The organism is Syntrophomonas sp. DTU019, assembly GCA_913757435.1.
Taxonomy (GTDB): domain Bacteria; phylum Bacillota; class Syntrophomonadia; order Syntrophomonadales; family Syntrophomonadaceae; genus DTU019.
In genome coordinates, this window is sequence record CAJYDM010000001.1 from 1035936 (window position 1) to 1093606 (window position 57671).

Sequence of the window (57671 nt, forward strand, 5' to 3'; positions counted from 1 at the left end):
GATCCCGCTTCCTTCAGCCGGTTGGCCGAAAAGGTTTTCGCCATAGCGGAAGGGCAGGACGAGCAGCGGAGTCTGGCCGGTATCGAGTCACTGCAGGCCTGTTTCGCTTCCTGGGGGCTGCCGGTGCGCCTGCGCGATCTGGGGGTGACTGAGCGGGATCTCCCCCGCATGGCCGAGAATGCGGTCATCAAAGGCCCTCTGGGGGTGTTGCAGAAGCTGGGGTTTGAAGATGTCCTGAAAATCTACCGCCAGGCCTGGTAGGCTGGACACGACCAATATTATTGGCATGGCCTGGTCCATTTTTAGAAGTGGCTTATGGCAGGACCCTTCTGGGAGGAAAACCGCCCCGGGTTGCGAATTAATATCATGGGTAACTATCTGCATCAGGGGGTATTCAGATGTATAAATATGAATTCGTCGTCCTCAGTGTCAACCAGTTAAAGGGCAAACGCATCGAAGGCACCCGCGATTATGACCTCAAGGTGCGGGTGAGCAAGGCTGAAGAGGTGGTTTTCGAGGAAACCATCCGGGTGAGGAAGACCAGCAACGGTGTATTCCCCGAAGAAGAATTGATTACAAAGAAAATCAAGTCACCCAGTTTGAAGAAGGAACTGATTCAGGAAATAAAAGCCTTTGTGAAAAAACACAAAAAATAAGGAATCAAGTACAGCCAGGAGGTATGTATGAAGAAAGCCATAGCTATGGCGTTGATACTGGTCGTATGGCTTGCCGGAGGATGTGCCGCCCCTGAGTCGCCTGGACCGTCAGGGAGCAGCACGGCCAGCTCTAAGACGAATCCGCTGGCTGGGCAAGTGATTCCAGCCTTTCAAGCCGTCGACCTGAACGGTCAGGTGGTGACTGAACAGGTATTCAGGCAGCATACCCTAACCATGGTCAACCTGTGGGGCACCTTCTGCCAGCCCTGTATAAGGGAAATGCCGGATCTGCAAAAGCTGCAGGATAAGCATCAAGGCTCCGGGGTCAAGATCCTGGGGGTAGTGGTTGACAAAGACGCTGCTGCTGCCAAAAGAATAACTGCTTCGGCCGGAGCAGTGTTCCAGAGTGTGATTCCCGATGACTCCCTGGAAAAAAACCTCTGCCGGGCCTTTGACTATGTGCCGGCCACCGTATTTGTAGATTCCAATGGCCGGGTCTTGGAGGAACTGGTCAGCGGCAGCAGCAATTTGGAGGGTTACAGCCGGGTAATCGACCGGCTGCTGAAAAAATAGATCTTAGACTCGCGCCAATTGCTTTGATGAATTAGGCTGATTGTATGACTATATACTAGGGCATGAGCACAACCCGGTGCAGCGATATTTATGATGTCTTATTAAGAGCCATTTTTATGAGGTGAGAATATGAAATTTATCAGGGTCTTGCTCCCACTGGCCGGGGTGGGCATGCTTCTATTCGGGGTAATGCGTCAGGAGCATCTCATAGTATTGACCAAGGCCATAAATATCTGCCTGGAGTGTGTGGGCATTGGTTAAACTGAGGGGCTGGGTGCAGCTGTTCAGTGCGGTCGTGTGGAACCCCATGCTGGGCAATTTTATCAGCGGTCATATTTACCGGGGTAAACTCAAACAGATCTGCATCCCCGCCCTGAACTGTTATTCCTGTCCAGGGGCGATAGGGTCATGTCCCTTAGGTTCATTGCAGACTGTTTTAGCCGACCCCTTTTATAACTTTTCGTTTTATGTAATCGGCTATTTGCTTGTGTTCGGTTCCATTCTAGGGCGCTGGATATGCGGCTGGGTATGCCCTTTCGGCATGATCCAGGAATGGCTGCACCGGGTGCCGTTCCCCAAAATGTTGTTGCCACGCTGGATGGGGGGAGTAAAATACGGCATACTGGCGGTTTTTGTGCTTTATCTGCCCATGGCCGGGGCAAAATCTCTGGGATTGGGTGAGCCGGCCTTCTGTAAATACATCTGCCCGGCCGGAACTCTGGAAGCTGGTCTGCCGCTGCTAGGATTGGTTCCGGGCTTGCGCTCTGCGCTGGGCAGTCTGTTCGCTCTGAAATTGTTCATATTGTTGTTAGTGGTGGTTGTAAGCTTTATGATATTCCGCCCCTTTTGCCGGGTGCTGTGCCCGCTGGGAGCTATTTACGGTTTGTTTAACCCGGTGAGTTGGTATCGCTACCAATGCGCACGCGAAGCGTGTACCGGTTGCGGTTCCTGTGCGGCAGTGTGCAAGATGGGGGTCAATCCGGCCATAAGACCCAACAGTCCGGAGTGTATTCGTTGCGGGGATTGTTTGCGCAGCTGCCCTCAGGGTGCTTTGAGTTCTAAATACGGCATCAACTCTACTACTGAAGCTGCCGCTGCCGAATAGATAAATGGGGATATGATCAGTAGGGTGCGAAATTGAATACCTGAAAAAAGGGCTCGGGAATAGCGAAGGTTCGCTGGAAAGGGGTTGCTTGGTGTGAAGAACAGACAGCGCTGGATGGTGATAAGCATTTTAATGCTGATAATTGTGGTTGCAGCCGGATGCAGCCGGACGAATCCCTCCCCACTGAATGATTCCGCCTCTAAGGAGAACGTGTCGGTACAGGGCAGCGGAACCGCTAAGGCTAAAACCCTGGCTGAGGTCCTGGCCCAGGGTAAGAACCAGCCCGGGGTTTATTGCGAATATGTAGTCCGGCCTGATCAAGGCAGTCTGCTTCGGGGAAAACTCTGGATCGCCGGGGACAACCTGCGCGCGGAGAGTATGGAGGAAGGACAGAGCACCGCCATTTTTATACGCAACGGCGCCAAAGGCTACAATTACATGTTCACCTCCAGCGATACACAGGCCATAAAAGTGACTGATACCCATCCAGCCGAGGAGATCGATCCCGTAAAAACCCTTCAGGATGTCAGCGATAAAACCCAGCCCCTGGGCAAAGAGGTCAAAGACGGCAAGAACTGTGTGGTGATTAAATTGGAAGAGGATGAGGTAGTGAACCGCATATGGATCTGGGAAGAGCAGGGGGTGCCGGTGCGTATCGAGAGCACTTATAATGAGAGCACCACGGTGATGGAATACAGCAATTACAAATTTGAAGCGATACCCGAGGCCAGGTTTGAACTGCCCGCAGGCATGACGGTAGTGGAGCTTCCCGGAATAGGATCAGGGAATCCGTAACTACGGCCCTTATGGGCTTTTTCCTAAACATATGTTGGGTGAACTGAGCATATGTCAAAATGCGGAATAAAGTTAATCACCGCAGACCAGTTTCAGTAGTTCACCTTCCAGGCGCATCAATTCCGGCGAGGCAAAAGACCTTGCTTCATTTAGGGTCACCGGGAATTCATGGATGATGCGGGAGGGAAGGCTGGATATCAGAAGGATACGGTCAGCCAGGTACAAGGCCTCTTTTAAATCATGGGTGACCGTAAGCATGGTAAAACGGTGCTGCTCCCACAGCTTGAGCACATCGTCCATGATGTTGACTTTGACCTTCAGGTCCAGGGAAGCGAAGGCCTCGTCCAACATCAGCAGCTGGGGTGAGACTGCCAGAGCCCGGGCCAGGTTGACCCTTTGCTTCATGCCTCCGCTGAGCTGGGTCGGATAATAATCGGCAAAGCCTTGCAACTGCAGGTTGTTCAGTAATTCATCGATATTAGCCTGCTCGTTTACAAAGCGCAGATTTTGCCTCACGGTTCGCCAGGGGATCAGGCGAGGCTCCTGGAATACGAAACCGATGTGATTAGTGCTGACTTCCAGACTGCCCCCTGTAGGGGTTTCCATGCCAGCCAGCAGCCGCAATAAGGTAGTTTTGCCGGAGCCTGATATACCTAATAACGCTATTCTCTCCGAAGGCCGGATCAGCAGTTCCCAATCCTCCAGCACCTTCAGATCACCATATTGCTTATACACTCCCTGCAGCTTTATGCTGGCCCCCATCGGTCCAGTATCCTCCTTAAAAAGAATTTCACCATCCGTTCAGTGGCTATACCCAGAATACATGCCATAAGTGTGACTGACCAGGCCCCTGCCGAATCAACTACCAGCCGGGCATTGAAAATCTCTACCCCTAAACCGCTGCCACCGGCCAGGTATTCGGCGACCAGCACCACCTTCCAGGCTTGCCCGATGGTCACATCGATTATGGCGGCGATAAATGGCAGCAGCGAACCCCAATAGATGTTGTAAAAAACCTTTTTGAACGGCACCCGGTAAACCCGGGCCATCTCCAGGAGATCCTTATCCAGGCTGCGTATCCCGGATACGGTGGTGAGAATAGCGGTGGGCAAAAGGGACATAAAGGCTATGAAGACCGGCCCCCTCCAGCCAATGCCCCAGGCGAAGATCACCAGGGTGAGCCAGGAAACCACGGGCACAGCCTGAATGAACATGATAATGGGACGGAACATATCGTAGCAAGCTTCAGATAGACCTAAAAAGAGCCCTGCGATGATGCCCAGCAATAACACCAACCCCAGGGCCAGGCCGACTTTCCAGGCGGTCTGCAGGGCAGCTTCCAGCATTCCGGGATCGATCAAATGTTGAGCCAACAATCCCAGGGTCTCTCTTGGGACCGGTATTATCACCTTGCTGACTATAAATGATAGGATCTGCCAGCATACCAGGAATATGATGATGCCGGCCAGTGCTCTGCTCAAACCTTTCATTCACCGTAGAATCCTTCATCGGGCAGTTGTTTTATAGCATTGCGGTCGATCTGTTGAATGGTCTCCAGGTATTTTTTTACCTCCTCGCGGCATTCCGCAGTCGGCACATATTTAAACTCGGTGCGCTGCAGTGAGGCCTTCATGACCGCCGCTGGCAGGGGCAGGGTAGTCTTGGCCTGCTCGATGGCGGCATCGGGATTGCTATTGCACCAATTGGTAGCGTCGGTTAGGAGCTGGGCTACATCCTTCACCGCTTGCGGATTCTTGGCTGCATAATCCTTTTTCACAAAAAGGCCTGCAATAGGCACGCGGGGTTCGACCCCGGCTGCCTGGCCCCAATATTCCTGGTAGTCGAGCACGATAGAGCCGGCATTGTCTTTCATGGCCAGGGTTACATACGGTTCGGGCAAGGCTGCGTAATCAATCTTTCCAGCCTGGAAGAGGCTGACCACTTCCTGCGGCGGAGCATAGACGAACTTGATGTCCTGATCCGGGGTGAGGCCTGCCTTAATAAGCCCTAAGCGGGAGAGAATATCCACGGTCTGGCCCTTGCCCACCGGCATATATAGAGATCTATCCTTTAAAGAGGTCCAGTCGGTAAATGCCACCCCTTTGCGGGCCAGTAGATAGAACACTTTCCATTCATGAACACCTAGCATCACCAGGTCTTTCTGATTGGCATACAAGTTGGCCGCCATAGTAACCGGCAAAACCGCAAAATCGGTCTGGTTGCCGGCTATCAGCCCGATGGCCTCATCATTGCTTTTCCAGTAAGACACTTTAACTGTGACCGGTCCTTTGACAGCGCCGTTCTCAATTCCAGCCACTGGCAAAACCAGAGGGCCGAGCGGATTTATCAATTTAGCTTCGGTCGGCTGGGCAGGCTGAACCGGCTGCGGAGCACCCTGCTGGCACCCGCCCAGGGCGGATGTCAATAATAGTATCAAAGCCGCCAGAAGAAGGCGGCGTACTAAACAGCGTCTTTTTCCCATGTGATCGCCCCCCAGATGTGAATTTATGTTAAATATATCACAAAACAATCTCAGGCTATACAATTGCATAAAAAAAGGAGCGTCCCAAGAACGCTCCTTCTGGTTTATTACACAATTAGGAGGAAATTTGGGACTTAACGGTCTGGATGTCCTGGGAGTCGGCTTGAGCGGCAGGTTTATAGAAACCCTTCTGTTCAGCCAGCTGAAACAGTTGATACTGGAATTGCTCGTCACTGTTACGAATCTGCTGAATGGTGGAACGAAGCTGTTGATTGGCGGTTTCGCTGATTACACTGGCATACGTGGTCAAGCTGGCGTTGGTCATGGACAGGATGTCATTGACCATTTCTTTGTCAGTCATGTGTTTGTTCATTGTAACTCTCCTTTAACCCAAAAATGACATCAGCTTCTGAGCAGTCTGGCTGCAGGATTTGGCAGCCTGCTGAAACATCTGTTTGCATTGCGGATCCTGGCATTGTTCCGCATAGAAATTCAATTTCTTTTCCCCATTTTTGTGCGCCCCGATAAGGTGCCGCAGGTTCTGCAACTCCATCTGATTTAGATTCATCTGGTGACTCCTTTCTAAGTGTTATTGGTGAACACAGTACCATTTTGTGCAGGCTGGACAACAATTATTCTCGACCAAGTTATAGTAAAAGGCCGCGATTTACGATAATTAATTTATACCAAGAAAAAAGACCTAAAAATTCAGCAATAAATTAACTATTAGGAAAAAAGGCCGTTAGTATTTGGGAAATTTTCGAGGTTATCGATACAGGGAGAATGTAAAGTGATTAAGCTGAGCCTCAGTAATCTTCCAGTTAATCAGAAGTTAGCTCGCAATATTTATGATCAGGATGGGAAATTATTACTAGCCAAAGGCATACTGCTCGAACCGCGGCATATCCAGCAATTGCTCAAAAAAGGCCTGGAAGAGGTGTTTTTGTGGGATGAGATCCCGGCCCAACCGTTGGCTCAATATGAAAGCCGAGCGGTACGACGTCCCGCCGAGTTGCCAGCAGGGATGGGAACTGCGGTTGAGGCCTTCCGGGAGTTCATGTACAGCCTGTCTCGGGGCCATATCATAACCTGTAATCAGGTGGAAGAGACTGTAGACCTGATATACCCTGAAATAATGGAATCAAACAATATTCTCAACCAGATCAGACTGTTGCGGCAAAAAGATGAGTACACCATGAAACATTCAGTATCAGTGAGCGTGATCGCCGTGAAGCTGGGTGAGCACATGGGGCTAAAGGAGAAGTCTCTGCGGAATCTGGCCAAAGCAGCCTTACTGCACGACATAGGCAAAGCCAGGGTATCCTTGGAATTGATAAACAAACCGGCTAAGCTCACCGATCAGGAATTTAAGGAGATGCAGCAGCATCCTGTGCATGGCTTCAAAATAGCCCAGGAGATGAAGCTTCCGAATCTGGAGGTATTCACCGCCATACTGCAGCACCATGAAAGATTCGACGGCAACGGTTATCCTTTCCGGGTCCTGGGGCGTAAGCTGCACATTTTCTCGCGTATTATCGCCGTCGCAGATGTATTTGACGCTTTGACTTCAGACCGCCTCTACCGCAAGGCTATGCCTTTGTTTGACGCCCTGGATGAGGTGATCAACAACAGCATCGGTCATCTGGACCCGGCCATAACCAGGCGGCTGGGTGCCTATGTACTGAATGTCATCCCCGGCGAATTGGTGAGATTGAACGACGGCTCAACCGCCTCCATTGTCATGGTAAACCGGGATGAACCTCAGCGTCCCATGGTACGCAAAGACAATCGGTTCATCAACCTGAAGGAAGAACGCGAATTGCATATCATCGACCTGCTATAACGACACGTAGTGGGGGGCTAACCAAACCTCCATGAACATACAGTTCACAAGCGTGAATGAAAACTTCCTGCCCCCCACTTGCCCATCCGCTTGCCCCCAATGTTCCGTTCCTTGGCCTGTCCTGTGCCTAACTATCGCCGTGGCTGTTCGTAATTTTTTGTGTCAGTACGGTTACAATAAGACTAAGGAGGATTGATAGTATGACTGAGAAGAAGGGCAGATCGGAGGAAGAATGGAAAAAGATTTTGTCTCCTGAGTCCTACCGCATTTTGCGACAAAAAGGCACTGAGGCACCATTCCATAATAAATACTACAACCACCATGAAAATGGGGTTTATTACTGTGCCGGCTGCGGTCAGCCCCTGTTCAGCTCCGAAGTAAAATACGAGTCCGGATCGGGTTGGCCCAGCTTCTACCAGCCCATCGAGAAAGAGGCCTTGGACCAGGCCCGGGATGTAAGCCACGGGATGATGCGCACTGAAGTGATGTGCAAGGCCTGCGGTGGTCATCTGGGGCACGTGTTCCCTGACGGGCCCAGGCCTACCGGTATGCGCTACTGCATTAATTCTGGAGCGCTGGATTTCAAGCCCAAAGACGAATAGAATCATGAAGAGGGAGAACTTAGCGAAAACATGGGGACTGACAGATGGACAGACCGCCCCTATCTGTCAATGCATCTGTCACATCTGTCAACTCATTTCAAAACGCCACAAGAGTCCCCGTTTGTCATTTTACAATGGGGTTGACACGGCTGCCGGCAGGTATATCCTTGCTGGCATCTTTGACTATAATATCGCCTGCGGAAAGGCCTGAAAGTATGGCTACATGAGAACTGTCACTCAAACCTGTCTCCACCGGCTGTATGACGACCCGATTTTTCTGTATCAACAAAACCTCTTTGCTGCCGCCGGAGGTGGTGCGCACGCTCTGCCGGGGCACAGTCAACACATCAGACTCCTGTTTGGTCTGTATGGCGATGCGCACCTCGAAGCCGGGCTTCAGGTTGCCGGTCGTATCCAGACTGATGATCACCGGAACACGGCGCTGTATAACCCCCAACGCAGATTGCCTTTCCTCAGCGCGGGGATAGATCTGGGTCACAGTGCCATTTAAAACCTGAGACCCCAGCACCGGCGCACTGATCTCCACCGCCTGGCCTACTGCTACTTCGGCCAAATCATCGCTTAAAATGTGGGCTTTTAGTTCCAGCTTATGACTGGAGGCAATGCTGGCCAGAAGCTGCCCGGGCATCACATTCTGACCCTGCTTGACGTCTAAACTCAGTATTTTTCCGGAACTGGGCGCGATAATGGTCAATTGCGCTTTTTTCTTCTGCACTTCTGACTGGGTGCTTTTAAGCCCGCTGAGTTGAAGCTGTGCGGCTTGCTGTGCAGACAAAAGCTCTTTTTCGGTAGTCTCCAATACCTGTACCGAGGCTAGGGCTTGTTCGTATTCACTCTGGCTGGCAGCCCCGCTTTGCAAGAGTGATTGCACCCGTTCCAGGCTGCGACGGGCTTCGCCCAACTGTATGCTAATGCGCCCGAGGGCTGCAGAAGCAGCATCAAATCCGGCCTGAGTCTGGCCTATCTGCGATTCGGTCTGCGTGGCCTGTATTTCAAGATCCTGATTCTGAAGGCGAATTATAATTTGTCCGGCTTTGACATCCTGACCGACCTGTGCCTCCACAGCCGCTACGCTGCCATTTTGCTGTGCATACAGCAAAGCTTCGTTTTCGGCCTGAACTACAGCGGTATCCTCCACGGTGCGGGTAATCGCTCCCGGGGAAACCGCCGCCGCATCCACAGCAATCACTCCGCCTTGATAAATCGCAGCCCCAGCCAGAACAACCAGCACCATGGCTATGCCCCCATACAACCAGCGTTTCCTTTTCATTTCTCACCCTCGCCTCCCGTTTAATCCACATATTTTGACATTTCGATCATATCCAGAGATGAAAGCCCGCGGGTAGCCAACCAGTACCCTGCTAAAACAAATCCCAAGCCCACCAGCAGGCTGAGCACATAACTGACCGGGGAGATGATCACCGGAAAGGTGAACATATCTGTGCTCACGCTGGAAATATAGACGACTGCCAGCCAACGCCCGGTGGGAAGCCCGATGATGAGCCCCGGCACCGCCTGAATCAATGTGTCTTTCAACATCAAGCCGGATACCTCGGTATGGGTGAACCCCATAGTCAGCAGCGAAGCCAATTCTTTTTTGCGTTCATTATAGCTCATCACAATGGAGTTATATATTATGGCCAGCCCCAGGATTAGAGAGAAAAAGATCATGATGCCGACAAACAGCATTGAACTATCCAACAGGCTGGTGATATTGTCGATCTCCTTCTGGCGGCTGGCAATGGAGTTTATCCCGGTTATGTCGCTCAGTTGAGCCTCGATGGTGGACGAATGCCCGGGGTCTACCAGGAGCATGCAGCCTGAAACGACGTCCGCTTCATGAAGCAGGCGGTTGGCCTGGGCCAAGGAGGTATAGCAGACGCTGCCCAGGAGCTGGCGGTTGATCGACACCACCGTCAGTTCAGTAATTATTGGTTCACCGCGGTTTAAGGTTGTTTCGACCGTGATCAGATCGCCGGGTTCAGCACCCAGCTTGCGGGCAGTGATTTCTCCCAGTATTATGCCCTGCTCTGGAATTGCCATAGGATTGCCCTCACTATCAAACGGCGTCTTGAGCCGGTTGCCCTCAGCCTGGCCGTTTACCGCATCCTCGACAGTCCGACCGTTATAGTGGATTTTCACCGGGATTTCGATAAAGGCTTCGACCTGGTTGACGCCGTCCATGCGGGAGATAGCCAGCAACTCACTGCTGCGCACCGGCTGATCAAAACGCACCATGTAGTCGTAAAGCATCTCTTTCTGATAGTATTGTTTCATCATGTAATCAATAGCGTCATTCATAAAGAAGGATATCAATAGCAGGGACACCGCAGCCACTACCCCGCCCACCGTTACCAGGGTGCGCATGCGGTTGCGGGCCACGGAACGGAAGCTCATCTTCCACAGCGGGCTAAGGCTTTGCCACAAAGAGGGCAGGCGTTCCAGTATATTGTGGGCGCTTTTGCTGGGGGGCTGGGAGCGCATAGATTCTGCCGGGTTGATGTTGACGATGGGGGCGGAGCCGCTCAAACCAGCTACCATACCTACCGCAGCGGCAAGCAAGAAGCTGTATGTTATGACCTGATAGTGATAGCCCTCTACATTGGGGAGGTTGAAATAAGTAGCGTACAACTGATTGAGAGACTGAGAAAACAGCAGCCCCAGGACGCTCCCGCACAATGCTCCGATCATACAGACTGCCAGGGCGTAACTGCTGTAATGGAACAACACTGCAGCATTGCTGAATCCCAGGCCTTTCATGATGCCAATCTGCAAACGCTGCATACGCACCATACGGCGCAGCAGGACGATCTGAATTCCGGCCGCAATGGCAAGAAAAATAATAGGGAAGAATCTGGCCATAATGCGACCGCTGGTCAACTCCGCATCCAGCAAAGAGTGGCTGAGCTGGTCCTTGCGAGGATAACTGGCCAGGTTGCCGTAGGGAGAGAGCAGGTCTTGGATATGTGATATTATTGCTTCGGTGTCTGCTCCGGGGGTAAACACCACCAGTATCTGATTGATCTGACCAGGCAGGTTGAAGGCTTCCTGGGCCTGATTGAGCGGGATCATAAATATGCCGAAGGTCTTGGGGTCAGGGACCATGCTGGACAGATCTTTGATAGCATATACGAACTCAGGGCCTATGGCGGTACCCACCACGGTGAGGGGGATTTGCCGACCCTCAGCGATTATCTCCACATTTTCACCGAGATTGAGGCCATTGGCCTGCAGGTAGGAGGGGTCAACCAGGGCTTCGGCACCGCCATTAGCCGGATAGGCCTCAAAGAGGCGGCCTTGTTTCAAGGCTACACTGTTGACTTGCTCCGCCAGCGGAAGGGGATAGGAAGTAAGACGAGCTGAGGCTCGGGTGCCATCAGCCTTTATTACCGCCACATCCTGCTGGATGCGGGCGGTCACTTTTTCCACCCCGGGAATACTGGCTATCTGTTTGGCGACCGCTTCAGGGGCATGCACCACGTGAAAGTAGTGATCGGCAAAGTTGTTATCATTATAAAAGCTCTCCTGGGCATAGCCCAGATTGGAGAAGGTGTTTGACATGGCCACATACAGGGAGATGCCAATGGTAATGACCAGGGCCATGGCAAAGAATTGCCCTCTATTGCTCCAAATTCCGCGCCGTAATTTTCGATACAGTACCTTCATTACCACTCGATCCCTTCGGGGGTGGCCCGGCTGGCATTGATTTGAATCTCTGCAATGCGGCCGCTGCTCATACGTATCACGCGGTCGCCTATGGCCCCAATGGCGGCATTATGAGTGACTATCACCACCGTACTGCCATGCCGAAGGTTTACCTCCAGGAGTAGTTCCAATATGGTCTTGCCGGTCTGGTAGTCCAGTGCGCCGGTCGGCTCGTCGCACAGTAAAATCAAAGGCCGCTTGACGATAGCCCTGGCAATGGAAATACGCTGCTGTTCACCGCCGCTGAGCTGCGCCGGGAAATGATCCAGCCGTTCCTGTAGCCCTACCTGCTCTAAGACCTCGGCAGAGGATAGCGGGTCGTCGACTAGAGAAGCGGCCAGTTCGACATTCTCATAGGAGGTCAGGTCGGATATCAGATTATAGAACTGGAAAACGAATCCGATATGGTCGCGGCGATACTGGGTAAGCTCAGAGTTGCTGGCTGAATGCAAGGCCTGTTGGCGGAAGAACAACTCTCCACTCGTCAGCCGATCCATGCCGCCGATGAGGTTTAAAAGGGTGCTCTTCCCGGAGCCGCTGGGTCCCAGAATGACCAGCACCTCTCCGGCCAAAATATCGAGGCTGGTCGCTTTCAAGGCTTCCACGGACACCTCGCCCATGATGTAGGTCTTGGTAACATCCTGCAGGTGAACCAGAATTTCTTTAGCCATGAGCTGATCCTCCCCCTCAATGACAGTTGCATTCAAGTTGAATTTAACCCTTTCACAATAGTAGTGTCAATGGTAAATGGTCGGCGACAGCTGATAATGTTGAGCCAGGGGGCATGTATTGAGATGGCGGAAATGTTCAGACGGATTGGGTTTCGGTCGGAGAGGAAGCGTCCATTTCAGGGATTTTGAGTGCGGCCAGAAGGTTCAATACAGCAATCACGGCGGCGCCGATGAAAACCCACTGGTAGCCGGAATGTGCCCATAATAAGCCTCCAACCAAAGGCACCGTCATGGAGACAGTGTGATCCAGGGTAACCCCCATGGATAGGGTGGGAGCAAGGTCATCCGGGGACTCCGCAATGCGATTTAAATAGGTGGCACGGGCCATATTGACCGCAAACAGAACCTGATCGGTGATGAAACAGCCCATTATCACCATCAGAGCGATATGGTGAGGGAACCAGACAGGGGAATAGGCGTATAGCACGCATATTATCATCAGTCCCAGCGACTCGGCTACGATGATGCGCTTTTCGCCAATCTGGTCGATAGCTCGGCCTAAAAGTGGTCTGAAGAAAAGGCCGATCCCGGTGCCGATCAGGCTCAAGATAGCAAAAATCTCTACTCCCTGGCCGAAGAGGCGTATCAACACCCAGGGAGCGAAGGTTAGAAAAATCTGTTTTCTCGCCCCGAAGAGGATATTCAATATGTAGAAAAGGCCGTATTTTTTCCTGAATAGCAGATAACGCTCCGGCTTTTTAATGGGTTCACCCTTGATTAGGAACATGCAAATGGCTGCCAACAGGGCACAGGCCCCGGCAACACCGAATATGACCGCGAAGGAAAAGTTGAATTTGCTGACTCCTACATAGACCAGCAAGGACCCGATTAAAATCCCGGCGGCTTCCAGGCCCCCGATTTGACCCAGCAGTTTGCCGGCTTGCGCCTTTTCCGCCAGACGCAAAGCCAGTGAGGAACGCATCACCATAAAGAGATGAGCTCCAGTGCTCCATAACAGCATCCACAATACCACCATGGTCATGCTGGGTGCTAAAAAGCCTTGCCCCCACAATGAAACCGCCACCATCAGGGCCGCCACCATGGTCACCCGGGTGTCCTTGAGGAAGAGCAGAATAGTAAAAACCACCACAACCAGAAAACCTGGCAATTCCCGTGGAAACTCCAAAGCGCCCCGCGCCACCTCACTGAGATGATGGACCTGGGCCAGGTAGTTGTTGAAGGAGGGGTCGTACAGGCCGCTGTATATCCCCATCATCAAGCTGGCCAGGGAAAACAGCAAGAGGGACATATCGTAAGCCCGCAATTTCGTTGGGATCACCCCTCCTCTTACATCCATCCAGCCTATTGTAACTCCTGGAGGGCTGTTCAACAAGGGAGAATGGGCAAAGGGCAGGGCAAATCCGCAAGCACTAAAACACGCCAACAGGGGCTAATACGGGCGGCCCTGGCGTTTGAATTGAGTAATTCTTCAATCCCGTGTTGGTGAGATCTTGTTTGAGTCAATATCAAACGTCAGAACTGGTCCCATGTTTGAGCTAATTCAGCAAGGCTTGCGCTTCCACAGAGGATTTCTCCAGGGATAAGGTCTTACCGGCCAAAATTTCCTGGTATACAGACTGGTAATCGCGGGCCATGCGATCCCGGGAGAAGTGGGATTCCACCCATTGACGGCATTGCAGGCGCGGCAGCGAGGCCACATGGGGCATAATTTCGCAAGCTTCAGCGACGTTTTGTACCAAAAATCCACTCACCCCGTGTTTGATTACTTCGGGCATGGAGCCCTTATTAAACGCGATCACAGGGGTACCGCAGGCCATTGATTCGACCACGGTTAGGCCAAACATCTCATTATATGATATAGGGTGCAGTACCGCATAGGCGTTACGCAAGAGTTCATCCCGTTTGGCGGGTCCTACCGAGCCAATATAAAACACCTGCTGGTTGTCTACATGCGGAGCGATCCGTTCGTTAAAATACTCCTTGTCCTGGATAATGCCGGCGATAAACAACTTCATCCCTGACTGGCGGGCTATCTCTACAGCCTGTTCGGTCCCTTTGTCAGGATGTATGCGGCCCAGAAACACCAGGTATTCGCCAGGCTTGTCATTAAATGTGAATTCATCCAGGTTAATGCCGTGATATATCGTCCTTATATAATCCAAATCTTTGTGCCGGTCCGAATCGCTTATGGAAACATAGTAATTGTCGCGATTGTATTCCCGGAAGATAGGCAATATCTTGGGCGAGGAAAATCCGTGGATGGTAGTTACCATTGGTGTTTGTACCAGCCGGCTGAAGGCCAGGGGGATGAAGTCGTAATGGTTGTGGATGATGTCATACCGATGTGCATTCTCAAACAGGTGCGCGATATGCATAGCTTCCCATACTTTAGGATCGATGTCTGGGTTCTCCTCATAAGGATAGGGACAGATATATTCCAGGTTGGCGGCGGTTTTGGAATCCCCGGTGGCATAGAGGGTAACCTCATGTCCTAGTTTGACCAGTTCTTCGGTGAGATTGGAGACTACCAACTCCCAGGGGCCATAGTGGCGGGGCGGTGTCCTCCAGGCAATGGGTGACAGCATGGCTATCTTCATAATCAACCTCCGTGTTATTTTGCCTGCAGCAAGGTATTCTTGAAACCGGATGCAGGCTTGATGTTTATTTTTTAAAAAGCTGCGGTTTTAAGCCTTTATGCAGTCGGTACCGATCATACATGGCGGACAGATGTCCTATAGGGTCAGTGTAATAATTATCCCTGTCGAAATCTTTGAGCCAGGGATGACGAAGCTCAATCGTGGTCTGGGCCGGGATGTATGGCCGCCTGGCATGAAAAGCTTCAATGGCCGGTTTGGCAGAATGGTCCGATCTGAACAGACCGAAATAACGTTCGTGAACCCGGCGATCCAATGGGGGCCGGTCCCAGAGGTGAGGGTGATAATCGGCAAAACACCAGGCCAGAGCGCCGAGGCAATGCTCTTGCTGCAGTAATTCAATTGCCTGAAAATAAAAGTTACGGACAGGCTCTTCATCAAAAAGCGGGTACAGACTTAAAATCGAAGCTTCTTCTCGCTCACGGCTGCTGCGGCAGGTAGGCGCGCCGAATTCCTGCAGAAGCACAGGCTTACCTCCCAACCACTCAGTTACTGTGGCTAAAAAGGGAAGTGTGTGGGCATCGAACGGATCCTTGACCCAAGCCAGATAGGAGGGATAGCCGTGCATACACAAATAGTCACAGTATCGGGCGGCATCCTGCGGCCACATCTGTCGGTTCTGCTCCAGATCTTCGCTGTGCATGCCTATAGTGACAGATTTCCCAGGACTGTGCTGGCGTATTGCCGATGTCATGATATCGAGCCAGCGGCAAGCGTGGTCACGATCGGGAGGAATGGTAAAATTGGAATTCTCATTGCCCAGATCGTACCCGTACAGGGCCTCATGCGCGTGGATGTGGTCGCACACTGAGGTGATTTGAAAGGCCTGTGCCTGAATAACTTCCTCATCACTGTAACAGTCTCGCAAAGCCCTGTCGGAGTAAATCACCCCGCCGGCATAGACATCAAAAGGCTGCGACTCGGTATGGTTAGCCAGCATCCAGGCCGGCATCCAGTTAACTCCGCTCATATGACCACAGAAGAAGGTGGGCATAACCTGCAGACCGTGCACCGCAGCTATGTCCATGACCTCCGTCAGATGCTGCAGGGCAGTGTCAGATATTCGGTCCGGCCGGGGCTGAAAATCCTCCCAGGTCAAAAAAATGCGCACCAGGCCGAATCCGTGCTCCTGTAACAGTCTGAAATCATGGTCCACCTCATTGGGGTTGAAATTCTTCCACCAGTACATGGCCTTATGTATAGGCCAGTAATTAATACCTTGCAGAAAAGTGGCGTGATCAGTCACATTATCACCTCCAGCATAAGGTTACAATTGCTATCCTTCCTCAGTATTTAAGCTTTTATTCCCTATGTTATGCAGGCCTGGAAGATGAATGGTGCTCTGGCAGGTACCGAACTAAACGGGCGATGTCCGTATAAGCGTCTAAATATGGGTTATAGTGGGGCGTTAATAGTATATTTACAGAATATCTGCTGTCACCGTGCTATAAGTAATTCTTCTCTGAATCAAAAAATGACACAAAGAAAGCGTCCCCTTGTGTCATTAAGTAATTCTATACTGGATCAAAAAATGACACAAGGAAAGCGTCCCCGTGTGTCATAAAAGGAGCGGAGCTCGAATGAGCTCCGCTTTGATGTTTGCGATATAGTTTCGTCTAAGGTCGCACGATGTATACGGCTTATAGGAAAGCTTCTTCCGGAATGTTAATAGCGCTTCTGTCGCCGATCTTCATGGCCTTCTCAAATGCAAATACATCGGTTACATGGTTCATGACATAGAACCTGGCGCTGGCGATTTTGCCTTTGTAGAAGTTGGCATCGAAGTGATCATCACCCAGTTCGGCCAGCTTCTTGGCTGCCAGTAAGGCCTGAGACAGCATGAGCATGCCACAGTAGACCCTGGCGCCGGAATGCATGGTACGAGTGGCGAAGAGCTGTCTCATCTGCTTGTCGCCTGCGTTCCAGGCAGCATTCATATCTACAATGTTCTGGAAGGCTGCAACCGCTTCACCCAGCACGTCGAATTCAGCTGCTAATTCATCAGTCTTCTCATTGACTGCGAAGTCGACGATCTCCTTTACCCATTTCTTGAAAGGCTCGCCGCCGTTCATGGTGAACTTACGGCCGATGTAGTCCTGGGCTTGAATAAAGTTGGTGCCTTCCCAGATGCCATGGATAACGCAGTCGCGATACAGCTGAGCTCCGGCATACTCTTCCATGAAGCCGTAGCCGCCATGGCACTGAATGGCTTCACCGGTGAGGATCCTGGCCATGTCAGAGGCGTAGGCTTTACACAGCGGGTTGTTGATGGCGAACATGTCACCATAGTATTTTCTCTCTTCTTCAGTAGCTGCATCGACTTCCAGGTCGCGATACAGGTAAGAAGTATAAATCAAAGCACGGATGGCTTCCATGCAGGATTTTTGGAACAGCAGCATGCGGCGCACGTCTTCATGCTCGATGATCCGTACGCTAGGTCCCTTGGGATTGGTGGAATGTTTGCTCTGTACGCGGACTTTGGTGTATTCAAGAGCTGCATAATAAGCAGAGGTGATGCAGCCCAGAGTGAACAGACCGGTGTTCAGGCGTTCTTCGTTCATGTAGGCGAACATCTGTGACATACCTACACCGCGGCCGTCAACCACTTCTTTTTCGCCGACCATCCAGCCGTAGCAGTTGTCGTTTTCACCCATGGCTAAGGTCAGGGTGGAAGAACCGTGAATACCCATCTTGTGTTCGATACCGACTGAGGTGACATCGTTCCAGGCGCCCAGGGAGCCGTCTTCGTTTACCCAGAATTTGGGCACGATGAACAGGGAGATGCCGGCGGTGCCTTCTTTGGCTCCGGGGGTCTTGGCCAGCATCAGGTGGATGATGTTTTCCGCCAGGTCATGGTCACCGGAGGTGATGAAGCACTTCTGACCTTTCAGCTTGTACAAGCCGGGGGTCTCAGTGGGGAACGCTTTGCTCTGAACGGCGCCTACTTCAGAACCTGCCCCTGGTTCGGTCAGGCCCATGGTGCCGCCCCATTCGCCGGTGAACATTTTGGGCAGAAACATATCTTTCTGTTTCTGAGTGCCATAGTCCTGAAGCACAGTGGTAGCGCCCTGGGTCAGACACCAGAACATTACGATGGCTGCGGAGGCAGCAGACTGCATCTCCAGAATGGGTGCATACCAGGACAGGGGTATCTTACCGTCGCCGCGGAATCCAAACTGGGGTCCCAATTCAGCTTCCATAACGGTTTTATAAACTGTCTTGAATACGTCGGGGGTTACAACGGCATGCTCGTTGCCACCCACAAAAGTAGCGCCGATTTCATCAGCTTCTTTGTTGGCCGGGCACATAACATCGCGGCACACTTTGAAGTTGACATCCAGGAAGCTGTCGATGTCATCGATCCCATAGTATTCATTGTAAGCGGGCAGGGATAAAAGCTTATCCATAGGCAGCCATTCTTTGATGACAAACTTAATGTCACGCATGTTCATTAAAAATTGATTGTGTGGCAATACAATTCCCTCCTTCTAGTTGTCTGGTTACTATTTGTAGAAACACCTGTTTTGGCCGTAGCCAAATCTGATATGTATCTGCCCGGCAGAGCCGGGCAGGCACAATTTCGATTACATTTCCACGATCAGAGCAGTACCCATGCCGCCGCCGATGCACAGGGTGGCCAGACCTTTCTTGGAGCCGCGTCTCTTCATCTCATAGAGCAGGGTGCAGAGAATACGGGCACCGGAAGAGCCGATCGGATGGCCGATGGCGATGGCGCCGCCGTTGACATTGACTTTGTCCATCTTGTCGGCCCAGCCCAGGTCACGGCCTACAGCGATGGACTGAGCAGCAAACGCCTCGTTGGCTTCAATCAGATCGATGTCGTCGATGGTCAGGCCTGCTTTAGCCAGAGCTTTTTTAACCGCCGGTACCGGGCCTACGCCCATGATCTTCGGATCTACGCCGCCGGATGCATAGCTTACGATTTTGGCCATGGGGGTGATTCCCAGTTCAGCAGCTTTTTCAGCGGACATAACCACAACCGCTGCGGCTGCGTCATTGATACCGGAAGCATTGCCAGCGGTTACACTGCCGTCTTTCTTAAAGGCGGGTTTCAGTTTGGCCATTCCTTCTAGGGTGACGTTTTCTTTGATGAATTCGTCATTATCAAACACGGTGTCGCCCTTTTTGCCGGGGATAACTACCGGTACGATCTCATCTTTGAACTTGCCGGCTGCTCTAGCGGCGGCGGCGCGCTGCTGGCTGCGGAAGCCGAATTCATCCTGTTCTTCTCTGGTGATCCCATATAGTTCGTTGACGTTTTCAGCGGTGATACCCATGTGGTAGCCGTTGAATATGTCGGTCAAGCCGCCAAATACCATTTCGTCGACCATCTGTCCGGGGCCCATTCTGTATCCCCAGCGGGCTTTGGGAAGCAGGTAGGGAGCGGCACTCATGTTCTCAACGCCACCAGCCAGAACTATATCCACGTCGCCAGACTTGATCAACTGGGCAGCCAGGCTGACTGCTCTTAAGCCAGATCCGCAAACTTTGTTGATGGTGAAAGCGGTTACTTCTTTGGGGATTCCAGCGGCGATCATGCTCTGACGGGCGACGTTCTGGCCCAGACCGGCCTGCAGGACGCAGCCGAAAACGACTTCATCAACTTGCTCACCAGTGATGCCGGCTCTCTTCAGAGCTTCGGCCATGGCAATGGCGCCCAATTTAGCAGAACCTACATCTTTTAGGCTACCGCCAAAAGAACCTACGGGTGTACGGCATGCGCTTACGATTACGACTTCTTTAGACATTAAACAATTCCACCTCTCCTGTAAATTTTTAAGTAAAACAAAAAAGCCAACCTCACCCTATTTACCGGTGAAATTGGCGGCTCTTTTCTCTACAAATGCATTCATGCCTTCTTTTTGGTCTGCAGTGGCGAAGCACAGCCCAAATATGTCAGCTTCGAAAGCAATGGCGCGATCGATATCGGTCTGCATACCGCTATCGGCAGCAGCTTTGCAATAACGCACTGCTATCTGGCCTTTGCTGATAATGCGTTTGGCTATGTCTTTTACGGTCTGCATCAGCTCTTCAGCCGGCACCACCTGGTTGACCAGCCCGATGCGCAGCGCTTCATTGGCATCGATCACATCTGCGGTATAAAGCAGTTGTTTAGCCATACCGGGGCCGATTAAGCGCGGCAAACGCTGAGTCCCGCCGAATCCGGGAGTAATGCCCAGTCCGACTTCGGGTTGTCCAAATTTAGCCCGGAAAGAAGCGATGCGGAAATCGCATGCCATAGCCAGTTCGCAGCCACCACCCAGAGCGAATCCATTGACAGCAGCAATAACTGGTTTTTCCAACAATTCGATGCTGCGGAACACCTGATTGCCCAAGGCTGAGAATGCCCTGCTCTCAGAGGCATTCAATGGGGCCATGTAAGCAATGTCCGCACCGGCTACGAACGACTTGTCCCCCGCGCCAGTGATAATCAGGACATCAATATCAGCATCTACTGCTATTGCGGCGATCGCCTCTTTCAATTCCAACAATGTAGCAGCGTTCAAAGCATTCAATGCTTTGGGTCTGTTAATGTACAGTATCGCAAGCCTGTCTTCCTTTTCTAATAGAATATTTTCGTACGCCATAAGATACCTCCCCTTCGTGACTTTCCAGTGGCTTTCCACTTGGAGCTGCTCCATCCCCCCTCCAACATAAAAGTCAAAATACAGAGATACAGAGAGTCTCTTCCACTAAACATATTGCAGGATTGGTCAGAGGCTCACAAGTTTGTTATCTAGCGGCGAATACCTGCAAGCTCGTCCGGATCATACTCCCGAACCATATCTCAATGAACCAATCCAAATTTAGGGCCAAAAAACCTACTCCAAAATACCTGACGGACACAGGCTCAGAAAAAATCTATATAATTAGCTGTGCTTGGACATGATGAAGACAATAACTATACTCTTTTCCTGGGGCTTTGTTGGGGTATTCTCTCTCTACAATGATATTAAATAATGCTATGAAATAATAATCTCTATGTCTTATGCGGGTTCTCATAATTTGATTTACACCATACAACAATTATATTACAAACTATATTATATATGATATAACAGGTATAACATTTTTGGAAGGCAATAACTGGATTATACTGTAAATTCCTTAAAGGAGAACTTGTTATGTTTCCTCTGCGTGACAGCACCCCGAGCAGTCGTTTCCCAGTTGTTACAGTCAGTATCATCATATTGAATCTGCTGGTTTTCTACTTCGAGAGTGGCCTTTCCGAACTGGAACTGAACGCTTTGATTTATCATCTCGGACTGGTACCCGCCTATGTACAACACGCACCTTCTGATCTCTCAGTATATATTCCATTCGCAACCTCAATGTTCCTGCATGGAAGTTGGATGCATGTTATTGGAAATATGTGGATGTTGTGGCTGTTTGGAGATAATGTTGAAGATTGCATGGGGCGTTTTAAGTACCTTTTGTTCTACTTGAGCACCGGGGTGATTGCAGCCTTGGCGCATTTTTATACTGATCCGCAATCAACCATGCCCGTGGTGGGGGCCTCGGGCGCGGTGGCAGGCATTATGGGGGCTTATTTCCTGATGTTCAAGAAAGCCCGGGTTTTGACTTTCATTTTCCCCATCTTCTTAATCACCATACCAGCCTGGTTTTTCCTGGGGGTATGGGCGGTTACCCAGCTGTGGAGCGGAGCAACCGCTTTAATGCACAACACCGGTAATAGCGCCCAGATAGCATTCTGGGCGCATGTGGGCGGTTTCGCTGCCGGGATGGTTTTGTACCGCATTTTTCTCCAACCCGGCGCCCGGCAGAAGTTGGCCGACCATTAAGCGTGGGCCTTATCCAGGCTTTCTTGTTTCTTGCTCAAGAGACGGTCGATATGCTCATTGGCAAAGCGCAGACCTTCATCGCTGCTCTGCAGAAAGTAGATAGTATTCTCGATCCTTTCCTGGCTGGCTTTGATTTCATGCCAGTGTTTCTCTTCTTCAAATAGGTTCATGCAGTCCTGCAGATCATCGGCCCGGCCGGTCTCAAGATACTGTTTGAAGGTGGTCAGGGTTTTGTGGTCCTGATAAGAACCATGTACCGGGGAACGGGATATCACTGAGTTGTAGAAAGCCAGCATCTGCCGAGTATTGCCCAGCTTGGATTCAGCCTCACTGATCTCCTGCAGGCAGGTATCGCGGAAGTCATCTCCGCACTGCAGCCATTTTTCCAGGGTGTCTTTGTAGCGCTCACAGGCCTTTTCATATTCGCGGTAGCGCAACAGATATATTTTCATGTGATGGTTGTACTTAATGCACTCCTCCTGGTATTTCTTGCTGGAGCGCTTCAGAATATTCTGTAGGGGAATTAAGCTATCCCGGTTGGTCTCAGGCTTAGCTGGTTTGTCCGGTATATTATCCGGTTCTGGCGGCAGGACATCCTCCCGGGATATGATAGCCTGACGCTGTTCAATCAGTTTCTGCAGGTAGTGCTGGTGGCGGTTCAGCTTTTCGATTTCCTGCAGACTCAAGAGGCACATATCTATGTCACGCAGCAATTCCTCCCGCCCCTTGGCGCCCTTTTTTTCTTTTTTCTTAGGCTTCAAGTACAGGCTGACCTCCTCCAGCATAGGAGGAGTCTCGTGCAAAGCCGTGATGGCGGCAAAGTCCTGCACCATCAACATCTGGCTGCTGTCAGGTTTGTCTTTGCAGAAATAGAAGCGGGTATTGGTAGCCGGGAAGTAATAGGGGCCAATGGTATTCAGGTATTCGTTGCCGGCTAGTATCTCCACCCCCTCAGCAGCCTCCAGGAAGCTTTCCCACAGGTCCAACCATAGCTTGCAGGGAGTGCGTCCCCTGGGCCCGTTCTTGGCCAAATCTCGGGTCTGCTGGTAAACATCCAGGGTTATTCTGAGGTGTGAGTCATAATAGTAATACAGCACATCCTGCGGTGGATATTGTATTATTAAAGATAGGTCCAGATAATGCACATCATCTTTGTGCAGAAAAGTAAAAAACATAACCATAACCCCCTTTAGATTCTGTTATCAATTTCTATATATTTACATTTATTCCTGCTTTAAGGGAATAATTATTTAACATCAATATCTTACATAAAATCAACAAAATTTAGAGTAATGGGGTGAAAAAGTATGAATAAAGGCAAAGCAGGTCTGCCCTGGTTTGTGGAAAATATGCAGCTGCATGACGCCGAACTGTATCGCCTGTCGGCGGACAGTGTGCATACCGCTATGGCGCCGGGCGCCCTTGATGCTAAGACCAAGATACTGATAGTACTGGCTTTGGACGCTTTGAAGGGGGCTGCTCAAGGAGTGCAGGTGGTTGCGGCGCAGGCCCGGGCTGCCGGGGCCACCGAGGCGGAAATAAAGGAAACGCTTCGCCTGGCCTATTATGTCAGCTCCATGGATGTGGTCAAGACGGCTCTCAAGGCTTTTGAGGAATGAAATACTATTGATTGAGGAGTGTTCATGTTTAAGGCAGTTTTATTCGACCTGGATGGCACCTTATTAGACATTGATATGAATGTGTTTTTGGAGCACTATTTCCATACCATGGCGGAAATGGCCGCTCAGTCAGGATTTCAACAGCACCGCCAGCTGGTTGAACAGGTATTTCAATCGACCGGCGTGATGATCGCCGACCGTGACCCAACATCCACCAACCAGGATATCTTTATGAATGATTTCTTCAGTCGTTGGCCGTATCAGAGGCATGAATTTGAGCCGTTTTTTGAGCATTTTTACCGTGAAGGCTTTCCGCGCCTGAGCCGTTTATGCCGTCCCATACCAGGAGTACCTGAGCTTATCAAGGGTATGGCCAACAAAGGCATCCAGATGGTCGTGGCCACCAATGCGGTTTTTCCCCTGACCGCGCTCCAGCAGCGTCTGCAATGGGCTGGCCTGGAGGCAGATGTCTTCGACCTGATCACATCCTATGAAGTAATGCACTTCTGTAAACCCCATTTGGAATACTACCAGGAGATATGCGAAAAGCTTCAGTTAAAACCCCAGGATTGTTTGATGGTGGGCAATGATGTGGGAGAGGATATGGTGGCTGAAAAGCTGGGTATGAAAACCTTCCTGGTGGAGGATTATGTAATCGATCCCGGCCATACTGATATCAGACCTACCTGGAGGGGCACTATGCGAGAATTTTTGGCCTTTGCATCCAAAAATTTATAGTATTGCAATGTCACCCTGAACCGTGCTGGGGTAAATATTAAGGAGGAATGCACTATGGCTGCCAAGAATAAGAAAACCAAGGTGTTGACTGAAAAGGACTTGCTCAAAATCGAGATCGCTAAAGAGATGGGGATCTGGGAGCAAGTGCAGAATGAAGGTTGGGAATCCCTTAGCAATGCCGTTTGCGGAAAAGTGGGCGGGTTGATGAGCAAAAGACTTAGAAATGGGATCCGGCCCTAGCTCAAGCCCTTGCTGAAATAACCCCTGGCTGTAATAAGTCTTACTGCGACCGAGGTAACAGTATGAAAATCCAAGAAATAATGACCGGGGATCCTATCGTATTAAGGCCTGAACAATCCTTAACCGAGGTCCTGAGAATATTCATCGACAATAAGATCGACGGTGCACCGGTGGTAGACGAGAGCGATCATTTGATCGGGCTTTTTACCAAAAGCCATATTTATCGGGCGGCGCTCCACCATCTTGATGAGAATGTGACAGTAGGATCCTTGATGACCCGGGATGTATATGTCGGTCAGCCCGAGGATGATTTTGAAAAGGTAGTCACCCCTATGGTGCCGCGTCTGCCGGTGGTAGATGCCAACAACAAGGTAGTCGGCATTTTGACCAGAGGGGATATTGCCAACGCCTTTTTCAATTCCTATCAGAATATCTCGCGTGAACTGGACGTTATCATCGATTCAACGCACAATGCTATCGTATCTATAGATGAAAATGGCAAAATAAAAGTCTTTAACCGGTCTGCCGAAGTAGCCCTGGGTATGAATGCCCGGGAAGTCATAGGCCGGTCTGTCATGGAGATAATTCCCAACAGCGGCCTGCTGAATGTGATGAAAAATGGGCAGGTAGAATTGCTGCGGAAGATCACCATAAATGGCAGGGAATTCATCTCCAACCGTTCGCCGATAGTCAAGGACGGCAAGTCCATCGGGGCAGTGGCCGTCATGCACGATATATCCGAAATTGAAAAGATATCCCGGGAACTGCAGGTGGTGCGAGAGCTGAATGAGGAACTCGACGCCATTATCGAGTCTTCTTTCGATGGCTTGTACATCACCGACGGTAACGGCATAACCTTGCGTCTTAATAAGGCCTTCCAGATGATCAGCGGTGTCAAGCCTGATGAATTCATCCACCGCAGTGTGGAGGATATCGAAGCAGAAGGAGTGGTGAACCAATCGGTGACCAAGCTGGTCCTGGAAAGGCGTGAATCGGTAACCATCAATCAACAATATAAAACTGGCCGAACCGCACTGACCACGGGTAGCCCGGTTTTTGACAAAGACGGCAAACTCTTTAGGGTAGTCTGCAACGTGCGCGACATCACTGAATTGAATATGCTCAAACAGAGATTGGAACAGGTACAGGGGCTGTCAGAGCTTTATGCCAGTGAACTGAGCAGTCTGCGCATCAAATATGCCAGTCCGCTGCGCCTGGTTGCCAACTCCGTCCCTATGCGCAAGATGCTGGAGATGGTCTTTCGGGTCGCCCAGGTGGAATCGACCATACTCATAACTGGCGAATCGGGTACCGGCAAGGAGCTCATAGCCGAAATCATTCATGAGAACAGCCCCTGCCGCACCGGGCCTTATCTTAAATTGAATTGCGGGGCAATTCCCGAGCACCTTCTGGAATCGGAGTTGTTCGGCTATGAAGGCGGTGCATTTACCGGAGCCAGAAAGGAAGGTAAACCAGGATATTTTGAACTGGCTGATGGTGGAACGCTGTTTTTGGATGAAATCGCCGAACTCCCTCTAGGTCTGCAGGTCAAGCTGCTGCGTGTCTTGCAGAGCAAGGAGATCACCCGGGTGGGCGGAACTACCCCCTTTAGCGTAGATGTGCGCATTATCGCCGCCACCAACCGGGACTTGATGGAATTGGTCAAAAGCAAGTTGTTCAGGGGTGACCTGTACTACCGGCTCAATGTACTGCCTATCAACGTGCCTCCGCTGCGGGAGCGCAAGGACGATATCCCCAACCTGGTAGCCTATTTTATGAAAGTATTCAATGAAAAGTATCAGCTCGCCAAAAGAGTGTCTCCCGAAGTCATAGATATATTCATGGAGCACAATTGGCCCGGCAATGTGCGCGAGCTGGAGAACCTTATTGAACGCCTGGTGGTTATCACCGCAGGCGATATGATTACCACGGCCGACATGCCTGCTCACCTATTTCCGGAGTCCATAACAGATAAGGACACGGAGGCTCCGGCGGTATCTGTCTCCGCTATTATTCCTTTTAAAGATGCCGTTGAGAGTGTGGAAAGACAGATACTGGAACAAGCCTACGAGAAATTCAGCAGTGCCAGGCAAATAGCCCGGGAGTTGCAGGTGGACGTATCAACCATTGTTCGCAAGGCTGCCAAATACGGTATCTCAACTCATAATAATGGAAGACCATAGTGTTGCGTCGGCGCAACTAGCAGTTGCTTCAATGCAACAATGTCGAAACATGATCGAAATTAACGAAGCTCTGTTGTTTTACTCACTGAATAACAGCGCATTTTATAGTTCTGCCTGGTTTGAAAAGATGATTCCCGGTTGAGATGGGCAAACCGAAAACCCGGTGTTGCATTTATGCAACACCGGGTTTTCGGTTTGGATATGGAATGCCATAGTTGGCATGCCATGAACTGTCTTGCTCAGGGCACTCAGTATAGCAGCCCCAATCATGCGGTATGCATCTTGCATGTACTGTGAGCCATAGAGGGAATTTCAGAATGCCGAGGTGAGAATCAGGTTTGAAACTCAAAGACATTATGACTGTTTCCCCCATCATGGTCAGAGCGGATAATACCATAAATGAAGTAGTTAACATCTTTCTGGAGAACAAGATCGACGGGGTGCCGGTAGTGGATGAGGACAACCGATTGGTCGGCTTGTTCACCAAAGGGCATGTCTACCGCGCTATAAGCCGGTCGTTAGACCTTGATTCCCCTGTCAGCACCTTAATGACTCGTGAGGTTTACACTGCGAGGCCTGATGATGATTTTGAGGATGTGGTAACTCCTGCATTACCGCGCCTTCCCATTGTTGATGACGAAGGCAGGGTGGTGGGAATGCTTACCCGGGGTGATATCGCCAATGCCTTTTTCAATTCTTATCAGAACGTATCCAGCGAACTGGAAACCATAATAGACTCAACCCACAATATGATCATATCGGTGGATGAAAATGGCGTAATCAAGGTATTTAACCGCTCTGCAGAGCGCCTTCTGGGTCTGGGACCGGAGGTCATCGGCCAGAATATCCTCGACATCTTGCCGGCCAGCCGATTAATGGAGGTCATACTTACCGGCAGGGTAGAATCAATGCAAAAGGTAGTTATGCGGGGTAGAGAATTCGTCTCCAACCGCAGCCCCATCACCAAAGATGGCAGGATAATCGGTGCGGTGGCAGTCTTACAGGATTCTTCAGAGTTGGAGAAGATCTCCCAGGAACTCCACTATGTCAAAGAGCTTAATAAGGAACTGGATGCCATCATTGAATCTTCCTTTGACGGATTATATATCACCGACGGCCAGGGTATCACGCTGCGGCTCAACAAGGCTTTCGAGATGATAAGCGGAATCAACGGTCATGAATTTCTTGGTCATAATGTTGATGATATTGAGAGAGAGGGAGTAGTGTCAGAATCGGTTACCAAATTGGTTCTGCAGCGCCGCGAACCGGTCACCATTATTCAGAATTATAAGACCGGCAAAATCACCCTGGCCACAGGCAACCCGGTTTTCGATAAGAACGGTGAGATTTTCAGAGTGGTATGCAATGTTCGCGACATCACCGAACTCAATATGTTGAATGAAAAATTGGAACGGGCGCAAGGACTGACACAGCACTATGAGACCGAACTGCGCTCGCTGCGTATGAAGTACGCGTCCCCCGAACGTCTGGTGGCCAATTCGCCGGAGATGCGCAAGATGCTGGATATGGTAATCCGCATCGCACAGGTGGAATCTACCATTTTAATCAGCGGGGAGACTGGAACCGGTAAAGAACTGATCGCACAGATTATCCATGAAAACAGCCCCTGCAGCAAGGGGCCTTTTATAAAGGTGAACTGCGGGGCTATACCTGAGAATCTGCTGGAATCAGAGTTATTCGGTTACGAGACTGGTGCTTTCACCGGGGCGCGTAAAGAAGGTAAACCGGGATTCTTCCAGCTGGCTTCCGGAGGCACCCTTTTCCTGGATGAGATCGGGGAACTTCCCCTGGGGCTGCAGGTCAAGCTTTTGCGCGTCCTGCAGAGCAAGGAAATAACCCGGGTGGGAGGCACTTCGCCTATAGCGGTGGATGTTCGCATTGTAGCCGCTACCAACCGTGATCTTTTGGAAATGGTGCAGAATAAGCAGTTCCGAGGAGATCTCTATTACCGTCTCAATGTCTTGCCCATTCACGTGCCGCCATTAAGGGAACGCAAGGACGATATACCTAATTTGGTAGTGCATTTTGTGCGGCTCTTCAATCAGAAATACCAGCTGACCAAACGTATCGCGCCTGAGGTAGTGGAGCTTTTTATGGAATATGACTGGCCGGGCAATGTCAGAGAGCTGGAAAACCTGATCGAGCGCCTAATCGTCATAACCCCCGGTGATGTGGTCAACTGGCAGGACCTGCCTATGCATATTACCAACGAATCGGGGGACATCGTCTCCGACCACGCTTCACAGGTTACTGTGTCGGGCATAGTTCCGCTCAAAGATGCCGTGGAAAGCGTAGAGAAACAGATCCTTCAGCAGGCCTATGCCAAATATCGCACCACGCGGCAGATGGCAGCTGAACTCAAGGTGGATGCCTCTACTATCGTTCGCAAGGCTGCAAAATATGGAATTACGCCTGCACAAGTGATCTCTCAGCGCCTGTTGCAATCCTGAAACACCTGTTGCGCATGCGCAACACGGTCCTCGGTATATGAGCAGAAATGCAGTGAAATAGGCGCCGGGATGCGGACATGGCTTAAGCTCAAGACAGAAGTGACATAGCAATAATGCAACACTGCCAAGCTTATAAGCGATTTAAGCGTTTAGATAAAATCAGCCCCTGTTGCTTCAACGCAACAGGGGCTTTGGACTTTCTGCATGTCAAAGCCATAAAAAAAATATTGGTAGGCCATGTAAGCCCGCATTGGCGGCATCGGATACACATCACGCCCAAGTTGTGGCATACAAGTTGCATTGTCGGTAGTCAGGCAGGTAGTTTTACGACTCTCAGTTACCCAACTTTCCTCTTATGATTTTTGTACCGTATTGCCTGCTGGTGATCTTACACGAACGTACGAGAGTTCACCGCAGGCAATATCCCCCTTTTTAAGAAACTGACCTTAGATAGATAAAACGTCGCAGCCCAAATTAACGCCAGTATCGCAAGCCGTTTATATATTGGCCTGACTGTCCCGGGGCCTTTAAGGCCCCGGCAGTTAGGGGTCATAAAGCAAGCAGCAGTACGACCCTCTGCTAAGAGGCTGAACTAACCATGGGAGAGGAGGGATGCAACCTCAAGCGGTGGGGACGGTTTCTACAGTTAGTCACAGAAAGCCAGTTCTGGCGAGATAAGATCATTAAGGAGTAAAGGAGGCCATCACTTTGTCAGATTTTGTACAGAAATTAGAAATGAAAAGAGCCGATTATCCCAAAACCGTGCCAGTAACCGGTTTCGGGGAGAGGAAACCGGATTTTTCCGGAATGGGTAAAAAGATCAAAAATCCCTATGCAAAGTTTACGGAGGTCGTTTGTGTGGCTGCCGCACGTACGCCTTACGGGGTGTTTGCCGGGAAGTTGAAAGAGTATGATGCTCCACAGTTAGGTGCACTGGCCATTAAGGAAGTCATGCGCCGTGTGGAAGGCAAGGTTAAAGGCGAAGATATTGACTATGTCTTTATGGGTGAGGTCGTACCCGCTGGGGTGGGGCAGGTTCCCAGCCGCCAGGCTACCATATTGGCAGGGCTTCCCGTATCTGTTCCGTCTATTACGGTTAACAAAGTCTGCTCGTCAGGTATTAAAACCATAGATTTGGGCGTTCAGTTCATAAAACTAGGCCGGGGCGACATAGTCATCGCCGGTGGTATGGAAAGTATGAGCAACTGTCCCTATTCTCTGCCTGACCATAGATTTGGGAACCGCATGGGGCTTCCCAATGGCAGGCTGGTCGACCTGATGGTTTATGACGGTCTGTGGGATGCCTTCTACAATCGCCACATGGCCATCCATGGCTCAGAAGTATCAGATGAATTCGGGATTCCTAGAGAAATGATGGACTGGTGGGCATATCTTTCCCAGAGCCGCGCGGTGGATGCTATGGCCTCTGGACGCCTGGATGATGAAATCTTTCCGGTGGAGATCAAGAGAGGCAAAGAAGTCATGAGCAAAGACGAAGGCCCCCGTCCCGGCACTACCATTGAGGGGCTTGCCAAGCTGCCGCCGGTATTCAATCATAAGAGCACTGTGACCGGAGGACCGGGCAGTGTCACCGCCGGCAATGCTCCTGGCGTCAATGACGGTGGTGCTGCGGTTATGCTGATGAGCCGAGAAAAAGCTGATGAACTGGGCTTAAAGCCGCTATTCACTATTGTGGACTATGCTGAAGTGTCACAGCAGACTAAGGATATTGCCACTGTGCCCGGCCTTTCCATCAAGAAGGTTTTAGAGCAGAACGACCTGACTCCGGCTGACATAAAGCTGGTAGAAGCCAACGAGGCCTTCGCGGCAGTAGTTCTGGTTAGCTGCATGGGTATTCTGGGAATGAGCAAGGAAGATATGGAAGCCAAGGTCAATGTCAACGGCTCCGCGATCGCTTATGGACATCCCATCGGATCTTCCGGGGCTCGTATCCTGATGACCCTGGGTTATGAGCTGAAACGCCGTGGAGGCGGATATGGGGTGTGCGGCATTTGCTCCGGCCATGCCCAGGGCGATGCCATGTTGATCAAGGTAGAGCCATAGGTCTTATTTAAGGCAATAAATATAGAAATATAGGGAGGCGAATTTTGTGGAGATCAAAAAGGTTATGGTTATAGGCGCTGGCCAGATGGGGAATGGCATCGCACAGGTTTCGGCTCAGACCGGCTGGGAAACCGTTCTTTATGATATCAACATGGATCTGGTTGACAAAGGTATGGCCAATATCACCAAAAACCTTCAGCGCGATGTATCCAAAGGCAAGAGGACCGAGGACGAGATGGCTGCCATATTAGGCAAGCTCAAACCCTCCGTCAGCCTGGATGATGCCGCCGATGCCGACCTGATCATCGAGGCCATCGTTGAGAACTTTGACATCAAGAAAAAGGTATTCGAGCAGCTTGATGCCATCGCTCCGGCACATGCCATTTTAGCCACCAATACTTCCTCACTGCCCATCACTCAGATCGCTGCCACCACCAAGAGGCCTGCTCAGGTGATCGGTATGCATTTCATGAACCCGGTTCCGGTCATGAAGCTGGTCGAGGTCATCAGAGGCCTGGCCACCAGTGATGAAGTATATCAGATCATTGAAGAAGCATCCATCAAAATGGGCAAAGTCCCGGTATGGTGCAAAGACGTACCTGGATTCGTATCCAACCGCGTATTGCAGGTAATGATCAATGAAGCCCTGTGGGAACTGTATGAGGGCGTAGCCCCGGCTGAAAATATCGACAACATCATGAAGCTGGGCATGAACCATCCCATGGGACCGTGCGCCCTGGCTGACCTGATCGGTCTCGATACCATACTCTCCATTCTGAATGTTATGTACACCGGCTATGGCGACCCCAAATACCGGCCCTCTCCCTTGCTTAAGCAATATGTTCAGGCAGGTTGGCTGGGACGCAAGACTGGCAAGGGCATTTTCGACTACAGCAAATAAGCTGTGACAGTCCTATTCTTACAGGAGGGGGGTTAAACCGGTGGAGTTTGCCAATGTGATTCTTGAAAAACAGGATAGGATCGGGCTCTTGACCATAAACCGGCCCAAAGCCTTGAACGCTTTGAACAAGGATACCTTGTTGGACATCAAGGCAGCGGTGGAATTGGTTAAAGAAGACCCCGAGATCGACGTCTTGGTGATAACCGGATCTGGCGACAAATCCTTTGTAGCTGGGGCAGATATCACCTATATGCTGGAGATGACTGCTCTAGAAGGACGTGAGTTCGGTATCTTGGGCAGCAGCGTCTTCCGCCTCATTGAGACCATGGATAAACCGGTAATAGCCGCTATCAATGGCTTCTGCCTGGGCGGTGGATGCGAACTGGCCATGTCCTGCGACTTCCGGGTCAGTTCTGATAAAGGCAAGTTTGGCCAACCGGAAGTCGGTTTGGGGGTAACCCCCGGGTTCGGCGGCACACAGCGTTTGCCACGCATCGTCGGAACTGGTATGGCAGCGGAATTGCTGTATACCGGAGACGTGATCGATGCGGCCGAAGCCCTTCGCATTGGCCTGGTCAATCATGTGGTTCCGGCCGGCGAACTGATGGACTTTGTTATGAGCCTGGCTAAGAAGATCGCCAGCCGTGGTCAGATTTCAGTGCGTCTGTGCAAAAAGGCTATGTATGAAGGCGTACAAGTCGATATTGATCGCGGGCTCACCATAGAGGCGGATATCTTTGGCATATGCTTTGCCACTGAAGAACAAAAAGAAGGCATGAAGGCTTTCGTGGAAAAACGCAAAGCCAACTTTACGGGGAAATAAACGAGGAGGAGATGAACAATACATGCATTTTGCACTGAGCGATGAATCATTAATGATGCGAGATATGTTTCGTAAGTTCGCCAAAAACGAGGTTGAACCCCTGGCGGCGGAAATAGACAAGACACACGAATTTCCAATGGTGACCTTTAAGAAAATGGCTGATCTGGGTCTTTGCGGCCTGCCCATCCCTGAAGAATGGGGCGGTGCCGGAGCAACCTATTTGGATTACGCCATTTTTGTAGAGGAATTGGCTAAAGTATGCGCTTCGACCGCGGTTATTATGAGTGTGCATACCGGATTGGGTTGTATGAGCACCTGGTTGTATGGCACTGAAAAACTGAAACAGAAATACCTGCGGGCATTAGCTACCGGCGAAATTGTGGGGGCTTATGCCTTAACAGAGCCTAATGCTGGTTCTGACGCGGCTTCCATCCGCTGCAAAGCCGAAGACAAAGGAGATCATTTCCTGGTCAATGGCAGCAAGATATTTATCACCAACGGCGGGGTGGCCACCACTTATTGCACTTTCGTGAAATCCGATCCCACCCAGGGCCCGGGTCGGGGCATCACCTGCCTGGTCATTGAAAAGGACACCCCTGGTTTTACTATGAGCAAACCGGTGGCCAAGATGGGTATGAACGGTTCGCCCACAGTTGAACTGTATTTCGAAGATGTCAAAGTCCCCAAAGAGAACATGCTGGGGATACAGGGTAAGGGCTTTGAAGTAGCCATGGGACTCTTGAATGGCGGACGCGTTACCATAGCCGCCCAGGGGCTAGGCATAGGAGAAGGTGCCCTGGAATATACCATAAACTATATCAAGGAAAGACAGCAATTCGGAAAACCGCTGGCTGCCAATCAAGGTGTGCAGTTTATGGTGGCCGACATGGCTACGGCTTTGGATGCTGCTCAGCTTCTGGTCTACCGGGCTGCATGGTTGAAAGATAATGGTCTCCCCCATGGAACAGAGGCTTCTATGGCTAAAAAATTCGCCACCGATACCAGTATGGAAGTCTGCACCAACTGTGTGCAGCTTATGGGCGGCTACGGCTACTGCAGTGAATTCCCCATCGAGCGTATGATGAGAGACGTCAAGATCACCCAGATCTATGAAGGCTCCAACCAGATCCAGCGCATGATCATCGGCCGCGGAGTGATTGGCAAATGGTAGAATGAAGATTTCCCGCCCCTAAAGGGGCGGGAAAACCCCATACAGGCTGCCAACGGCGTGTTGATACGACGGTTTTGCGAGCAGAAGAGGAGAGATTTGACGACAAGGAGGAGGTAAATTAATGGGTAAACCACAAAGACTCACACTCAAAGAAGCGGTCGGCCTCATTAACGATGGAGATTTTTTAACCTTTAGTGGTTTCACTATCTGGCGGCGGCCGGTGGCTTTCTGCTATGAAATGGTGCGCCAAGGTAAAAAGGATCTGCATCTGTTCGAGGTTAACGGCGGCACCCACACCGAGATCCTGGCTGGAGCCGGGTGCGTCAAACTCTGGGAATCCTGCTGGGTGGGCCATGAATTGTATGGCAAGCTCGGTGAAGCAGTTGCCCGGGGTCAAGTTGAAGGTACTATTATAGTTGAGGATTACAGCCATGCCCAATGCGTGGCACGTATTCTTGCCGGGGCATATGGGCTGCCCTTTATGCCCACCGCTCTTTCCATGGGCACTGACATTTTAAACCCCAAATTTGATAACTTTAAGAAGGCCGGTTTACGCGACGGCTCCGATCCCAAAATCCCGCTGAAGAAATACGATATCATCCATGATAGCCTTTATGATAAAGGTGAAATCCTCTTGATGCCTGCTGTCAATGCCGATTGGGCTATTATTTATGCCTCTCAGGTCGGTGATGAAGGCACCGTAAGGATGTTTGCACATAGCTATGTTGACGCGGAAACCATCAAAGCGGCTGACAAGGTTATTGTCATCGCCGAGGAAATGGTCCCCGATTCCTACCTCCGCCAGGAGCCTGATAGGAATATAGCCGCAGGGCATGCCATCGACTATGTTGTTGTACAACCGTGGGCGGCTCACCCGACCGGATCACAGTACTTCTATGATGTTGATGCTGATTTTATCAGGAACTTCTATCAAGCCTCCAAGAGTAAAGAATCTTATGACAAGTGGGCTCAAGAATGGATCTTCGGGGTGGCTGATCATGAGGAATATGTTGAAAAATTGGGCGTCAACCGCTTGACGAAGCTGAAAGCCAACTCAGTCTTAGGCTACTCAACATCGGTGAAAAGGGGGACGAGATAGATGGCGAAAAACTATGCTACCGATTACAAAGGAGTTGACCTTCTAGCAGTTGCAGCCGCCAGAGAGGTAAATGATGGCGACGTAGTTTTTGCTGGCACTGGCCTCCCTATGCTAGCTATCTTGCTGGCTCAGGTCAATCATGCCCCTAATGCAGTATGCATCTATGAAGCAGGTACTGTTGACGGCAGGGCTTTGGATTTACCCACATCAGTGGGCGACTCCCGTTGTGCCTGGCAGGCTTCGATCGCAGCCGGTTTGACTGAGACCTTTTACGGTCAGCTGCATTGCGGTTATGTAGATCTGGGCTTTTTAGGCGGCGCCGAGATTGACAAATACGGCAACGTCAATACCACCGTAGTGGGTGATTATTCGGCGCCCAGCAAGCGTTTCACCGGCAGCGGCGGCAATCCGGATATTAACTCCTACGCCAAGCGGACCGTTTTTATCATGGTTCAGGAAAAGCGCCGGTTTAAGGAACATGTGGATTACATTACTTCCCCGGGATGGAGGATTCCCAAATGGCCTTCCGGCGAATATGTGCACCGCCGGGAAGTCTACGGCAAGTTCTACCAGGGAGGCCCCAGTGCGGTAATCACCAATATGGGCGTGTTCCGTTTTGATGATGAGGGCATCATGTATCTGGATACCGTTCATCCCGGATTCACCGCCGAGCAAGTCAAAGACAACTGCCTCTTTGACCTGAATATTTCCCGCTGCAAAGGTGAAACCGAAAGACCCACCGTGGAAGAAATTGACCTGCTTTACAAGCGGGTGGACCCGGAAGGTATCTTCCTTCCCTAGACCTCGCAGCAATTACACATAGAGGGGCTATTCCTCCCGGAATAGCCCCTTTACCATTTAATAGGTGCCAGGCCAGGCACCTATTGAGTTATAATTAAACAAGTTTAGCAATAAAGGAGTCCGAGTTTAAACATGTCTGCAATTGAAAAGGTCAAAGAGTATCTTTACAGCAAAGATCCGACGGTTAAAGTGATTGAATTCGAACAGGATACCAGCACTTCATATCTGGCTGCCCAGGCCTTGGGTACAGAGGTGGCTCAGATCGCCAAGTCCATTTTGCTGAAGGACAAGAAAGGCGAATACCTGCTGGTAGTGTCGACCGGTGATGCCCGCATCGACAATAAAAAGGTCAAACAGATAAGCTCTTCTCGCTTGAGGATGGCCTCAGCCGAGGAGGTCCTGGAAGTTACCGGTTTTCCTATTGGCGGGGTATGTCCTTTTGCCATGAAGTCAGATGTTCCTATTTATCTGGATGACAGCCTGAAACGCTTCCCGGTAGTATATGCCGCTGCTGGAACGCCTAATACCGCAGTGCCGGTAAGCTTTGAGCAGCTCACTGCCATTACCGGGGGAACCTGGTGTGATGTAACCATGGTGCCATAGACGATGGCGGGGAAAATAAACATGCCCGATTTCGTTCACCTGCACAATCATACCGAATACAGTCTATTAGACGGAGCCTGCCGTATCAAGGACCTGGTAGCTCGGGCCAAAGAGCTGGAAATGCCGGCCCTGGCGATTACCGACCACGGGGTTTTATACGGAGCCGTGGATTTCTATCGTGAGGCTAAAAGGCAGGGTATCAAGCCAATTATCGGCTGTGAGGTCTATGTCGCACCGCGCAGTCGTTTGGACCGGGAAGCCCGTCTCGATTCCAGCCAGTATCATCTGGTATTGCTGTGCCAGAACGAAACCGGCTACCGCAACCTGACGCAGCTAGTTACCCGAGCCTATATAGAAGGATTTTATTACAAACCCCGGGTTGACCACGAACTGTTGCAGCAATACAGTCAGGGCTTGATCGCCATGTCCGCCTGCGTAGGCGGAGAGATCCCGCAGTTGATCTTAGCGGGGCGCGAGCAAGAAGCATTAGAATTGGCTCTCCGCTATGAATCCTGGTTTGGTCCTGGCAACTTCTACCTGGAGATGCAGAACCATGGCATGCCGGAGGAAATCGTGGTAAACCGGGCCCTGGCACAGATCAGCAGTGTAACCGGTATACCTTTGGTGGCCACCAATGACCTGCATTATATTCATAAAAAGGACGCAGAGGTGCAGGATGTCTTGCTGTGCATTCAGACCGGGACGGTTATCGATGATGAACAGCGCATGCGCTTTTCAGGCAGCGAATTCTACTTAAAAACTCCTCAGGAAATGGCGGAATTATTTCGGGAGCATAACGATGCTGTGGCCAATACTGTGCTGATTGCAGAGCGCTGCAACTTCGACTTTGACTTTGGAACTTTTCATCTTCCTTATTATAATATCCCCGACGGTTCGACTCCGGAAGAGCACCTGACTGCTTTGAGCCGGGAGCGTTTCCACAAGCGCTATCCTGCCCCCACCCCGGAAGCGGTGGAACGGTTGGAGTATGAGCTAAAAGTAATTAATGATATGGGCTTTGCCGCCTATTTTCTCATTGTGCAGGATTTGGTCAACTGGGCTAAAGCCAATCAGGTGCCGGTCGGTCCTGGCCGGGGTTCAGCGGCAGGAAGCCTGGTTTCATATGTACTGGGTATTACTACCATCGATCCTCTGGCCTATGATTTGTTGTTCGAGCGCTTTCTCAACCCCGAGCGGGTCAGTATGCCGGATATCGACATAGACTTCTGCTTCGAAAAAAGGGACCGGGTGATCGGTTATATCGTAGAAAAATATGGGGTCGACAAGGTGGCGCAGATCATAACCTTTGGCACCATGGCCGCCCGCGCCGCCATCCGCGATGTGGGTCGAGCCTTGAATATTCCGTATGCCGAAGTGGACAAGATAGCCAAAATGATTCCTGCGGAACTGGGAGTCACCATTGATCGGGCTTTGCAGATGTCCTCAGAATTAATTAAGGCTTACCAGAGCGACTATCATGCACAGCAGATCATTGATACCGCCAGAGCTCTGGAAGGGATGCCCCGGCATGCTTCCATACATGCCGCCGGGGTAGTGATAGGCAAAGAAAGCCTGAACACTCTCTTACCGCTGCAAAAAACCCCTGAAGGCCATATTGTTACCCAATACACCAAGGAAACAGTAGAAGATATCGGGCTGTTAAAAATGGATATTCTCGGTTTGCGTACCCTGACAGTAATAGACCGGGCTGTGCAAATAATCAAACACACCCGCGGAATTGAACTGGATATGGATAGCCTACCCCTGGATGATGTACAGGTGTACCGATTGCTATCCCGGGGGGACACTATTGGGGTGTTCCAATTGGAGAGCGAAGGCTTAAGGCGCATACTGAGAGACCTGGCCCCCAACCGTTTTCAGGACTTAATTGCGGTTATTGCCCTGTACCGCCCCGGTCCATTGGGCAGTGGCATGGTAGAGGACTTCATCAACTGTAAACACCTGCGTCAAGAGATACAATACCTCGATCCCCGCCTGGAGGATATCCTCAAGGAAACCTACGGGGTGATCCTGTATCAGGAGCAGGTCATGCAGATTGCCAGCGACCTGGCCAGTTTTACCATGGGCGAAGCTGATGTCTTGCGCCGGGCCATGGGAAAGAAAAAACCCGAAGAGATCAAGGCGCAGAGGGAAAAGTTCGTTTCTGGGGCAGTAGCCAATCAAATCGAGCCTGAGGTGGCTCAGCATCTATTTGACTTGATGGAGAGTTTTGCCGGCTACGGTTTTAACAAAAGCCATTCGGCTGCCTATGCCCTCATTTCCTTTCAGACCGCATATCTTAAGGCTTATTATCCGGTGGAATTCATGTGCGCATTTCTGACCAGCATCATCGACAGTCAAGACAAAGTGGTCTATTACTTGCGTGAATGCCAGCGCATGGGTATCAAGATTCTGCCCCCGGACATCAACCAGAGTTTTGAAAACTTTACGGTTACCTCCGGAGGGATCCGTTTCGGACTGGGGGCCATCAAGAACGTGGGACTGGGCGCGGTAAAAAGCGTGGTCCGGGTCCGCAAAGAGAGGCCCTTTACCTCGCTGTTCGACTTCTGCAAACGGGTCGACCTGACCCAAATAAACAAACGCATGATCGAAAACCTTATTGTGGCGGGGTGTTTTGACAGCGTGGGGATCAGTCGCAAAGGGGCCTTGTCGATAATGGATGAATGTATTGAGATCGCCGCCCAGATCAAGCTGCAGGATGCCAGTCAGCAGCTATCCCTGTTCGCACCTAAGGACACTATGGTAGAAGAACCTACTCCGGTGGTCAAAGGTGAATTGGAGGCGCAGGAACGCCTCAACCGCGAAAAGGAGGTGCTGGGCTTCTATGTTTCCGCCAATCCTCTGGATGAATACCGCAGCCTGTTGCCCCTTTTGATAAGTCACCAGATTGCCGATCTGCCAGGACTGGGGGATGATTCCTATATCCGTTTGGCTGGTATGGCCTTGAATATGACCCGCCGCACCAGCCGCAAAGGAGACCTCTACGCCCAATTCTATCTCGAAGACCTGAGCGGGCGTATCGAGGTGCTGGTTTTCCCCTCAGCTTTGAAACAGAACATGGATATACTGCAGGCTGATACCCGCTTAGTAATTGAGGGATTTTATGATAATCGTGATGAGACCCCCAAGCTGGTTTTGCGCAAAGCCTTCATCCTGGGGCCCGAGATAAATGAGATGCGTATCGGTTTGAGCAGTGAGCAGAATAATGGCACCAAAAGGCAACTTCTGGCTGTTCTTAAACAACATCCGGGCAGCATCCCGGTGGTTCTGGAAATGCCTGGAAAGAGGATCGTTTTAAACGATGAATTCCGGGTTGAAGCCAATCTGAGTTTTAAGCAGTCCCTGTTGCAGATCAATGGGGTCCGTCATTCGTGGTATGCATAGCTGCTGTAGTTATAAAGGATGTCCCTAATCAGGTGCATGAATGAGAGCAGCATCGGAAAAGACTATATTATCATTATGGCTCTGTAACAGCGCCGCCCTGATAGTTTGCCAGAGACGGGTTTATGAAAAAAGGTTAAAATATTGCGATTGCAGTCACAGAGCATATAATCAGCAGTCAAGGCTCAGCCTGGGTCAATGCCCGGGCCGAAGTGAATCCGCCTTAGCATAGGAGTCTATACCGGAAAGGACAATGTGTCTCACCGCTAAGCGACTCCGGCATTTTCACTTGACTGCTGGCTTATTGTCTATCCGCAAATGCAGCAAGGGGGGCTCGGCTTGAAGCGAGTGGCCGTATTAACCAGCGGCGGAGATGCACCGGGCATGAATGCCGCCATAAGGGCGGTAGTTCGATCGGCGATTTACGAGGGTATGGAGGTTTACGGCGTATACCGGGGATTCGAAGGTTTGATGACCGGCCAATACGAGAGACTCTCCCCCGGTTCGGTGGCGGACATCATTCACCGTGGGGGCACCATCTTGCATACCTCGCGATCCAAGGATTTCATGCAAATGCAGGGGCGGGTCCGGGCTCGGGAGCATATGGCCCGCTTGAGCATTGACTGCCTGGTGATCATCGGAGGTAATGGCAGCCTGCGGGGCGGGTATGAACTGGCCAGTGAAAGCGACGCCATACAGGTGATAGGCATTCCTGCCACTATAGATAATGATGTGGTTTACACCCGTTCCATTGGCTTTGATACTGCTGTCAATACTGTTTTGAGTGCCATCAACAATATTCGCGACACTGCCACCAGCCACGGGCGGGTTTTTATCATTGAAGTGATGGGCAGAAGATGCGGTGAAATTGCGCTGGCAGCAGGTGTGGGCGGGGGTGCCGAATCTATCCTGATCCCCGAAATAGAGCCGGATCTCAACCAGGTTATTGAAAAAATCAAGAGTGGGAATGAACGCGGCAAACTGCACAGCATAATCATTGTGGCCGAAGGGGTTTATCCGGTGATGACGCTTAAGGATGAAATCATGCACGCAACTGGGCGGGATACCCGGGTCAGCATCCTGGGTCATGTACAGCGGGGGGGTACTCCGACCGCAGTAGACCGGATCCTGGCTTCCTACATGGGCAAGGCCGCCATCGATGCCATAGTTCGTGGCAAGTCCAATGTTATGGTTGCCGGGCAGGATGACCGCTGTTATACCATTCCTTTGGGAGAGGTCATTAACGGCCACCGAACGCCCGAACTGGGCATGTTTGAGATTGCACGGGTATTATCCACTTAAAAGGTAGATTAGCAAGGGAGGCTGATCAATGCGCAAAACAAAAATCATCTGCACCATCGGTCCGTCCAGTGAACCGGTAGAGGTGCTGCAAAAAATGATTAAAATGGGCATGAATGTAGCCCGGCTCAATTTCTCCCATGGCACTCACGCAGAACATAAGCAGCGGGTGGAAAACATCCGTAAAGCGATGCAGGTTTCGCAGGAACCCCTGTCTATAATGTTAGATACCAAAGGCCCGGAGATCCGCACCGGCACACTGCAAAAAGGCAAGGTGACTCTCAAGGCCGGGGATCAGTTCACCCTTACCACCGATCCGGTGCCAGGCGATGAAAACCGGGTCAATATAAGCTACGCACATCTTCCCGCGGAAATAAAGCTGGGGGATTGCATTCTGCTGGCTGACGGCTTGATCAGTCTGCAAGTAGAGAGAACCACGGAGACTGATATCATCTGCCGGGTAATGAATGGCGGCGAGTTGGGAGAGCGCAAAGGTATAAATGTGCCCGGGGTCAGGGTCAATTTGCCCTTTTTAAGCGAAAAAGATAAGCAGGATATCGGCTTCGCCATACAGCACAAATTGGATTTCATTGCGGCTTCATTCGTGCGTTCGGCCGATGATATCCTGGAGATCAGGCGCATACTGGAGGAAAATCATGCCGACCTCGATATCATTGCCAAAATCGAGAGCCAAGAAGGGGTCGACAATCTGGAGGAGATCATTCGCGTGGCGGAGGGAGTAATGGTGGCTCGAGGCGATCTGGGCGTGGAAATCCCCGCCGAAGAAGTGCCTCTGGTGCAGAAGAAGATTATCAGACAGTGCATCGCTGCAGGAAAAACCGTCATCATTGCAACTCAGATGCTGGAATCCATGATTAATAACCCTCGTCCTACCAGGGCCGAGGTCTCAGACGTAGCCAACGCTATCTTCGATGGGGCCGATGCTATTATGCTATCCGGTGAAACCGCCGCCGGTAAGTATCCGGTACAGGTGGTCGAAACCATGGCTAGAATCGCCCGTCGTGCGGAAGATGTTTTGCCTTATGAGGATTTCCTGCGTGAAAAGCGCTTCCTAGGTACATCGACCGTGGCCGATGCCATCAGTTACGCCACCTGTACTACAGCCATGAACCTCGATGCTTCTGCCATAGTGAGCGCCACTCATACCGGTCACACCGCCCGCCTTATTGCCAAATACCGGCCGCAGGCCAACATTGTTGCAGCCACCCCAAAGCGGCGCATCTTACAGAAGCTGACCATGGTTTGGGGTGTGAGCCCGGTGTTGATTGAGGGCAGCGCCAATACGGATGAGCTGTTTGAACAGTCGGTGCAGGCTGCCCTGCAGTGCGGCCACATCAAACATGGCGACCTGGTAGTCTTGACCGCCGGCATACCAGCCGGCACCCCTGGCGGCACCAATCTCCTCAAAGTTTATGTAGTGGGAGACGTAATAGCTTCAGGAACCGGTATTGGTCATGAACCGGTCACGGGAAGAGCGGTGGTGATTAAAGGTGACCGCGACCTGCAAAGGCTGGTGGAAGGCGATATCGCTGTCATGAGTAGTGCCGACAGAAGCCTGGCGCCCTATCTGGATAAAATAAAGGCGATGATAACCGAAGCCGGAGGCCTCACTTCTGATGCCGCCATAATAGGTCTGAATAACAATATACCAGTAGTAGTCGGGGTGCGGGATGCCACCAGGCTTTTGGAAGACGGCATGATCATAACTGTGGACACCCCCCGGGGCGCAATTTACCGCGGCTTTGCCCGGGTAAAATAACACCTTTGACATTTTCTAACCATAATTCCTTCCAGGCTTCATTTGTGAAAAAATTTTCATTAAGAAGGATTTTGCGGAAGCTATGTAGAAGGAGATATCACGCCAAAAATATATATATATTAGGAGGGAATTGGGAATGAAGATTATGGTATTGGGTGCTGGGACAATGGGTGCCGGTATTGTGCAGACTGCCGCTCAGGCTGGTCACACAGTAGTCGTGCGCGACATCAAACAGGAATTCGTTGACAGAGGCATAGCCGGCATTGACAAACTGTTGGGCAAAAACGTAGATAAAGGCAAAATGAGCGCAGAAGACAAAGCTGCGGTTATGGGCAGAATCAGTGGCACAGTAGACATGGCTGCCGCAGCCGATTGCGATCTGGTTATCGAGGCCGCTCTGGAAGTCATGGACATCAAGAAAGCCATCTTCAAAGAACTGGACGAGATCTGCAAGCCCGAATGCATTCTGGCCACCAACACTTCCGCGCTGAGCGTGACTGAAATCGCTGCCGCCACTGGAAGAGCCGACAAAGTCATCGGCATGCACTTCTTCAATCCGGTGCCAGCCATGAAACTGGTTGAAATCATCCGCGGCGCCAACACCAGCCAAGAAACCTTTGACGCCATCAAAGACCTCTCCGTGCAGATGGGCAAAGCCCCGGTGGAAATCAATGAAGCCCCTGGCTTTGTGGTTAACCGCCTCTTGATCCCCATGCTGAACGAAGGTATGTATGCCTTAATGGAAGGCGTAGCCAATGAAGCCGATATCGACACCTCCATGAAGTTTGGTGCCGGGCATCCCATGGGACCGCTGGCATTGGCTGACATGATCGGTCTGGATATCTGCCTGAAGATTATGGAAACCCTTTACAAAGAATTTGGCGATCCCAAATATCGCCCCTGCCCGCTGTTGGTCAAATACGTCCGTGCAGGCAAACTGGGCCGCAAGACCGGCGAAGGATTCTTCAAATATTAGAATCCATACATCCAGAAAACATCAGGAGGCTGCCTCAAATGGGCAGCCTCTTTTATATTTCGTTTATGCGAAAAAGGCCGGAAAAAAAAGGCATGAAAAGGCATGGGGACGGTTCTTTTGCCTTGCCCAAGGCAAAAGAACCGTCCCCATGCCTTTGCCCATGCCTTTCATGCCTTTACGAGGGTTGGTCTACTCTCACCAATTTTGATTCTTGGATGATAAAGTAAAGAGTTTTGGAGTCCAATAAACCAGTGGCGTCGAGGGCATGCTTTTCCTGAAATCCTTTTATAAAGGATGGCATTTCATCTTCATTTCTCATCCCCAGGTTCTTGAGCATATTTACGATCTGTTCTTTTTCAGCCGCCGTAATCACCATCACATCAGTGCTCGATACTGAGCCCCGGCTGATGGCAGAAGGGGTATAAGGTGTATTGGCTGTGGCGGAATTGTAGGCGGTCCTATCCGAAAGGGCAGACTGCACTTGCTGGGCTTGTTCGGCCTGCACCAAAATATGCGGAAGGTTGCTGGCCACGCATAATGTGGATCCGGTGATGATTGCCGCCATTAAGACCAGCGATAGAAAAATGTAGTGCTCCAGCTTCATATCTTCGCCCTCCGTGGCTATTTGTACATAATAATTGTACAATAGTCACAAATTATTTTCAATAACAAACAATTAGGGAATTACGTCCTTGATATCTGCGCCTGATTTGCCTCTGGTTCCTGGGTTTGGCGAGGTTGATTATTATCAAGCATACCCATTTTTTTCTTTATGACAGCTGTAAGCAGCAGAAGGGTAGGTATTAGGTACTCAAAAGTCAGAGCTACTCCCGGAAAGGTGTCGCCTACATGGGTGAAGAGTTCTACACTGCTGGGATAAGAGGCCTGGCTCATAATGAGCATTAACATGGCAACCGGCAGGACTAGAGCCCGGTTGCTCTTAAAGCCGCATAATTGAGTAAGACCCAAGGTGACCGCGAATTGACTTAGGGTAATTTTGCCCCAGAAAACCAATATCCAAACAGTTGTCAAATATATCTTTATTCCCGTGGTTTCCAAATAATCGACCAAGGAGAAAATCGAAAAACGATTTCTTGAAGTACCTTCAATGCCCATGATCGATATGCATAATACAATTGTTAAGGAAATAAATATCGTCAAAATAATCGCGGTGACTAATCCTCCAGCCAGGGCATCGCGGCGGCTGCGCAAAAATGGATAAATTATTAAAAGATATAACAACTCTCCCCGGAAAGCCATGGACAGCAGGCTGCCTTCCCCAATCGCCTTCCAGCCTGATTCCCCAATCGGCAACAACGCGGAAAGTTTAGCCAGAGGCATTATCTGTAAGACCGCCAATGCAAAAAGGACTACCGTGATGATCCACAGGTACCATATACTGCGGCTGATACTCTCTATCCCGGAAAACACCGCATAGCTGCTAGCGATTATGCCCAAAAGTGCAACTGCCAGCATAGGGGTCAATCTGAACAGGGCTACCCCATAAAACAAAATTGTAGACTCGGATATCACTGTAATTGTAAACCAGAAAAAAAACAGAATATAGCCCAGCCCCAGCAACTTACCCAGGAATTTGCCCAGGATTAAAGGCAGATATTCAACAAATCCTTTGTCAGGGAAGAGACTGCCCAGCCAGCTGGACACGTAGACGACATATATGGCCAGAGGCAGCACGGCAAAAGATGCCAGCCAGGCGTCCTGTTTGGCAGCAGCAGCAGCAGTGCTGGGGGTAAACAAGACCGCAGTCGTGCCGATAAATGTGACCAGTATGGCCACTATGGTATAAGCGCCGATTTTGTATGTATCATTATTGTTCAATTACCCAGCCTCCGGTCTGTTTACTTGAATAAACCCTCCAAATACGTGGTCACAGGCGCAAACACAAGCTCCATTCCATCTTTTATAGTAGGCAGCTGCCAATCCTGTATAAGTGAGATATTGTAAACCATGCTGATTAACAGGAGGCCGCCAACTACCACCAATTCCCCCCATTGACGGTTTTTTATGAGGTGGAAAAACTCTATTATCGCAATGACCACGATTAATGCGGCAGTGATGTATAACAAATCGATGCCCCTTTCAATCCTTTGTTTCAGCCCTCACGGAAGCGGAATGGGAGGTAAGGTTGGTATGGAGGATGGTGGACTTTACTTCCACCTGCACCTGCAGCCCGGGAAAAATGTCAGCCCAATTATATTTCATCTCCTGCCATTGCCGGGGATAGCGGCGATGGACTATCTCGCCGAATCCGAAGGCATCCACTTGCAGCTGTCTTTGGGCTATATTTAATGCTGCTTCGACCTCTTTTAATACAGCCTGGTTTTGAGCCTCTTCAAGCCTTTCCAAATCATCAGCCATATCCAAGGGAGTACGGCCAGTAACTTCCTCTACCACGCTTTTCACATCTATTTTTACATCCATTATTACCTCGCCATCATTTATATATGGTTTTACCCTGGTCTTGGCCTGGTGGATTTCGGTTAATATGATTCCTTCATTATCATCCGGCAATGAAAACTTGATGCGGCCTTGTTTTACCTCTCCCCGCAGCCATAACAGGCCCCGGCTTTCCTCTTGATTAAGCCATCCCACCATCTTGTCTTCCTTAAACAGGGCAGTTCCGTTGATAGCCAGATCGTACGCTGGCTCAGGGACTTGGCCGTCTAGTAGACCATGTCCGGGCGCATCAGGGCGGGAAAGACTAGGATGTTGTTCAACCAGGCCGGTAAATGGCTGTTCGTAGCCGCTGTCCAAAACCCTGTTGAAATCCGCCAGTCTGAGCAGCCCATAAGTAGAGGTCAAATCCTGATGACGCAAAATATTGTTTAACCGGTGGGTAGGAGTCGATGAAATAGTACCTGCAGTATCCATAAGACTTACCATATCGTTCCCGCGTCCTACCAATAGAAATGCATTGCCACGAAATTGAGGATCGCGGTCCATGTAGTCAGAGATCTCGGTAATGCCGCGTTCACGTGCGAACTGTTCGGAAATTATTAAGATCTCGCTATGAGCAAAGAAGCGCCTGGCAATAGTCTCGTTGGGAAGCTGTTTTAGAGCATCATAAAATGTATCACCCTCAGTAACCTGATTGCGATAGGGCTTTTGTAAAGCCGCCTGGCTCCCTCCGCTGCCCTGCCCGCTCTGCACCGAAGTGTTGATGTACTGAAACACCACTCTGACACGGTTGTTCTCTGCGGCTTCAATTGCAATGCCACTTATAATACCCAACTCCTCTACCTCGCGGCTGTCCCAACACCCCGCCAAGACTAGGATCATAAAGAAAACAAGGCATATCACTAACAACCGTTTAATCATGTCTGTTGCTCCCTCTGGCCATTATTATGAAAACGGCCGGGTTTTAGTTCTGGGGCCTGGCGGATGAGGTCGGGTTTGCCGTATTCGGTGGGGCGCTTTTTCATCCCCCACCACGGCGCCCTAATTACTACATCTTTCAACCCGCCGGTGTGCAATGGCGCTAGAGGGGCCAGATAGGGTACGCCAAAAGAGCGTAAGTTCACCACATGAATCACCAGCATGATGAAAGCTATGGTAATACCATAAAGGCCGAAAGCTCCCGCGAAGAGCATCAATGGAAAACGCAGATAGCGAATGGTAATACCCATACTGTATGAAGGTATGGTAAAAGAAGCTATGCCTGTTGCGGCTACGATGATAACCATCAAAGGCGATACGATTCCGGCCTGTACAGCTGATTGGCCTATGACCAGGGCCCCGGCGATACTGACCGCCTGTCCTATAGCTCGGGGCAGGCGAACCCCGGCCTCCCGCAATACCTCAAAAACGAACTCCATCATCAAGGCCTCAATAAGAGTGGAAAACGGCAATCCCTGGCGATAGGCGGAGATACTTACCAGGAGCCGTGGCGGAATCATCTCCTGATGAAAAGTGGTTATAGCGATATATAGGGAAGGCAAGAAGAGCGAAATAGCGAAGGCGACCCAGCGCAGTTGCCTTACTGCGGTGGTCAAAATATAGCGTTCGTAGTAATCCTCTGGTGAATTGAGGAATGATGCCAATTGAGCAGGCATGATGAGAGCAAAGGGGCTGCCGTCGGTTAGTACCACCACCTGGCCTTCCAGCAGTGATGCGGCTACCCGGTCAGGTCGTTCGGTATGGTGTATGGTGGGAAAGGGCGAATAGGGATTGTCCTCGATCAATTCTTCCAGGTAGCCGCTTTCCAATATTCCGTCGATATCGATGCGCTCCAGGCGCTGTTGCACCTCAGCGATCAAATCCTGAGAAGTAATGCCCTCGATATAAACCATGGCTACATCGGTAGCTGTGACCCTGCCGATGGAAATTGTGCTGAAGCGCAGCTTGGGATGCCTGATGCGGCGGCGGATCAGGGTCATATTGGTCTTCAGGGTCTCGGTAAAACCCTCTCTGGGTCCTCTGACCAAAACCTCAGAAGGAGGCTCACCGATAGCCCTCTCGGCATGCTTGCGTATATCGATAGCCACGGCGGGATGCATCCCATCTACCAACAGAATGACCCCCCCGGACAGCAAACTGGCCACCAGCTTCGGTATGGTGGCAACTTCCGCCACATTTGAGGCAGGCAGGGCTGATTCCACAATAAAGTTGCCAAGGTTGGTTTTACCCGGCGCAAAGTCACCCTGTGTGCTTAAATGTATCAAGGATTGAATGATATCATCGATTAATACTGCAGTATCGACCAATCCATCGATATAAATGATGCAGGCCGGAGTAGCCCGGTTGTTTCCCAGGCGGATTTGGCGATATATGATATCATTCTGTACACCCAGGATCGACCTGAGCTGGCGCAAGTTTTCATTCAGGTGCAGGCTGATCGCTGTGTCAGGCAATTCACCAGTAATAGATGATTTATCCGAGTTGTTGTTCGTGCTGCCGTTGTTATCAGGGGTCGGCTTTCGCGGTGAGATATTTGTCAGCCATTGGAACCATTTCATGATAAATGCGTCTCTCCCTATAATAGTCAATCTTATTATTTGACAAAGACGCCTTTTCATACCCGGGTTTTATGCTGCCTGCCGGAAGAGGCAAATATTTCATTGATAGGAAAGCTTATATATCCTGATATGTGGCAGCCGGGGTTTATTGAGGTTTAAAGTCCTGGTTATTAGCCCAGAAAACAAATAAAGAGGGTTATTACCCTCTATTTTTCTAGTGGTGCCAGAGGTGGGACTCGAACCCACACGCCTCGCGGCACACGATTTTGAGTCGCGCTCGTCTGCCAATTCCGACACTCTGGCTCAGTTAATCAAGGCAAGAATAATTATAAATGGCCCTGCCGGGGTTGTCAAGGAGATAGCTAAGGCCGGGGCCTCGATTTGGAAGGGCCTGACCAAGGTGGACTAATCCGGAACTTACACCATTATAAGGAAAGCGAAAAACAGAGGAATAAGCAGTATGGTGGCGAAAATTGTGATAAATTGATTAATGTAATACATAAAAATCATATTTCTATTAGGAGTAATATATGGATGCGGATATTGAACTGGTTAAACAAACCCTTCAGGGCAATGAAGCGGGGTTTGAAAAGCTGGTTTATACATACCAGGACAAGGTCTACACACTCTGTTACAGATACAGCGGCAATGAAGAAGATGCCAACGACCTGGCCCAGGAGGCTTTTATCAAAGCCTATCGCTCCCTCGGTTCGTTCAAAGGTAACTCACGGTTTAGTACCTGGCTTTATAGGGTGACTACCAATGTATGTTTAGACGAGATGCGGCGCAAAAAGCGCCTTATTCAAACCCAATCCCTGGACCAACCGGTCACCGGGGCTGACGGAGAGATGAGCCGGATCGTAGCAGATGAAAGCCAGTCTGTCGATGTTTTATATGAGGCACAAGAACAGGCCGATTACATACAATCATTGCTAAATGAGCTGAAACCCGAGCATCGCATGGTGTTGCTGCTTAAGGACATCATGGAACTGAGCTATGATGAGATTTCCAAGGTGCTTAACATACCCAGCGGCACTATCAAGTCCCGGCTCAGCCGAGCCCGGGATTTATTGAGAAGAAAATTACTCGATAGGGAACTTTTACCGTGAAGTCCTCGTCATATAAACGAGGAGGCACAAGCCGTGGGAATATGTTCGCAGATACGTCCCTTATTATCAGCTTATCTGGATGGCCAGAATGAAGCGCAAGAAAGCAGGATGGTCAAGGAGCACCTGGAGTCCTGCGATAAATGCCGGGAAGAACTGGCCCAGCTGCAAGGCTTGTGCCGGTTATTGCTGAATCTGGAAAAACCGAGACCCGCTTGTGGCCTGTGGGAATCTATAAAAGCCCGATTACATTAGAACAACAGCGCAGCTATTCAAACCAGAGGACGGGGTTGCCAACGACCCCGTCCGTTTATTTCAACCTTAGTGCCCTCATCATCCCGTGGTTTCCAATGTTTCCCGTGTCCCCTTTATATTATGGAAAATAAAGATGATATAATATTAAAAACATGTTGGAGAGTGAATTGATTGCAAAAGACTAAACTAATGCTTATAGATGGCAATAGCTTGCTTTTCCGGGCTTTCTATGCCTTGCCGCTCTTGCACAATCGGGAAGGCGTTTATACTAACGGGGTTTACGGTTTTCTGACCATGTTTAACCGGGTGGTGGCTGAAGAACAGCCTACCCACGTTGTGGTGGCATTTGATAAAGGCCGGGAAACCTTCCGCAATGAGATATATGAAGCTTATAAAGGCACTCGTTCTGCTCCTCCCAATGAACTGGTAGGGCAGTTTCAACTCCTGCGCGATACTCTGGAAGCGATGAATGTCCCCTATATTGAGATGCAGGGTTTCGAAGCCGACGACATAATCGGCACCCTCAGCAGCAAAGCTGCCCAGCAAGGTGATACTTGCCTGATATTGACCGGCGATTCCGATACCCTGCAACTGGTTTCCGAAACGGTCACGGTTTTGATGACCCGCAAAGGCATAACCGAGATTGATCGCTACAACACCCAGAAGGTGGTGGAGAAATGGGAGGTGGAGCCCGAGCAATTAGTGGAAATCAAAGGCCTGATGGGCGATACTTCGGACAACATACCGGGCGTTCCCGGCATTGGCCCCAAGACCGCTATTAAATTAATTAAGCAATACCAGAGCCTGGAAAACCTCTACCAGCACCTGGACGAATTAAAGCCCAAACAGGCCGAGCTTTTGGCCCGCTACCAGGACCAGGCCTTCACCAGCCGGACTCTGGGCACCATCATCCGCGATATGGATCTGAATTATGATTTGGATGACTATGAACGGCGTTCACCGGACCCTGCCATCTTGATGGAATTGTATCAGCGCCTGGAGTTCAACACTTTGCTAAAGAACTTGCAGCAGCGTCTGGCCGAACAACCTACAGCGCAACCCCAACATCCACCGGTCGAGATCGAAATGATAGAGACCCGGGACGAATACCAACAAGCCCTGCAGTTACTTGGCGATGAAATCGGTCTTTTAATCAATGCCAGTTATCATCACCCCATGTGGGCGCGGATTGAAGAAGTATATCTGTCTGCAAATCACAAGGTGTTCGGCCTGGCTATCACGGAACAGGAAGAGGACAGGCTGCAATGGTTAAAGCCGATGCTGGAATCAAGTGATATTAAGAAATCCATCCATAACGCCAAGTTCGCACAAGTTTTGCTGGCCCGTTGTGGCATCCGTCTCAGAGGGGTGACCCTGGACAGTCTATTGTTAGCATATGTACTTGATCCGGTCTTTGACGGTGAACAGCTGCGGGACACACTGTATAAATACCTCAATATTACCTTCCCGGGAGACCAGCCCGGACAGCAGGCGGCACAATTGATTACGTTGGGCAAGTCTCTGCAGGCCGATTTGCCGACAGAGTCACAGTCCCTTTATTATGATGTGGAGCTGCCCCTGTCTGCAGTGCTGGCCACAATGGAGCTTAACGGTATCAGGGTGGATGGTGAGGTCCTGCGTGATATTTCTGAGGAGATGGCTCTCCGTATAGAGTCTGCCGAAGAAGTGATATTTTCGCAAGCGGGGGGAACTTTCAATATTAATTCGCCCCGTCAGTTGGCTACGGTGCTTTTCGAGAATTTGGGTCTGCCGCCGGTGAAGAAGACTAAAAGCGGTTATTCTACTGATGCTGAGGTGTTGGAACAACTATTGGATCAGCATGAGATAATTGGCCACATCTTAGACTATCGACATTTGACCAAGTTGAAGACCACCTATGTGGATGCCTTGCAGAGCCTTATCCATCCCCAGACGGGGCGGGTGCATACCATTTTCAAGCAGGCTCAGACCGCTACCGGCAGGCTTTCCAGTGTTGAACCCAACCTGCAGAACATCCCGATCCGTATGGAAGAAGGCAGGCGCATACGGGCTGCCTTTACCGCCCAGGACAGTGACCATGTAATTCTGTCGGCCGATTACTCGCAGATAGACCTGCGTTCACTGGCCCACATCAGCGGGGACCAGATCCTAATCGAAACCTTCCGCCAGGGCATAGATATCCACACCCGCACCGCAGCCGAGATATTTTCGGTTGCTCTAGACCAGGTCAATGCCGAAATGCGCCGCAAGGCCAAGGCTATCAATTTCGGTATCATATACGGCATGGGGGATTTCCGACTCGCCCATGACACCGGGGTGAGTCGTAAGGAAGCGCGCATTTACATTGATAATTACCTCAATACTTATCCCGGGGTGCAGCGCTATATGGAAGAGATAGTAGAGTTCGGCCGAGAGCATGGTTATGTAGAAACAGTCTTGAAACGCCGTCGCTACCTGCCCGATCTGCGGGCCAAGAACCGCATTGTGCAGAATAATGCCCGGCGCATCGCCTTGAACACCCCTATACAGGGGACTTCCGCTGATATCATCAAACTGGCTATGATTGATGTCTTTAATAAACTGCAACAGCGTGGTTTGGAATCTTCTTTGTTATTGCAGGTGCATGACGAATTGGTCTTAGAAGTACCAAAGGAGCGCAGCCAGGAGGTGGCCGCGCTTGTCAAGTCCAGTATGGAAAATGCCTACCAGCTTAAGGTGCCCCTGCTGGTTACAGTGAAACAGGGTCCAAACTGGTATGACATGAAAGAGATAATGGTAGATTAAATAAAAAAGGAACGTTGCCTGATGCCAGAACTGCCGGAAGTAGAGACTATAAAAGAAACTCTGCAGGATATCGTAGGTTTGACCTTAGATGACATAAAGATATTGAAACCTGAATATGTGCGCTCCTGGCAAAACCAGCCCGACGTTTATCTTGGCCGGCGTATTGCTGCAGTTTCCAGGCGGGGAAAGTATTTGCTCTTCGATTTTGAGAGGGGATTATACATGGTTGCCCATCTGGGCATGTCGGGGCGTATCTACCTGGAACCCCGAGAAACCGCATTGGAGAAACATGTACATATTGTATTTAGCCTCAACACCGGACAGCAGCTGTGGTTTCAGGATGCCCGCCGCTTTGGGGGACTATGGCTGCTCAAGGACTACGGCGAGATGTTTGCCACCATGGGGGTTGAGCCTCTCTCCAGACGCTTTTCCACCTCATATTTGGCACCATTGCTTGAAAACCGCCGCGTAGCCATAAAGACCCTGTTGCTGAACCAGCGAATGATCAGCGGGATCGGCAATATATATGCTGACGAAGCTCTATATAGAGCAGGCCTCCGTCCCGAACGTCCGGCTGGATCTCTGCAACCCGCGGAAATACGCCGTCTGGTCAGGGCAATTAAACAAGTGCTTAGATCGGGGATAGAACAGCGCGGTACCACTCTCAGGGACTTCCAGGACGGTTACAAGCAAAAAGGAGAATTCCAGGATTACCTCAAAGTATATGGGCGGGAAAATGAACCCTGCCCGGCTTGTCGACAGCCTATCGTGCGCCAGGTCATCAATGGGCGCAGTAGTCATTTCTGCCCTATCTGCCAGAAATAATCATCCCTCACATAGTGACACTTCTAGCCATATAGTAATTACGAACAGAAGAGATTACTAAGGTTAGAGGTGCTTAGCAATGGAATTTATCGTTATGGTGATGTTTGCCGTGGCGATCAGTGCAGATGGATTCATGGTGGGCCTTTCTTATGGACTGAACAAAATCAGAATACCGCTTACATCATTGCTGGTCATTGCCCTGGCCTCCTGCATCGCGGTGACTACATCCATGCTGGTCGGGCAGGGTTTGCTGATCTATCTGCAGCCCAGGGGAGCGGCCAATATTGGCGCATTGGTAATCATTGCGGTGGGCATATATTTTCTGCTGACTGCTTTTCGGGAGAAGATAAACCGTCTTGAGATAGATGAGCAGGAGCCCTTTATCACCTTTTCTATTCGTTTTTTGGGTATCATAGTACAAATATTGAAAGAACCCTCAAAGGCAGACTTTGACGCCTCGGGGGAAATCAGCACCAGGGAGGCTTTTTTCCTGGGTCTGGCTCTGGCCCTGGATGCACTAGGGGCTGGTGTCGGGGTGGCCATGACCGGTTTTAACATTTTATATACTGCCATAACGGTCGGTGTGGTAAAATTTATGGTGGTCAATCTAGGAATCATTTTAGGGCATCGGGTGAGCAACCGGCGTTTGCAGAGCATCACCTCGTGGGTTCCGGGGCTGGTGCTTATCTGTATCGGACTGATGGAATTCGTATAGGGGTAGCCATATGTTGTATATTGTGGGCATAACCGGCGGCATAGCCAGCGGCAAGAGCACGGTAGCCAGGCAGTTGCGCAGCCTGGGTATGATGGTGATAGATGCCGATGAATTGGCCCGTCAGGTGGTCGAACCGGGCCAGCCGGCATGGCAGGACATTGTGGATAGTTTCGGGCCGCAGTATCTGAAGGAGGACCAGACCATTGACCGCCTCCGTCTGGGTGAATTCGTATTCAGCAACCCCGAGCAATTGAAGAAACTGAACTCGTTGACCCACCCTCACGTAATGAATGAGTTTAAAAACCGCATCAGGGAAATAGCAACCGCTCATCCTGAGGCCGTTATCGGGCTGGAGGTGCCGCTATTATATGAGACTAATATGGATAAAATGTGCGATCAGGTCTGGGTGGTATGGGTAGACCATGAAACCCAGTTACAGCGCTTAATGGCCCGCGACGGCCTAGACCGCGAGGATGCTGAAAAGCGCATCGCGGCGCAGATGCCCCTGGATGAAAAAGCTCGCCTGGCCCAGGTGGTAATAGACAACCGCTATTCTTTGGAGCATACTCAGCGACAGGTCGCCAGATATTTCCAAGAAATTAAACAGGCTGCACAGTAGTATACTTATTAAACGGGGAGTAGGGGGTGGGATGGTGCGCCTTCGTGTAGGCAAAGGTCTGGCGGCTGTGATATGGGCCACGATTATCGTTTTTATAGTCGTGACCTTGACCTTCCCCAAATGGATCACCCTGTTCTATCCCCAACCACACCGCGCCATTGTATTTAATGCGGCGCAGCACTACGATGTCGATCCGTACCTGGTATTTTCCATCATTCGTGCTGAAAGCGGATTTCGTACCAATGCACAATCAGCTGTCGGAGCCAGGGGATTGATGCAGATAATGCCTGAAACTGCTGAGTGGATTGCCCAACAAAGGGGTATCAAAGGTTTTGACCCCACTGACCTGCATGATCCTCAGACCAATATAGAATTCGGGTGCTGGTACCTGGGCAACCTGAACAAGGAATTTGCCGGGCGCCTGCCCATGATAGTAGCATCCTACAATGCTGGCCGCGGCAGGGTTAGGGAATGGGCTATCAGCGGGCAGTGGGATGGCAGTGACCAGCACTTGGAGGGGATTCCCTACCCGGAAACCCGGCAGTATGTAAAAAACGTCCTGCAAAACTATCAAGCCTACCAGGCTATTTATAAATAAGCCCTGCCGTCTTTATCAATATCGATGAACACGGTCATTCTACCGGCCGTTGGATAAATGAATAGACTTGATGGTCAGCCCTTCGGAATAATGCCTGGGGCTGATTTGCTTTATTCCGACACCTGGCATATCATTCCCTGGATTACAATATAATGGAAAAGAATAATTCCGGGGGAGGGAAAAGTATGATGATCTACTGGCGGCGCAGGACAAGACCGGCCATATTGTTATTACTGCTGGCTGTAGTGGTGGCAGGGGTCACTGTGTATACCGCCAGCCGTCTGGTTTATACTGCCAGCCTGGACAGTCGGGCTTTGAATGTTGGCCTGACCGCTCCCATCAATAGCCTGGAGCCCGCTGAGATGAGCAGTCATGAAGAACATCTGGTTGGAGCTATGGTTTACGAAGGTCTAATCTATTTTGATGATAAAGATAAACGGGTCAGACCTCTGCTGGCTGAGAGTTGGAAGTACCAGGACGATGGACTGAAAATTGTGTTTAAGCTGGCCGAAGCGCGGTTTTCAAATGGAAAGAAACTTGAAGCCGCTGATATAAAAACCTGCTGGGAAAAGTCCCTGGCAGGCAGCAAAGAAGTGAGCTACAAATCCATGTTCCTTTGCATAGCGGGCAGCGCCGAATTCCTGCAGGGCAAGAGCCCGGAGATCTCAGGGCTGCAAGCCAGCAAAGCAAACACCTTAGAGATTACCCTCACCAGTCCCAACTCGGCCTTTATCTATATGCTGACTCATCCGGTTTTCTGGGTTTATGACAGCCAAGAAAAAGCCTCGCCAGCGCCGGGCACCGGCCCCTTTATACTGCACCAGAACAGCGACCAGCGTCTATCCTTCCTGCAAAACGAGCATTATCACCGCGGGGCTGCGCCGATAAAAGCCATCGAGGTTAAGATATTCAAAGATCCGGCCCAGGCCCTGGCTGAGTTCAAAGGCGGCCAGTTGGACTATTTGGATAAGGTCAGCCCCCAGGATCTGCCAGTGGTGAGAAACGACCAGGAGTTACGGCCGTTGTTAGTAGAGAAACCTTTGTATACTTTGTATGGAATTGGTTTCAATTTGAAGAAAAAGCCTTTCAACGACAACTACCTCTTGAGACGGGCCATAAACTATGCGATCGACCGCCAGGCCATCAATCAAGATGTTCTCGGGGAGACCTATGTGCCCCTGAAGGGAGTGCTCCCTGAAGGGATGATGGGGCATAACCAGGACATGCCGGGCTACATCTACGATCCCGAAAAGGCCCGCCAACTGCTGGAACAGGCCGGTTATCCGGGAGGCAAGGGATTGAGCCCGCTGATGTTGGCTTTCAACCAGGACGAAGGCCACCAGCGGGTGGCGGAAACGGTAGCCCAGCAACTTTCCGAAGTAGGCATACCGGTGCAATTGGCGCCACTGACCTGGGAATATTACAAAAAGCAACTGGCGGGTTACAATTTAGGCCTGTTCAGATTGGAATGGGCTGCCGATTATCCTGATTCTGACAGCATACTGTACAGCCTGTTCCACAGTGCCAATATCGGCTCTACTAATTACATGGCCTATAACAATCATCAGGTGGATCAGATGCTTGAAGCGGCGCGAGCTGCTATGGATGATGGGGCGCGGGCCAGACTTTTGCAGAAGGCGGAACAGATCATAATCGACGACGCTCCCTGTA

General features: G+C 50.6%; 53 protein-coding genes and 1 tRNA gene (2 of these 54 cut by a window edge). 33 read left to right on the forward strand and 21 right to left on the reverse strand.

Features of this window, described 5'->3' with window-relative positions; all coding sequences use genetic code 11:
* The 6 genes from AC15IQ_RS05245 to AC15IQ_RS05270 all read left to right on the forward strand — a co-directional run.
* Positions 1-261: the final stretch of an iron-containing alcohol dehydrogenase gene (locus tag AC15IQ_RS05245; protein ID WP_483177618.1), read on the forward strand. 903 nt of this gene lie to the left of the window's left edge; only the last 261 of its 1164 coding nucleotides appear in the window; the start codon falls outside the window, past its left edge; it ends in the stop codon at positions 259-261.
* A 137-nt stretch (positions 262-398) separates the two neighbouring features.
* Positions 399-656 (forward strand): hypothetical protein, encoded by a 258-nt coding sequence (locus AC15IQ_RS05250; RefSeq protein WP_483177619.1) that lies wholly within the window; start codon positions 399-401, stop codon positions 654-656.
* Between the two features lie 27 nt (positions 657-683).
* Entirely contained in the window at positions 684-1229 is a 546-nt protein-coding gene (locus AC15IQ_RS05255; RefSeq protein ID WP_483177620.1) for a TlpA family protein disulfide reductase, read from the forward strand.
* 129 nt (positions 1230-1358) lie between these two features.
* Positions 1359-1490, forward strand: a complete 132-nt coding sequence (locus AC15IQ_RS05260) for a CD1871A family CXXC motif-containing protein (RefSeq protein ID WP_483177621.1) — start codon at positions 1359-1361, stop codon at positions 1488-1490.
* Complete coding sequence (locus AC15IQ_RS05265) at positions 1483-2334, forward strand: 4Fe-4S binding protein (RefSeq protein ID WP_483177622.1); 852 nt, start codon at positions 1483-1485, stop codon at positions 2332-2334. The genes AC15IQ_RS05260 and AC15IQ_RS05265 overlap by 8 nt, the downstream gene beginning before the upstream one ends.
* A gap of 93 nt (positions 2335-2427) precedes the next feature.
* Complete coding sequence (locus AC15IQ_RS05270; RefSeq protein ID WP_483177623.1) at positions 2428-3129, forward strand: hypothetical protein; 702 nt, start codon at positions 2428-2430, stop codon at positions 3127-3129.
* 72 nt (positions 3130-3201) lie between these two features.
* Here the strand turns inward: AC15IQ_RS05270 and AC15IQ_RS05275 are convergent, their stop codons facing one another.
* From AC15IQ_RS05275 to AC15IQ_RS05295, 5 genes are all read right to left on the reverse strand, one after another.
* Positions 3202-3891, reverse strand: a complete 690-nt coding sequence (locus tag AC15IQ_RS05275) for an ABC transporter ATP-binding protein (RefSeq protein ID WP_483177624.1) — start codon at positions 3889-3891, stop codon at positions 3202-3204.
* A complete protein-coding gene (locus AC15IQ_RS05280) occupies positions 3876-4619 on the reverse strand; it encodes an ABC transporter permease (RefSeq protein ID WP_483177625.1) in 744 nt (247 codons plus the stop codon). The genes AC15IQ_RS05275 and AC15IQ_RS05280 overlap by 16 nt, the downstream gene beginning before the upstream one ends.
* Positions 4616-5611, reverse strand: coding sequence for an ABC transporter substrate-binding protein (locus AC15IQ_RS05285; protein WP_483177626.1), 996 nt, complete (start codon positions 5609-5611; stop codon positions 4616-4618). The genes AC15IQ_RS05280 and AC15IQ_RS05285 overlap by 4 nt, the downstream gene beginning before the upstream one ends.
* Positions 5612-5726: 115 nt before the next feature.
* Positions 5727-5972 carry a spore coat protein gene (locus tag AC15IQ_RS05290; RefSeq protein ID WP_483177761.1) on the reverse strand — a complete coding sequence of 82 codons (246 nt, stop codon included), beginning with the start codon at positions 5970-5972 and terminating at the stop codon, positions 5727-5729.
* A 24-nt stretch (positions 5973-5996) separates the two neighbouring features.
* Positions 5997-6179, reverse strand: a complete 183-nt coding sequence (locus AC15IQ_RS05295; RefSeq protein ID WP_483177627.1) for a ferritin family protein — start codon at positions 6177-6179, stop codon at positions 5997-5999.
* Between the two features lie 222 nt (positions 6180-6401).
* Between AC15IQ_RS05295 and AC15IQ_RS05300 the strand changes: the two genes are divergently transcribed.
* Together AC15IQ_RS05300 and msrB are read left to right on the forward strand one after the other, a co-directional pair.
* A complete protein-coding gene (locus AC15IQ_RS05300) occupies positions 6402-7454 on the forward strand; it encodes an HD-GYP domain-containing protein (protein ID WP_483177628.1) in 1053 nt (350 codons plus the stop codon).
* Between the two features lie 200 nt (positions 7455-7654).
* Positions 7655-8056: a peptide-methionine (R)-S-oxide reductase MsrB gene (msrB, locus tag AC15IQ_RS05305; protein ID WP_483177629.1), complete on the forward strand. Its 402-nt coding sequence runs from the start codon at positions 7655-7657 to the stop codon at positions 8054-8056.
* Positions 8057-8180: 124 nt separating this feature from the next.
* On the opposite strand, the gene AC15IQ_RS05310 is transcribed toward msrB, so the two are convergent.
* The 9 genes from AC15IQ_RS05310 to AC15IQ_RS05350 all read right to left on the reverse strand — a co-directional run bounded on the left by AC15IQ_RS05310 (position 8181) and on the right by AC15IQ_RS05350 (position 20737).
* Positions 8181-9347, reverse strand: coding sequence for an efflux RND transporter periplasmic adaptor subunit (locus AC15IQ_RS05310; protein WP_483177630.1), 1167 nt, complete (start codon positions 9345-9347; stop codon positions 8181-8183).
* Between the two features lie 20 nt (positions 9348-9367).
* Positions 9368-11743: an ABC transporter permease gene (locus tag AC15IQ_RS05315; protein ID WP_483177631.1), complete on the reverse strand. Its 2376-nt coding sequence runs from the start codon at positions 11741-11743 to the stop codon at positions 9368-9370.
* On the reverse strand, positions 11743-12453 hold the full coding sequence (locus AC15IQ_RS05320) for an ABC transporter ATP-binding protein (protein WP_483177632.1): 711 nt from the start codon (positions 12451-12453) through the stop codon (positions 11743-11745). The genes AC15IQ_RS05315 and AC15IQ_RS05320 overlap by 1 nt, the downstream gene beginning before the upstream one ends.
* A 136-nt stretch (positions 12454-12589) precedes the next feature.
* Entirely contained in the window at positions 12590-13810 is a 1221-nt protein-coding gene (locus AC15IQ_RS05325) for an MFS transporter (RefSeq protein ID WP_483177633.1), read from the reverse strand.
* 199 nt (positions 13811-14009) lie between these two features.
* Entirely contained in the window at positions 14010-15071 is a 1062-nt protein-coding gene (locus AC15IQ_RS05330) for a glycosyltransferase family 4 protein (RefSeq protein WP_483177634.1), read from the reverse strand.
* 64 nt (positions 15072-15135) lie between these two features.
* Positions 15136-16374 (reverse strand): glycoside hydrolase 5 family protein, encoded by a 1239-nt coding sequence (locus tag AC15IQ_RS05335; RefSeq protein ID WP_483177635.1) that lies wholly within the window; start codon positions 16372-16374, stop codon positions 15136-15138.
* Positions 16375-16768: 394 nt separating this feature from the next.
* A complete protein-coding gene (locus AC15IQ_RS05340) occupies positions 16769-18601 on the reverse strand; it encodes an acyl-CoA dehydrogenase (RefSeq protein WP_483177636.1) in 1833 nt (610 codons plus the stop codon).
* 111 nt (positions 18602-18712) lie between these two features.
* Positions 18713-19897 (reverse strand): acetyl-CoA C-acetyltransferase, encoded by a 1185-nt coding sequence (locus AC15IQ_RS05345; protein WP_483177637.1) that lies wholly within the window; start codon positions 19895-19897, stop codon positions 18713-18715.
* Between the two features lie 57 nt (positions 19898-19954).
* Positions 19955-20737 (reverse strand): short-chain-enoyl-CoA hydratase, encoded by a 783-nt coding sequence (locus tag AC15IQ_RS05350; RefSeq protein WP_483177638.1) that lies wholly within the window; start codon positions 20735-20737, stop codon positions 19955-19957.
* A gap of 537 nt (positions 20738-21274) precedes the next feature.
* On the opposite strand from AC15IQ_RS05350, the gene AC15IQ_RS05355 reads away from it, so the two are divergent.
* A complete protein-coding gene (locus AC15IQ_RS05355) occupies positions 21275-21952 on the forward strand; it encodes a rhomboid family intramembrane serine protease (protein WP_483177639.1) in 678 nt (225 codons plus the stop codon).
* Here the strand turns inward: AC15IQ_RS05355 and AC15IQ_RS05360 are convergent.
* Entirely contained in the window at positions 21949-23127 is a 1179-nt protein-coding gene (locus AC15IQ_RS05360) for a hypothetical protein (RefSeq protein ID WP_483177640.1), read from the reverse strand. The two genes, AC15IQ_RS05355 and AC15IQ_RS05360, sit on opposite strands and share 4 nt — an antisense overlap.
* A gap of 132 nt (positions 23128-23259) precedes the next feature.
* Here AC15IQ_RS05360 and AC15IQ_RS05365 point away from each other — a divergent pair, with 132 nt between their 5' ends.
* From AC15IQ_RS05365 to AC15IQ_RS05440, 16 genes are all read left to right on the forward strand, one after another.
* On the forward strand, positions 23260-23571 hold the full coding sequence (locus AC15IQ_RS05365) for a carboxymuconolactone decarboxylase family protein (protein ID WP_483177641.1): 312 nt from the start codon (positions 23260-23262) through the stop codon (positions 23569-23571).
* Between the two features lie 24 nt (positions 23572-23595).
* A complete protein-coding gene (locus AC15IQ_RS05370; protein ID WP_483177642.1) occupies positions 23596-24309 on the forward strand; it encodes an HAD family hydrolase in 714 nt (237 codons plus the stop codon).
* 54 nt (positions 24310-24363) lie between these two features.
* Positions 24364-24549: an alpha/beta-type small acid-soluble spore protein gene (locus tag AC15IQ_RS05375; RefSeq protein ID WP_483177643.1), complete on the forward strand. Its 186-nt coding sequence runs from the start codon at positions 24364-24366 to the stop codon at positions 24547-24549.
* 62 nt (positions 24550-24611) lie between these two features.
* Positions 24612-26732 carry a sigma 54-interacting transcriptional regulator gene (locus AC15IQ_RS05380; protein ID WP_483177644.1) on the forward strand — a complete coding sequence of 707 codons (2121 nt, stop codon included), beginning with the start codon at positions 24612-24614 and terminating at the stop codon, positions 26730-26732.
* A gap of 338 nt (positions 26733-27070) precedes the next feature.
* Positions 27071-29203: a sigma 54-interacting transcriptional regulator gene (locus AC15IQ_RS05385; RefSeq protein WP_483177645.1), complete on the forward strand. Its 2133-nt coding sequence runs from the start codon at positions 27071-27073 to the stop codon at positions 29201-29203.
* Between the two features lie 708 nt (positions 29204-29911).
* Positions 29912-31267 (forward strand): acetyl-CoA C-acyltransferase, encoded by a 1356-nt coding sequence (locus AC15IQ_RS05390; protein WP_483177646.1) that lies wholly within the window; start codon positions 29912-29914, stop codon positions 31265-31267.
* A 46-nt stretch (positions 31268-31313) separates the two neighbouring features.
* The gene (locus AC15IQ_RS05395; protein ID WP_483177647.1) at positions 31314-32168 is read left to right on the forward strand and encodes a 3-hydroxybutyryl-CoA dehydrogenase; all 855 of its coding nucleotides are present in this window, start codon (positions 31314-31316) and stop codon (positions 32166-32168) included.
* Positions 32169-32208: 40 nt separating this feature from the next.
* A complete protein-coding gene (locus AC15IQ_RS05400; protein ID WP_483177648.1) occupies positions 32209-32991 on the forward strand; it encodes a short-chain-enoyl-CoA hydratase in 783 nt (260 codons plus the stop codon).
* Between the two features lie 22 nt (positions 32992-33013).
* On the forward strand, positions 33014-34162 hold the full coding sequence (locus AC15IQ_RS05405; RefSeq protein ID WP_483177649.1) for an acyl-CoA dehydrogenase: 1149 nt from the start codon (positions 33014-33016) through the stop codon (positions 34160-34162).
* A gap of 121 nt (positions 34163-34283) precedes the next feature.
* Positions 34284-35261 carry a CoA transferase subunit A gene (locus AC15IQ_RS05410; protein ID WP_483177650.1) on the forward strand — a complete coding sequence of 326 codons (978 nt, stop codon included), beginning with the start codon at positions 34284-34286 and terminating at the stop codon, positions 35259-35261.
* Positions 35262-36062 carry a CoA-transferase subunit beta gene (locus AC15IQ_RS05415; protein WP_483177651.1) on the forward strand — a complete coding sequence of 267 codons (801 nt, stop codon included), beginning with the start codon at positions 35262-35264 and terminating at the stop codon, positions 36060-36062.
* Positions 36063-36194: 132 nt separating this feature from the next.
* On the forward strand, positions 36195-36665 hold the full coding sequence (locus AC15IQ_RS05420; protein WP_483177652.1) for a YbaK/EbsC family protein: 471 nt from the start codon (positions 36195-36197) through the stop codon (positions 36663-36665).
* 21 nt (positions 36666-36686) lie between these two features.
* Positions 36687-40070, forward strand: a complete 3384-nt coding sequence (locus AC15IQ_RS05425; protein ID WP_483177653.1) for a DNA polymerase III subunit alpha — start codon at positions 36687-36689, stop codon at positions 40068-40070.
* Between the two features lie 336 nt (positions 40071-40406).
* Positions 40407-41369 (forward strand): 6-phosphofructokinase, encoded by a 963-nt coding sequence (pfkA, locus tag AC15IQ_RS05430; protein ID WP_483177654.1) that lies wholly within the window; start codon positions 40407-40409, stop codon positions 41367-41369.
* A gap of 28 nt (positions 41370-41397) precedes the next feature.
* The gene (gene pyk, locus AC15IQ_RS05435; RefSeq protein WP_483177655.1) at positions 41398-43146 is read left to right on the forward strand and encodes a pyruvate kinase; all 1749 of its coding nucleotides are present in this window, start codon (positions 41398-41400) and stop codon (positions 43144-43146) included.
* A gap of 136 nt (positions 43147-43282) precedes the next feature.
* A complete protein-coding gene (locus AC15IQ_RS05440; protein WP_483177656.1) occupies positions 43283-44122 on the forward strand; it encodes a 3-hydroxybutyryl-CoA dehydrogenase in 840 nt (279 codons plus the stop codon).
* A 175-nt stretch (positions 44123-44297) separates the two neighbouring features.
* Here AC15IQ_RS05440 and AC15IQ_RS05445 read toward each other — a convergent pair whose 3' ends face one another.
* The 6 genes from AC15IQ_RS05445 to AC15IQ_RS05470 all read right to left on the reverse strand — a co-directional run bounded on the left by AC15IQ_RS05445 (position 44298) and on the right by AC15IQ_RS05470 (position 49401).
* Positions 44298-44726 carry a hypothetical protein gene (locus AC15IQ_RS05445; protein WP_483177657.1) on the reverse strand — a complete coding sequence of 143 codons (429 nt, stop codon included), beginning with the start codon at positions 44724-44726 and terminating at the stop codon, positions 44298-44300.
* An 80-nt stretch (positions 44727-44806) separates the two neighbouring features.
* Positions 44807-45961, reverse strand: coding sequence for a GerAB/ArcD/ProY family transporter (locus AC15IQ_RS05450; RefSeq protein ID WP_483177658.1), 1155 nt, complete (start codon positions 45959-45961; stop codon positions 44807-44809).
* A gap of 20 nt (positions 45962-45981) precedes the next feature.
* Entirely contained in the window at positions 45982-46209 is a 228-nt protein-coding gene (locus AC15IQ_RS05455; protein WP_483177659.1) for a hypothetical protein, read from the reverse strand.
* A 13-nt stretch (positions 46210-46222) separates the two neighbouring features.
* Positions 46223-47461, reverse strand: a complete 1239-nt coding sequence (locus AC15IQ_RS05460) for a Ger(x)C family spore germination protein (protein WP_483177660.1) — start codon at positions 47459-47461, stop codon at positions 46223-46225.
* Positions 47458-49098, reverse strand: a complete 1641-nt coding sequence (locus AC15IQ_RS05465) for a spore germination protein (protein ID WP_483177661.1) — start codon at positions 49096-49098, stop codon at positions 47458-47460. Before AC15IQ_RS05465 ends, AC15IQ_RS05460 begins: the two co-directional genes overlap by 4 nt.
* A gap of 218 nt (positions 49099-49316) precedes the next feature.
* Positions 49317-49401 (reverse strand) — tRNA-Leu (locus AC15IQ_RS05470).
* A gap of 227 nt (positions 49402-49628) precedes the next feature.
* On the opposite strand from AC15IQ_RS05470, the gene AC15IQ_RS05475 reads away from it, so the two are divergent.
* The 8 genes from AC15IQ_RS05475 to AC15IQ_RS05510 all read left to right on the forward strand — a co-directional run.
* Positions 49629-50207, forward strand: a complete 579-nt coding sequence (locus AC15IQ_RS05475; RefSeq protein WP_483177662.1) for an RNA polymerase sigma factor — start codon at positions 49629-49631, stop codon at positions 50205-50207.
* A 33-nt stretch (positions 50208-50240) separates the two neighbouring features.
* On the forward strand, positions 50241-50459 hold the full coding sequence (locus tag AC15IQ_RS05480; protein ID WP_483177663.1) for an anti-sigma factor family protein: 219 nt from the start codon (positions 50241-50243) through the stop codon (positions 50457-50459).
* Positions 50460-50630: 171 nt separating this feature from the next.
* The gene (gene polA / locus AC15IQ_RS05485) at positions 50631-53243 is read left to right on the forward strand and encodes a DNA polymerase I (RefSeq protein ID WP_483177664.1); all 2613 of its coding nucleotides are present in this window, start codon (positions 50631-50633) and stop codon (positions 53241-53243) included.
* Positions 53244-53264: 21 nt separating this feature from the next.
* The gene (gene mutM, locus AC15IQ_RS05490) at positions 53265-54068 is read left to right on the forward strand and encodes a bifunctional DNA-formamidopyrimidine glycosylase/DNA-(apurinic or apyrimidinic site) lyase (protein ID WP_483177665.1); all 804 of its coding nucleotides are present in this window, start codon (positions 53265-53267) and stop codon (positions 54066-54068) included.
* Between the two features lie 79 nt (positions 54069-54147).
* Complete coding sequence (gene ytaF / locus AC15IQ_RS05495; protein ID WP_483177666.1) at positions 54148-54783, forward strand: sporulation membrane protein YtaF; 636 nt, start codon at positions 54148-54150, stop codon at positions 54781-54783.
* A 10-nt stretch (positions 54784-54793) separates the two neighbouring features.
* On the forward strand, positions 54794-55402 hold the full coding sequence (coaE, locus tag AC15IQ_RS05500) for a dephospho-CoA kinase (RefSeq protein ID WP_483177667.1): 609 nt from the start codon (positions 54794-54796) through the stop codon (positions 55400-55402).
* Between the two features lie 31 nt (positions 55403-55433).
* On the forward strand, positions 55434-56000 hold the full coding sequence (locus AC15IQ_RS05505) for a lytic transglycosylase domain-containing protein (protein WP_483177668.1): 567 nt from the start codon (positions 55434-55436) through the stop codon (positions 55998-56000).
* 185 nt (positions 56001-56185) lie between these two features.
* On the forward strand, positions 56186-57671 hold the 5' portion of the coding sequence (locus AC15IQ_RS05510) for an ABC transporter substrate-binding protein (RefSeq protein WP_483177669.1). Its footprint extends 155 nt past the window's final position; 1486 of the gene's 1641 nt are visible here — the first part of the coding sequence; its start codon is at positions 56186-56188; the stop codon falls past the right edge of the window.

What these genes read in the sequence shown, in the direction of transcription:
- AC15IQ_RS05250 (WP_483177619.1), top strand. Translation starts at nt 399, where the DNA reads ATGTATAAATATGAATTCGTCGTCCTCAGTGTCAACCAGTTAAAGGGC.
- AC15IQ_RS05255 (WP_483177620.1), top strand. Translation starts at nt 684, where the DNA reads ATGAAGAAAGCCATAGCTATGGCGTTGATACTGGTCGTATGGCTTGCC.
- AC15IQ_RS05260 (WP_483177621.1), top strand. Translation starts at nt 1,359, where the DNA reads ATGAAATTTATCAGGGTCTTGCTCCCACTGGCCGGGGTGGGCATGCTT.
- AC15IQ_RS05275 (WP_483177624.1), bottom strand. Translation starts at nt 3,891, where the DNA reads ATGGGGGCCAGCATAAAGCTGCAGGGAGTGTATAAGCAATATGGTGAT.
- AC15IQ_RS05280 (WP_483177625.1), bottom strand. Translation starts at nt 4,619, where the DNA reads ATGAAAGGTTTGAGCAGAGCACTGGCCGGCATCATCATATTCCTGGTA.
- AC15IQ_RS05285 (WP_483177626.1), bottom strand. Translation starts at nt 5,611, where the DNA reads ATGGGAAAAAGACGCTGTTTAGTACGCCGCCTTCTTCTGGCGGCTTTG.
- AC15IQ_RS05290 (WP_483177761.1), bottom strand. Translation starts at nt 5,972, where the DNA reads ATGACTGACAAAGAAATGGTCAATGACATCCTGTCCATGACCAACGCC.
- AC15IQ_RS05295 (WP_483177627.1), bottom strand. Translation starts at nt 6,179, where the DNA reads ATGAATCTAAATCAGATGGAGTTGCAGAACCTGCGGCACCTTATCGGG.
- msrB (WP_483177629.1), top strand. Translation starts at nt 7,655, where the DNA reads ATGACTGAGAAGAAGGGCAGATCGGAGGAAGAATGGAAAAAGATTTTG.
- AC15IQ_RS05310 (WP_483177630.1), bottom strand. Translation starts at nt 9,347, where the DNA reads ATGAAAAGGAAACGCTGGTTGTATGGGGGCATAGCCATGGTGCTGGTT.
- AC15IQ_RS05315 (WP_483177631.1), bottom strand. Translation starts at nt 11,743, where the DNA reads ATGAAGGTACTGTATCGAAAATTACGGCGCGGAATTTGGAGCAATAGA.
- AC15IQ_RS05320 (WP_483177632.1), bottom strand. Translation starts at nt 12,453, where the DNA reads ATGGCTAAAGAAATTCTGGTTCACCTGCAGGATGTTACCAAGACCTAC.
- AC15IQ_RS05325 (WP_483177633.1), bottom strand. Translation starts at nt 13,810, where the DNA reads ATGGATGTAAGAGGAGGGGTGATCCCAACGAAATTGCGGGCTTACGAT.
- AC15IQ_RS05330 (WP_483177634.1), bottom strand. Translation starts at nt 15,071, where the DNA reads ATGAAGATAGCCATGCTGTCACCCATTGCCTGGAGGACACCGCCCCGC.
- AC15IQ_RS05345 (WP_483177637.1), bottom strand. Translation starts at nt 19,897, where the DNA reads ATGTCTAAAGAAGTCGTAATCGTAAGCGCATGCCGTACACCCGTAGGT.
- AC15IQ_RS05350 (WP_483177638.1), bottom strand. Translation starts at nt 20,737, where the DNA reads ATGGCGTACGAAAATATTCTATTAGAAAAGGAAGACAGGCTTGCGATA.
- AC15IQ_RS05355 (WP_483177639.1), top strand. Translation starts at nt 21,275, where the DNA reads ATGTTTCCTCTGCGTGACAGCACCCCGAGCAGTCGTTTCCCAGTTGTT.
- AC15IQ_RS05360 (WP_483177640.1), bottom strand. Translation starts at nt 23,127, where the DNA reads ATGTTTTTTACTTTTCTGCACAAAGATGATGTGCATTATCTGGACCTA.
- AC15IQ_RS05365 (WP_483177641.1), top strand. Translation starts at nt 23,260, where the DNA reads ATGAATAAAGGCAAAGCAGGTCTGCCCTGGTTTGTGGAAAATATGCAG.
- AC15IQ_RS05370 (WP_483177642.1), top strand. Translation starts at nt 23,596, where the DNA reads ATGTTTAAGGCAGTTTTATTCGACCTGGATGGCACCTTATTAGACATT.
- AC15IQ_RS05375 (WP_483177643.1), top strand. Translation starts at nt 24,364, where the DNA reads ATGGCTGCCAAGAATAAGAAAACCAAGGTGTTGACTGAAAAGGACTTG.
- AC15IQ_RS05380 (WP_483177644.1), top strand. Translation starts at nt 24,612, where the DNA reads ATGAAAATCCAAGAAATAATGACCGGGGATCCTATCGTATTAAGGCCT.
- AC15IQ_RS05405 (WP_483177649.1), top strand. Translation starts at nt 33,014, where the DNA reads ATGCATTTTGCACTGAGCGATGAATCATTAATGATGCGAGATATGTTT.
- AC15IQ_RS05410 (WP_483177650.1), top strand. Translation starts at nt 34,284, where the DNA reads ATGGGTAAACCACAAAGACTCACACTCAAAGAAGCGGTCGGCCTCATT.
- AC15IQ_RS05415 (WP_483177651.1), top strand. Translation starts at nt 35,262, where the DNA reads ATGGCGAAAAACTATGCTACCGATTACAAAGGAGTTGACCTTCTAGCA.
- AC15IQ_RS05420 (WP_483177652.1), top strand. Translation starts at nt 36,195, where the DNA reads ATGTCTGCAATTGAAAAGGTCAAAGAGTATCTTTACAGCAAAGATCCG.
- AC15IQ_RS05425 (WP_483177653.1), top strand. Translation starts at nt 36,687, where the DNA reads ATGCCCGATTTCGTTCACCTGCACAATCATACCGAATACAGTCTATTA.
- pyk (WP_483177655.1), top strand. Translation starts at nt 41,398, where the DNA reads ATGCGCAAAACAAAAATCATCTGCACCATCGGTCCGTCCAGTGAACCG.
- AC15IQ_RS05440 (WP_483177656.1), top strand. Translation starts at nt 43,283, where the DNA reads ATGAAGATTATGGTATTGGGTGCTGGGACAATGGGTGCCGGTATTGTG.
- AC15IQ_RS05445 (WP_483177657.1), bottom strand. Translation starts at nt 44,726, where the DNA reads ATGAAGCTGGAGCACTACATTTTTCTATCGCTGGTCTTAATGGCGGCA.
- AC15IQ_RS05460 (WP_483177660.1), bottom strand. Translation starts at nt 47,461, where the DNA reads ATGATTAAACGGTTGTTAGTGATATGCCTTGTTTTCTTTATGATCCTA.
- AC15IQ_RS05465 (WP_483177661.1), bottom strand. Translation starts at nt 49,098, where the DNA reads ATGAAATGGTTCCAATGGCTGACAAATATCTCACCGCGAAAGCCGACC.
- AC15IQ_RS05475 (WP_483177662.1), top strand. Translation starts at nt 49,629, where the DNA reads ATGGATGCGGATATTGAACTGGTTAAACAAACCCTTCAGGGCAATGAA.
- mutM (WP_483177665.1), top strand. Translation starts at nt 53,265, where the DNA reads ATGCCAGAACTGCCGGAAGTAGAGACTATAAAAGAAACTCTGCAGGAT.
- ytaF (WP_483177666.1), top strand. Translation starts at nt 54,148, where the DNA reads ATGGAATTTATCGTTATGGTGATGTTTGCCGTGGCGATCAGTGCAGAT.
- coaE (WP_483177667.1), top strand. Translation starts at nt 54,794, where the DNA reads ATGTTGTATATTGTGGGCATAACCGGCGGCATAGCCAGCGGCAAGAGC.
- AC15IQ_RS05505 (WP_483177668.1), top strand. Translation starts at nt 55,434, where the DNA reads ATGGTGCGCCTTCGTGTAGGCAAAGGTCTGGCGGCTGTGATATGGGCC.